We start from the raw sequence: 57,671 nt of genomic DNA on the forward strand, positions 1-57,671 counted from the left end.
GGACACGTTCCTCGACGCCTGGCGCGGCCGGGAGCAACTGGAGCCGGGCGACGGGTCGTTGAAGCCGTGGCTGCTGGGCGTGGCGACGAACAAGGCGCGCAACGCCAATCGGGGCCTCGGGCGGCGGCTGGCGTTTCTGGCCCGGCGTCCCGCGCCCGCACCGGTGGCGGACTTCGCGGAGGAGGCCGCGGGCCGGATCGACGACGCCCGCCAACTGGCCGCCGTGCGCGAGGTGTACGGCCGTCTGCGGCGCGGGGAGCAGGAGGTGTTGGCGCTGTGCGTGTGGTCGGGGCTGGACTACGCGCAGGCGGCCGAGGCGATGGGGATTCCAGTGGGGACGGTGCGGTCGCGGCTGTCCCGGGCCCGCGCCCGGCTGCGCAAGCTCGCCGATCAGCGGCTCATGGAAGAAAAGAAGAAAAAGCGGGAAAAGACGGAACCGCCGCATCGTCACGGAGAGGTACAGCGCGAGGCCGCGTTCGCGGCCCTGCCGTTTCAGGAGTTTCAGGAGGACGCCCGATGAGGCCCGAGCGCGAGGACGCCGCGTACGAGGACACCGCGTGCGAGGAACTCGCCCGGCTGCTTCCTCCCGTACCGGGAGAGCGGGACGTGCCCTCCGCTCCGTACCTCCACCACAAGGACCGTTTGATGCAGCTGATCGATGACACCGCCGACCACCAGAAGAACGCTGCCGCCCCGAAGGCCCGGCCGCGGCTGCTGCGCCCGGCTGTGCTGATGCCCGCCGCGGCGCTGGCGCTGGCCGGGGCGCTGGCCGTCACCTTCACCGGGGGCGGCGGTGCGTCCGGCGACGCCTCCGCCCGGCCCCACGAGACCGCCACCGTCCTGCTCGACCGGCTCGCGGGCACCGCGGCGAAGTCGGACGTCCGGCCGGTGCGCCAGGATCAGTTCGTCTACGTCAAGAGCGTCGGGGCCGGGGCCGAGATGACGGAGGACGGCGCCTCCAAGCTGGACCCGCGGGGCGAGCACGAGGTCTGGAAGTCACAGCAGGTGAAGCGAATCCACAAGATCGGCGAGACGCACGATGACGAGGGCTACGCCCCGATGTACGAATTGGGAGGGTCTCCCGCGGGCATCGACCGCCCCACGTACCAGTGGCTGGCGTCCCTGCCGACCGACCCGGACGTCCTGCTCAAGGAGCTGTACCGGATGACCGAAGCGGAGGACGGCCAGGAGAAGGCGCAGGCCGTCTTCGAGCAGATCGGTCGGTTGCTGGGCGACGTGATGCCGCCGGAGAACGCCGCAGCGCTGTACAAGGCCGCCGCGAAGATCCCCGGGGTGACGCGGCAGGAGGACGCGGTGGACGCGGCGGGCCGCCACGGGTTCGGCATCGCCCGCGTCGACAAGCGGACGTGGGTCGCGAACGAGTGGATCTTTGACCGGGACAGCCTCGCCTACCTCGGTGAGCGCGAATACCGGACGAAGGACTTCGCGGCGGGCAAGAAGGGCGACGTCCTGGCGGAGTACGCCCTTCTGAAGCACGGGATCGTCGACCACTACCGCGAGCGGCCCGCCACCAAGTGATCAGAGCATGAAGCGGGGGATCTCCGTCCGGTGATCCCCCGCCGTGCGCGTGTACCTCAGCGGACCGGGTGCCCCGCGTCCCGCAGCGCGCCCTTGACCTCGCTGATGCGCAGGTCGCCGAAGTGGAAGACGGAGGCGGCCAGCACCGCGTCCGCGCCCGCCTCGACCGCCGGGGGGAAGTCGGCGAGCTTGCCCGCGCCGCCGCTGGCGATGACGGGGATGGTGACGTGCTTGCGCACCGCTTCGATCATCGCGGTGTCGTAGCCGTCCTTGGTGCCGTCCGCGTCCATCGAGTTGAGCAGGATCTCCCCGGCGCCCAGCTCGGCCGCGCGGTGGGCCCACTCCACGGCGTCGATGCCGGTGCCGCGGCGGCCGCCGTGGGTGGTGACCTCGTAGCCGGATTCCGTTTCCGCTCCGGAAGGGCAACGGCGGGCGTCGACCGACAGGACCAGCACCTGGCTGCCGAACCGCTCGGCGATCTCGCGGATCAGCTCGGGCCGGGCGATGGCGGCGGTGTTGACGCCGACCTTGTCGGCTCCGGCGCGCAGCAGCTTGTCGACGTCCTCGGTGGTGCGGACGCCGCCGCCCACGGTCAGCGGGATGAAGACCTGCTCGGCGGTGCGGCGCACCACGTCGTAGGTGGTCTCGCGGTCGCCGGAGGAGGCGGTGATGTCGAGGAAGGTCAGCTCGTCGGCGCCCTCCCGGCCGTAGATCCGGGCCATTTCGACGGGGTCACCGGCGTCCCGCAGGTTCTGGAAGTTGACGCCCTTGACGACCCGGCCGTTGTCCACGTCCAGGCAGGGGATGACTCGGACCGCCAGGGTCATGACGCTCGGGCTCCTCGGAATGCTTCCAGTTCGACTTCCACCAGCACGCGCGAGTCGACGAAGCCGGACACCACGACGAGGGTCGCGGCCGGGCGTACGGCGTCGAAGATCTCCTTGTGGGCGCGGCCCGCCTCGTCCACGTCGCGGGCGTGGGTGAGGTACATGCGGGTGCGGATGACGGATTCGACGCCCAGGCCGAACTCCTTCAGCGCGTCCAGGGCGTGGCCGAAGGCGGCGTGCGTCTGCTCGTACGGGTCGCCCTCGCCCTCCAGTACGCCGCGGTCCGCGAGCGGCATGGTCCCGGAGACGATCACCAGGTCCCCGGCCGCGACGGCCCGGGCGAAGCCGATGCTCTCCTCCCAGGGGCTGCCGGTCTGCACGCGCCGCGGGGTCTTCTCGGCCGAGCTTTCGGGTGAGGTCATGCGGATACCGCCTCCAACGCCTCTTCCAAGGTGAATGCCTTGGCGTAGAGCGCCTTGCCCACGATGGCGCCCTCGACACCTTCCGGTACCAGGGTCGCAAGGGCGCGCAGGTCGTCGAGCGAGGAAACGCCGCCGGAGGCGACGACGGGCTTGTCGGTGGCGGCGCACACGTTGCGCAGCAGCTCCAGGTTGGGGCCCTGGAGGGTGCCGTCCTTGGCGATGTCGGTGACGACGTAGCGGGCGCAGCCCTCGGAGTCGAGGCGGGCGAGGGTTTCGTACAGGTCGCCGCCGTCGCGGGTCCAGCCGCGGCCGCGCAGGGTGGTGCCGCGGACGTCGAGGCCGACGGCGATCTTGTCGCCGTGCTCGGCGATGACCTTGGCCACCCACTCGGGGGTCTCCAGGGCGGCGGTGCCGAGGTTGACGCGGGTGCAACCGGTGGCGAGGGCCGCGGTCAGCGAGGCGTCGTCGCGGATGCCGCCGGACAGCTCGACCTTGAGGTCCATGGCGCGGGCCACCTGGGCGATCTGCTCGCGGTTGTCGCCAGTGCCGAAGGCGGCGTCGAGGTCCACCAGGTGCAGCCACTCGGCGCCGGCCCGCTGCCAGGCGAGGGCGGCCTCCATCGGGTCGCCGTACGACGTCTCGGAGCCGGACTCGCCATGGACGAGGCGGACGGCCTGGCCGTCGCGGACGTCGACGGCGGGGAGGAGTTCGAGGCGGTGCGTTGGCATGCGGGAACCTTACGGTGCGTACGGGGCGGGCGGGTACGGGCGGGGCGGGCCGGTCAGAGCGTGTCGAGCCAGTTGCGCAGCAGGCGGGCCCCGGCGTCGCCGGACTTCTCGGGGTGGAACTGGGTGGCCCACAGCGGGCCGTTCTCCACGGCGGCCACGAACGGCTCGCCGTGCGTCGTCCAGCTGACCTTGGGGCCGGGCATGTGCGGGTTGGCGACCTCCAGCTCCCAGGTGCGGACGGCGTAGGAGTGCACGAAGTAGTAGCGCTCCTCCTTGTCCAGTCCCGCGAAGAGCCGCGAGTCGCCGGGCGCGGTGACCGTGTTCCAGCCCATGTGGGGGACGACGGGGGCGCGCAGCGGTTCGACGGTGCCGGGCCATTCGTCCAGGCCCTCGGCCTCGACGCCGTGCTCGATGCCGCGGCCGAAGAGGATCTGCATGCCGACGCAGATGCCCATGACCGGGCGGCCGCCGGCCAGCCGGCGGCCCACGATCCAGTCGCCGCGCGCCTCGCGCAGCCCCTTCATGCAGGCGCCGAAGGCGCCGACGCCGGGGACGAGGAGGCCGTCGGCGGCCATGGCCTTGTCGTAGTCGCGGCTGATCTCGACGTCCGCGCCGACGTGGGCGAGGGCCCGTTCGGCGGAGCGGACGTTACCGAAGCCGTAGTCGAAGACGATGATCTTCTTCGCACCGTTACCAGCGGAGCTGCTCAATTCCAGACCTCCAGCCGCAGGATCCCGGCCAGCAGCGACATCGTGGCGCCCACTCCCAGCAGGACGATCACGCCCTTGGGCAGCCCCTGCTTGGCGAAGGAGATGACTCCGCCGAGAAGGAACAGCCCGAGCAGGATGAAAACGGTCGACAGCCCGTTCATTCAGAGGGCGCCCTTCGTGGAGGGGAGGATTCCGGCGGCGCGCGGGTCGCGCTCGCTCGCGTACCGCAGCGCCCGGGCGAGCGCCTTGAACTGGCACTCCACGATGTGGTGCGCGTTGCGCCCGTAGGGCACGTGGACGTGCAGGGCGACCTGCGCCTGGGCGACGAAGGACTCCAGGATGTGCCGCGTCATCGTGGTGTCGTAGGTGCCGATCATCGGCGCGATGTTCTCCGGCTCGGTGTGCACGAGGTACGGGCGGCCGGAGAGGTCGACGGTCACCTGGGCCAGCGACTCGTCGAGCGGCACGGTGCAGTTGCCGAAGCGGTAGATGCCCATCTTGTCGCCGAGCGCCTGCTTGAAGGCGGCACCGAGCGCGAGGGCGGTGTCCTCGATCGTGTGGTGGGTGTCGATGTGCAGATCACCCTCGGTCTTGACCGTGAGGTCGAAGAGGCCGTGGCGGCCGAGCTGGTCGAGCATGTGGTCGTAGAAGCCGACACCTGTCGACACATCGACCTGGCCGGTGCCGTCGAGGTCGATCTCGACGACGACCGAGGTCTCCTTGGTCGTGCGCTCCACGCGTCCCACGCGGGTCATGCGCTCTTCTCCTTCATCAGCTCGCGAACCGCGTCGAGGAACGCGTCGTTCTCGGTCGGGGTGCCCGCGGTGACCCGCAGCCGGCCCGGTACGCCGTTGTCCCGGACCAGGACGCCGTGGTCCAGCAGGGTCTGCCAGGCCGCATGGGCGTCCTCGAAGCGTCCGAACTGGACGAAGTTGGCGTCCGAGTCGGTCACGTCGCAGCCAATGGCGCGCAGCTCCCGCACCAGCCGGTCGCGCTCGGTCTTGAGCGCGTCGACGTACCCGAGCAGCGTATCGGTGTGCTCCAGGGCGGCCAGCGCAGTGGCCTGGGTGACGGCGGACAGGTGGTACGGCAGCCGCACCAGCTGGACGGCGTCGACCACGGCGGGGTCGGCGGCCAGGTAGCCGAGCCGCAGCCCGGCGGCGCCGAACGCCTTGGACATCGTCCGGGAGAGCACCAGATGCGGCCGGCCCTCGATCAGCGGCAGCAGCGACGGGCGGTGGCTGAACTCGGCGTACGCCTCGTCCACCACCACCAGCGACGGCTTGGCGGCCTGCGCCGCCTCGTACAGCGCGAGCACCGTGTCGGCCTCGACGGCGGTGCCGGTCGGGTTGTTCGGCGAGGTGATGAAGACGACGTCGGGCTTGCGCTCGGCGATCGCCCGGCGGGCGGCCTCGACATCGATGGTGAAGTCGTCGTTCCGCGGGCCGGAGATCCAGCCGGTGCCGGTGCCGCGCGAGATCAGCGCGTGCATCGAGTACGAGGGCTCGAAGCCGATCGCGGTGCGCCCGGGGCCGCCGAAGGTCTGGAGCAGCTGCTGGAGCACCTCGTTGGAGCCGTTGGCCGCCCACACCTGCTCGGGGCCCACGGCGAGACCCGCCGTACGGGTGAGGTAGCGGGCCAGCTCGGTGCGCAGCTCGACCGCGTCCCGGTCCGGGTAGCGGTTGAGCTGGCGGGCCGCCTCGGCGACCCGCTCCGCGATCCGCTCCACCAGCGGCTCGGGCAGCGGATACGGGTTCTCGTTGGTGTTCAGCCGCACGGGGACGTCCAGCTGCGGCGCGCCGTACGGGGACTTGCCGCGCAGCTCGTCCCGGATGGGGAGATCGTCGATCCCGGTCACTTGCTCCCAGGTACCTTCCAGTCGAACCGTGCCTTCACCGCCGCGCCGTGCGCGGGCAGATCCTCCGCGTCGGCGAGCGTCACCACGTGGCCCGCGACCTCGGCCAGCGCCTCGCGGGTGTAGTCCACGACGTGGATGCCGCGCAGGAAGGACTGCACCGACAGGCCGGAGGAGTGGCAGGCGCAGCCGCCGGTGGGCAGGACGTGGTTCGAGCCCGCCGCGTAGTCGCCGAGCGACACCGGTGCGTACGGGCCGACGAAGATCGCCCCGGCGTTGCGCACCCGGGCCGCGACCGCCGCCGCGTCCTCGGTCTGGATCTCCAGGTGCTCGGCGGCGTACGCGTCGACCACCGCGAGGCCCTGTTCGAGGCCGTCGACCAGCACGATGCCGGACTGCCGCCCGGCCAGCGCGGGGGCGATGCGGTCCTCGACGTGCTTGGTGGCCGCGACCTGGGTCTCCAGCTCCTTCTCGACCGTCGCGGCCAGTTCCTCGGAGTCGGTGACCAGCACCGAGGCGGCCAGCGGGTCGTGCTCGGCCTGGCTGATCAGGTCCGCGGCGACGTGCACCGGGTCGGCGGTGGCGTCGGCGAGGATCGCGATCTCGGTCGGCCCGGCCTCGGCGTCGATGCCGATACGGCCCTTGAGCAGCCGCTTGGCGGCGGCGACCCAGATGTTGCCGGGCCCGGTGACCATGGAGGCCGGACGGCACTCCTCGGTGCCGTACGCGAACATGGCGACCGCCTGGGCGCCGCCCGCCGCGTACACCTCGTCGACGCCGAGCAGCGCGCAGGCCGCCAGGATGGTGGGGTGCGGCAGCCCGCCGAACTCGGCCTGCGGCGGGGAGGCGACGGCCATCGAGGCGACCCCGGCCTCCTGCGCGGGCACCACGTTCATCACCACGGACGACGGGTAGACGGACCGCCCGCCCGGTGCGTACAGCCCGACGCGCTCGACGGGCACCCAGCGCTCGGTGACCGTGCCGCCCGGCACGACCTGCGTGGTGTGGTCGGCGCGCCGCTGCTCCCGGTGGACCAGCCGGGCCCGCCGGATGGACTCCTCCAGGGCCGCGCGCACGGCCGGGTCCAGCTCCTCCAGGGCGCGGGTGAGGGCCTCGGCGGGCACCCGCACCCGCTCCATGGTCACGCCGTCGAAGCGATGCGCGTACTCGATCAGTGCAGCGGTGCCGCGATGGCGCACGTCGTCGCAGATGGGCCGCACCTTCTCCAGGGCGGCCTCGACGTCCAGCTCGGCACGGGGCAGCAGGTCGCGGTCGATCCCGCCCTCGGGGAAGGCGGCGCCGCGCAGATCGATACGGGAGATCACGCGATCAATTGTCTCAGACGTGCTCCGACGCCCCGCCCCCCGTATCAGTGAGTGATACGGACCCCCTAAGTTGATCCTGACCGTTGGCGTTCAAGCGGTTACTCAGCGGGAATGGGGATCCGTACGGGGGTACGGAGGACAGGAGGCACACGGCTGTGACCGAGCCACACGACGGCGATCCTCCCCCGGGACTGGACCTGACCACCGCCGAGTGGGGCATGTGGCAGGCGTTCCGCAACGGCAGTACGCACGATCTGCGCACCTCCCACCCCCAGCGGAACGACCCCTCCGGCCCGTACGCCTGGGGCCCGGAGCGCAGTGTGCGCGCGCGTGTCGTCGCCCTGCTGCTGCTCGACGGGCCGCCCGCCCAGCCGGGCCGGGTGGCCGCGCTCAAGCTCAACGGGGTGCACATCACCGGCACCCTCGACCTGGCCGGCGGCAGCATCGACCCGTACGTGGAGCTGAAGAACTGCCGCTTCGAGCGGGAGGTGCTGCTCCCCGAGTCGAACTTCACCACCCTCCGCCTGGTGGGCTGCTCGCTCCCCCGGCTGGAGGCGGCGCGGCTGAGCACCGAGGGAGATCTGCATCTGCCGCGCTGCGTGGTCGACCACGGCATCCGGCTCACCGACGCCCACATCGGCACCGATTTACTGCTGAACCAGCTGATCGTGCGCCGCGACCGCCGCGGCATGTCGATCACGGCCGACGGGCTGACCGTGGCCCAGGACTTCCAGGCCGACATGATCGAGTCGTACGGCGAGATCAGTCTGCGCGGCGCCCAGATCGGCGTGTCGCTCAGCCTGCGCGGCAGTCGGCTGCGCAATCCGTACGGGCGACGGGCGCTGAACGCGCCGCAGCTGACCGTCGAGCGCAGCCTCTACCTCACCGCGGGCGGGGTCAGCACCTACTCCAGCGGTTCGACACCCCCGTACGGCACCACCAGCACGCCGACCCGCGGCACCCGCATCCAGCGCTTCGAATGCGAGGGCGGGATCCGGCTGGACGACGGGCGGATCGGCGACGCCATCGACTTCGACCAGGCCCGCTTCGTCATGGAGAACGACCAGGAGCTGTCGCTGCGCCGGGTGCAGACGCCCGAGCTGCGGTTCCTGGGCGAGCGGCCGCAGCGCGGCCGGGTGATCCTGTCCGGCGCCAAGGTGGTCAACCTGGTCGACAAGTCGGTGAGCTGGCCCGGCCCCGGCGGGCTGACCATGGCGGGCTTCTCCTACGAGAACCTGATCCCGCGCGGTCACTTCCCGCTGTCCCGGCGGCTGGAGTGGGTGGCCGCCGCGACCCCCGAGTACGCGCCCGAGCCGTACGAGATGCTCGCCAACACGATGCGGGCCAGCGGCGAGGACGCCGACGCGCGCGAGGTGCTGCTCGCCAAGCAGCGGCGGCGGCGCGAAACGCTGCCGCTCGCCGGGAAGATGTGGGGCTACCTCCAGGACTGGACCGTGGCCTACGGCTACCGGCCCGGCCGGGCCGCGGTGTGGATGGCGGTGCTGTGGGCCGTCGGCTCGGTGTTCTTCGCGCGCAACAGACCGGACGCCATCAAACCGGGGGAAACGCCGTACTGGAACGCCTCGCTCTATACGCTCGATCTGCTGATCCCGGTCATCAACCTGGGCCAGGACGGCTACTGGAAACCCGCGGGCGCGGTCCAGTGGGCGTCCATCGTGATGATCCTGCTCGGCTGGGTACTGGCCACCACCGTCGCGGCCGGTGCGTCCCGGCTGCTGCGCCGCCAGTGACCGGCTCCGGCCGCCGCCAGTGAAGAGACGCGCGTGGGGCCATTAGGCTTACGCCCCGTGACCTCCGCGCGCCTTCCGCTCTTCCCGCTGAACACGGTGCTGTTCCCGGGGCTCGTCATGCCCCTGAACGTCTTCGAACAGCGGTACCGCTCCCTGATGCGCGATCTTTCGGCGCTTCCCGAGGACGCCCCGCGCCGGTTCGGAGTGATCGCCATCAGGGACGGTCACGAGGTCGCGCCCAGTGCGATCGGCCTCCCGGAGTCGGCGCCCGCCCCCGACCGGGGCCCGGCGGCGGGCTTCGGCCCGGACCCGGCCAAGTCGTTCTACGGGGTGGGCTGTGTCGCGGACGCGGCCACCATCCGGGAGCAGGAGGACGGCACCTTCGAGGTGCTGGCCACCGGCACCACCCGCTTCGAGCTGCTGTCCGTGGACTCCACGGGCCCCTATCTGGTGGGCGAGGTCAACGAGCTGGAGGAGGAGCCGGGCGACGGCGCCGGAGCGCTGGCCTCCGGGGTGGTACGGGCGTTCCGCACCTACCAGAAGCGGCTCGCGGGCGCCCGGGAGCGCACCCTCGCCACCGAACAGGACCTGCCGGGCGAGCCCTCGGTGCTCTCCTACCTGGTCGCGGCCGCCGCCGTGCTCGACACCCCGGCCAAGCAGCGGCTGCTCCAGGCGCCCGATACGGCGAGCCGGCTGGCCGAGGAGCTGAAAATGCTGCGCTCCGAGAGCGCGGTCATCGGTAAGCTCCCGTCGCTGCCCGCCGTCGACCTGACCCGCCGCCCCACCAGCCCCAACTGACGCCACCTCAACTGCACGCATCGGACATGGCGAAGAAGACCAAGAAGAACTCCTCCGGAAGCACCGGAACTCCCGCCACCACCGCCCTCACCGCGGCGGGCACGGCCTTCACCGTGCGCTCCTACGACCACGACCCCGCCGCCCCCTCGTACGGCGAGGAGGCCGCGCAGGCGCTGGGCGTGGATCCGGGCCGGGTGTTCAAGACCCTCATCGCGAGCGTCGACGACCGCCTCACGGTCGCCATCGTGCCCGTATCGGCCTCGCTCGACCTCAAGGCGCTCGCCGCCGCGGTCGGCGGCAAGCGCGCCACCATGGCGGACCCGGCGGCGGCCGAGCGCACCACGGGCTACGTCCGCGGCGGCATCTCCCCGCTCGGCCAGCGCAAGCGCCTGCCGACCGCGCTGGACGCCTCCGCCGACGACCATGAGACGGTCTGCGTCTCGGCGGGCCGCCGCGGCCTGGAGGTCGAGCTGTCCCCGAAGGACCTGGCGTCACTGACGGACGCGGTGGTGGCACCGATCGCGCGGTTCGACACGCCGTAGGGGGACACCCCGCTGGCGGCGGAGTTGCCGCTGCCGCTGTCGCTTACGCGGCGGTCGTGGTCTGGTAGTAGGTCTCCGGCTCCTCGTCGCGGGGGCCGAAGAGACCGGTCAGGGCCAGGTGCACGACCATCGCGGCCACCGACCACGTCAGCAGCGCGCCCTTCGCGTTCAGCTTCAGCGGGGCGTCGAACGCGACGCCCTTGCCGACCTGCCGGGCGTGCGTCACGACGTCCGTGGACGGCCCGAGCCAGACGCCCAGCCGCCAGGCGATCACCGAGCCGAGGACGCCGCCGATCGCCAGCCCGACCACCAGGGCGACCCCGCCGCGGCGGCAGAACAGGAAGGTCAGCCCCGCCGAGACGAGGCCGAAGGCCAGGGCGGCCAGCACGAACACCCCGTCCGCGCCGATCGCGTTCTCACCCTCGGTGTCCTTCAGATAGACGGCCTTGCCGTCCGAGATCAGCGACACCCGGGGCGCCAGCCACAGCCAGAGCAGCCCGAGCAGCACGCCCGCGACCGCCACCGCGATCGCCGCCACGGACGCCTGTACCAGCTCGGCCCGCAGCTCCTCCCCCGGTTCGGAGTGCTCGGCGTGCTCGGACTCCTCGGCGGGATACGGATCGGGATGCCCCTGCGGACCCTGCGCGGCCGGTTCGCCCGGTGCGGGCTGCCCGTGCTCGGCGTCGTCGTGCGGCGAGGGCTGTTCATGTGGCGTCAACGGTGCGGTCACTCCGTCATCGTGCCAGGTGGACGGCGTACTTCGGTCGGCGGGACGTCCGCTGCGGCGCGTCACCGCACGGCTGCCCGGCGATAGGCCCAGGTCGCGGCGGCAAGCGACACCACGGCCACCCCCGCGCACACCCCGAGGTCGGCGCAGACCGCCAGCCAGTCGGGCTGGCCGTCGAAGGACCGGGCCAGGGCCTCCACACCGTACGTCGACGGCAGCAGATCACGCGCGTACGACACTACCTCCGGCATCCGGTCGGCGGGCAGCACCCCCAGCAGCAGCGCGGCCGACATCCCCAACTGCCCCAGCAGCGTGGCCAGTTCCTGGCGCGGCGCGAGCAGCCCGAGGGCCGCGCCCAGCCCCGCGAGCGCGGCGCCGGAGAGCGGGATCACCGCGGCGAGCACCCACAGGTGGCCCATCGGCAGCTGGAACAGCGCGCTGCCGACGACCGCGGTGACGGCCGTCCCCGGCACGGTGAAGGAGGCGTACGCGGCGGCCGCGCCGAGCACCACCGCGGCGGGCGGCACCGGCAGCGTCGCGTAGTGGTCGAGCCCGCCGCTCGCGCGGAGCTGGCCGAAGTACTGCGCGAGCAGATTGAGCGCCACGAAGGCCACGACGAGCACGCTCGACCCGGCCACCACGGACCGCGCCGCGCTGCCGCCCTCGTCCACCACGCCGCGCATCAGGACCATGATCCCGACGGACTGGAACGTCGCCACGAACAGCAGCGGGATCCGGGCCACCCGCGCCCGCGACAGCTGCGCCCGGTAGACCGCGACCAGCGCGGGCAGCAGCCGCGCGGAGGCCGCGAGCGGCGCCGGGGCCACGAGCGGGGCGGGGGCGGCGCCGGCTGGCCGGGGCACGGCGCCACCGGCCTCCTCGACCGGCGCACCGGCCTTCGGCATGCCGGGCATGGCCTGCGCGGGCACGACACTCACGTCTGCGCTGCTCCTCTTCCGTCTGGCTTGGTCACGGGCTTGGTTACGGACATGATCACGGTCGCGTTCACCGCATGCCGTCCCCTCATACGGTCCCTCATGTCTTCACCAGCCCCTCCGCGCCGTCCGTACGGCCGCCCAGCGCCACGTACACGTCCTCCAGGCTGGGCGTGGCGAGGGTGAAGTCGTCCAGCGCGGCGAAGGCGGGCCCGCCGGTCACTGTGGCGATCGCGGCGCGCGCCGCGTCCGGGGGCAGCCGCAGCGTCCAACGCCGCCCGGAGGCGTGCGCGGCGTCCCGCAGCGCGGCGACCCCGGGGATGTGCAGCGGCGCCTCGGCGCGCCACACCAGGTCCACCCGCACCTCGTCCGCGACCATCGCCTTGAGCCCGGCGGGGGTGTCGCAGGCGATGACCCGGCCCCGGTCGAGCACCGCGACCCGGTCGAGCACGGTCTCGGCCTCGATGACGTTGTGCGTCACGAGCAGCACGGTCACCCCGCGCTCGGCCCGCCGCCGGTCCACGGCGGCCCAGACGGCGCGCCGCGCCACCGGGTCCATCCCCGTGGTCGGCTCGTCCAGCACCAGCAGCGGCCGCTCCCCCACCAGGGCGGCGGCGACGCAGGCCAGTCGGCGCTGGCCGCCGGAGAGCTTCTTGAGCGGCCGCCCGGCGAGCCCGGCGAGTCCCAGCTCCTCGATCACCGCGTCCCGCTCGGCACGGGCGGCGCGCGCGTCGAGCCCGCGCAGCCGCGCGGTGGTCTCGGCGGCGAGCGCGACGGTCAGCTCGTCCAGCGCGGTGGAGTCCTGGCCCAGGTAGCCGAGGAGGCGGGAGGCGCGCTCGGGGTGGCGTACGAGGTCGTGGCCGAGCACCCGGACCTGGCCCTCGTCGGGCCGCAGCAGGCCGGTGAGCTGGCGTACGAGGGTCGACTTCCCGGCGCCGTTGGGCCCGAGCAGCCCGAACACCTCACCGCGCGCCACGTCCAGGTCGATGCCGTCGCTGGCCCGCACCGCGGGCGTGGCGGGCGCACCGCGGCGGCCACGCGCCGCGGGATAGGTCTTGACCAGGCCGCGCACGGTGCACACCACATCGCCTGCCGTCGCCTGTTTCGCGCCCGTCCTCACGAGCTATGAGGGTACGCGCCCAAACACCCGGTGCCGTCCGCGGGGGGCCCGGCCTACTCTCCCGCGGGGGCGTGCTCGGCGGCGGTGCGGACGTCGATCTCGCGCCAGAACCCGGCCCGGATCGCATAGCGGTCGTGCTCGTCGATCTGGTCGTCCTTGTGGGCGAGCAGGCCGAAGCGGGCGGCGTAGCGCAGCAGCTCGCCGTCGATGCGGTGCGGGATGCGCGGGTACTCCGTCGACAGCTGGTGGAGGTGGCCCGCGTCGGAGAGCCGCTCGGTCCAGCGGCGGGCGAAGACCTGGCCGACCTCGAACGGGTCGCCGCTGACCGCGGTGATGTCCTCCTCGCGGTCGGCCCAGCGCTGCTCGGCGCTGGTGAGCTGGGCCAGCATGGGCAGATTGGCGGTCTCCGGCGGCTCGCCCACTCCGGAGCCCGGGCCGCGGTCGACCCAGCCCTTGTCGGAGGACCAGCGGAGGGTGGCGCTGGGGGCCGGGTGCGATGCGGCGGGGCTGCCGGGCCCGCGGCCCAGGCCCGCGAGGTCCTTCGGGGTCGGCACGCCCTTGGCCCCGCCCGCGGCCGTGGCGTCCGGCGTGGCGGCGGGGTCCGGGCCGGGCGCCGTCCGGGCGTCCGGCCCGGCCGCGGCGGGGGCGGCGCCCGGGGCACCCGCGGCGGGGCGCGCCGTGCCGTTGTGCGTGCCGGGCGATTCGGCCGCTGCCGCCGCGGCTGCCGCGGCGGCGGTCTCCGGCAGCGGGGCGGCGAGGATGGCGGCGATCTCGGGGCGCGGCTCGGTGGTGGGGGCGCAGGGCCCGGGAAGCTCCTTGGCGCGCACCGCGCCGGTGATCCACGCCCGGTCCAGGACGCGCCGCTCGTCGGCCTCGGCGACCAGGTCCTCGGACTGGTTGTAGTCGCCGTCGGCGGCCTGGACGGCCCACAGGTGGACGGCGACGCCGTGTTCCTTGGCGGACATCAGCCCGGGCAGCAGGTCGCCGTCGCCGGTGACGAGCACGATGTCGGAGCAGGCGCGGTTGCGGGCCAGCTCGGTCAGCTCGGCGTGCATGGCGGCGTCCACGCCCTTCTGCGCCCAGCGGCCGTCGCTGCGGGTGAGCGCGCCGAGCCGGACGGTGACGCGGGGCATCACGCGCAGCCGCCGGTGCTCGGGCTGCGGTACGCGGTCGGGGGCGCCGTCGAACCAGTAGATGCGCAGCAGCGGGCGCTCGGTCTCGGCCTCGGCGCGCTCCCGCAGGCCCTGGATCAGGGTCGCGTGGTCGACGGAGATGCGGGAGCGGGCGGGCTCCCCGGCCAGCAGGCTCGCGGCGGCGCCCAGCAGATAGCCGGCGTCCACCAGGACGACGCAGCGGTCCACGTTCCACCCTCTTTCCTGAAGTCCAGTCGTCGGTCGCCCCCCGACACAGCCGTGCCCCGGATCTCTCGGTCCTCTTGGTCCTCCCTTCGAGTCTGCCCGACCGTACGGGGGTTATCAGTCCGAACTGGATCACCGGCGTGGCGGATACGGCCTCCTCGGCAAGAGCGCCCTTCTCACTCACGGTAATTGCCCGAAATGCACGGGTCACCAAGGCGTGTCACTGTTCTTCCCGGGGGCTGATCCCAACTGGAGGCACACCACCATGGGTAAGAACAAGAACCGCGATCGCAAGCAGCAGCAACAGCAGAACCGCGGTCAGGCCGACCAGTCGCAGCAGTCCTCGATGGAGGCGCAGTCCCCGCAGATGCCGCCGGAGGGCACCCCCTCGACGGCGCGCAAGGGCCGCCAGAAGAGTTTCGGCCACAACTGACCCGCCGTCCAGAACCCGTTGAGGGGCGCGCCCGGCTGCCGGGCGCGCCCCTCAACTGTTCATGGCCTGGTGCTCAGCCTGCCAGGCAGGAGGCTCCCAGCAGCACCTTGAGGTCGCCGAAGAGCGCCGGGTCGGGGGTGACCCGGTGCCGGTCGAGCCGCAGCACGGTGGTCTTGCGCGCCCCTTGCAGCTTGATCCGCACCTCGGTCGAACCGCGGTGGTGGGTCAGCACCTCGCCCAGCTTCTCGACCAGCGGCGGGGTGACCTTGACGGTCGGAATGGTGATCGTCACGGGGGCGTTGGCGCCCGCCTCGGACAGGTCGGGGACCATCAGCTCCATGGCGACCAGCCGCGGAACGTCCTCGCGCTTGTCGAGGCGGCCCTTGACGAAGACGACGGCGTCCTCGATGAGCTGGGTGGAGACCAGCTGATACGTGGCCGGGAAGAACATGCACTCGATGGACCCGGCCAGGTCCTCGACGGTCGCGATGGCCCAGGCGTTGCCCTGCTTGGTCATCTTGCGCTGGAGGCCGGAGATGATGCCGCCGATGGTGACGATCGCGCCGTCCGCGTGCTCACCGCCGGTGAGCTGGGAGATGGCGGCGTCCGCCTTGTCGTTGAGGACGTGCTCGATGCCGAAGAGCGGGTGGTCGGAGACGTAGAGGCCGAGCATCTCGCGCTCCTGGGCGAGCAGATACGCCTTGTCCCACTCGACGTCGGAGAACTCGATGTCGAGCCCGAAGCCCGGCGCCTCCCCGTCGCCGCTCTCGCCGCCCATGCCGCCGAAGAGGTCGAACTGCCCCTCGGCCTCCTTGCGCTTCACCGCCACCACGTTGTCGATCATCGTTTCGTAGTGCGCGGTGAGGCCCTTGCGGGTGTGGCCCATCTCGTCGAAGGCGCCCGCCTTGATGAGCGATTCCGTGGTGCGCTTGTTGCAGACGACCGCCTCGACCTTGTCCAGGTAGTCGGGGAACGAGCTGTACTTCCCCTTGGACTTGCGACCGCGGATGATCGCGTCCACCACGTTCTGACCGACGTTGCGGACCGCCGTCAGGCCGAAGAGGATCACGTCGTCACCCTGGGCGGTGAAGTTGGCCTCGGACTCGTTGACGTTCGGCGTGAGCACCTTGATGCCCATGCGGCGGCACTCGTTGAGGTAGACCGCCGACTTGTCCTTGTCGTCACGGACCGAGGTCAGCAGCGCCGCCATGTACTCGGCGGGGTAGTTGGCCTTGAGGTACGCGGTCCAGTAGGTGACCAGGCCGTACGCGGAGGAGTGCGCCTTGTTGAACGCGTATCCGGCGAACGGGACCAGCACGTCCCACACCGCCTGGATGGCCTCGTCGGAGTAGCCGCGCTCCCGGCAGCCCTTCTGGAAGGGCACGAACTCCTTGTCCAGGACCTCCTGCTTCTTCTTGCCCATCGCACGGCGCAGCAGGTCGGCCTGTCCGAGCGAGTACCCCGCGAGCACCTGGGCGGCCTTCTGCACCTGCTCCTGGTACACGATGAGGCCATAGGTGATGCCCAGGACCTCCTTGAGCGGCTCCTCCAGCTCGGGGTGGATCGGGGTGATCTCCTGCTGGCCGTTCTTCCGCAGGGCGTAGTTGATGTGCGAGTTCATGCCCATCGGGCCCGGCCGGTAGAGGGCCGAGACGGCGGAAATGTCCTCGAAGTGGTCGGGCTTCATCATGCGCAGCAGGGAGCGCATGGGGCCGCCGTCGAACTGGAAGACGCCGAGGGTGTCGCCGCGGCAGAGCAGTTCGAAGGTCTTGGGGTCGTCCAGCGACAGGTCGAGCATCTTGAGGTCGACGCCCTTGTTGGCGCGGACCATCTTGACCGCGTCGTCCATGATGGTGAGGTTGCGCAGGCCGAGGAAGTCCATCTTCAGCAGGCCCAGCGACTCACAGGTCGGGTAGTCCCACTGGGTCACGACCTGGCCGTCGTTCTTCGGCGAGAACACCGGGACGTGGTCGGTCACCGTCTCGCTGGACATGATCACGCCCGCGGCGTGCACGCCCATCTGCCGGACCAGGCCTTCGATACCGCGCGCGGTGTCGATGACCTTCTTCACGTCCGGCTCGTTCTCGTACATCCCGCGCACCTCGCCCGCCTCGCTGTAGCGGGGGTGCTTCTCGTCGGTGATGCCGGACAGCGGGATGCCCTTGCCGAGGACGTCGGCGGGCATGGCCTTGGTGATGCGGTCGCCCATCGCGTACGGGTAGCCCAGCACACGGGCCGAGTCCTTGATCGCGTTCTTGGCCTTAATCGTGCCGTACGTACCGATCTGGGCGACCTTGTCGGCGCCGTACTTCTCCGTCACGTACCGGATGACCTCACCGCGCCGGCGCTCGTCGAAGTCGATGTCGACATCGGGCATGGAGACGCGCTCGGGGTTGAGGAACCGCTCGAAGATCAGCCCGTGCTCGACCGGGTCGAGGTCGGTGATGCCCAGGGCGTACGAGACGATCGAACCGGCCGCCGAGCCTCGGCCCGGGCCCACCGCGATGCCGTTGTTCTTGGCCCACATGATGAAGTCGGCGACCACGAGGAAGTAGCCCGGGAACCCCATCTGGATGATGACGTCCATCTCGTACTCGGCGAGCTTCTGCCGGTCCTCGGGAACGCCGCCGGGGAAGCGCTGGGCCATCCCCTTGCGGACCTCCTCCTGGAACCAGGTGACCTCGGTGTACCCCTCGGGCACGTCGAAGCGCGGCATCAGGTCGCGCTTCTCGAACCAGCCGGTGTTGTCGATCTGCTCGGCGACCAGGAGGGTGTTGCGGCAGCCCTCCTGCCAGGCGTCCGAGGAGTCGATGGCGTACATCTCCTCGGTGGACTTCAGGTAGTAGCCGGTGCCGTCGAAGCGGAAGCGGTCCGGGTCGGAGAGGTTCTTGCCGGTCTGGATGCACAGCAGCGCGTCGTGCGCCACGGACTCGCGGGAGTAGGTGTAGTGCGAGTCGTTGGTGACCAGCGGCGGGATGCCCAGCTTCTTGCCGATCTCCAGCAGCCCGTCCCGGACCCGGCGCTCGATCTCGATGCCGTGGTCCATCAGCTCCAGGAAATAACGGTCCTTGCCGAAGATGTCCTGGTATTCGGAGGCGGCCTTCAGGGCCTCGTCGAACTGGCCGAGCCGCAGCCGGGTCTGGAGCTCACCGGAGGGGCAGCCGGTGGAGGCGATCAGCCCTTCGGACCACTGGGCGATGGTCTCCTTGTCCATCCGGGGCCACTTGACGAAGTAGCCCTCCATATAGGCGTCGGAGGAGAGCCGGAAGAGGTTGTGCAGACCGGTCTTGTTCGACGCCCAGATGGTCTTGTGGGTATAACCACCGGAACCCGAGACGTCATCGCGCTTCTGGTGCGGCTGGCCCCACTGGACCCGTCGCTTGTAGCGCCGCGACTCCGGCGCGACATACGCCTCGATGCCGATGATCGGGGTGACCCCGGCGGCCGTCGCCTGCTGGTAGAAGTCATACGCACCGTGCAGGTTGCCATGGTCGGTCATGGCGATGTGCGTCATGCCCATCTCGTTGCAGGCGTTGAACATGTCCTTGAGCCGCGCCGCACCGTCCAGCAGCGAGTACTGGGTGTGGACATGCAGGTGCGTGAAGGGCGGCTTGGTCACGGTGGCAGACCTCCGGCGAACGGTCGATGACAGCTGGGTGGGACAGGACCGAAGGTTACCCCTCCGGACTGACAGCGGACGGGCACGGGCGAGTAGCCTCAGGCGTTGATCCTCTCGGGATCCTCCGTCCCGTCGCATGCGTCGGAACGTATGTCGCACGGGACGAAAAACACCCTGTCGTATGAGTCACCACGCCGTAATCCCCATGCCCCAGGAGGCGCTCCGCGATGTCGACCCAGCAGACCCAGGCGGAACAGCGCGGCGAGCACATCCTCGCCGTCTTCGACACCGCCTTCGGCGAGCTGCTCGCCGCCGACCCCGCCGCCTTCCGGGTGAAATTCCGGAAGATGGCCGCCTCGGCGTTCGCCTTCTACCGCGGCACGGCCTGCCTGTTCTACTCCGACGTGGAGCGCGAGCGGGCCGGCGGGCCGTACCTGGACGACCGCACCAGCCGGGTGTGGATCCACGGTGACCTCCACGCCGAGAACTTCGGCAGCTACATGGACGCCAACGGGCGCCTGGTCTTCAATGTGAACGACTTCGACGAGGCCTACGTCGGCCCCTTCACCTGGGACCTCAAGCGCTTCGCCGCCTCCGTCGCGCTCATCGGCTACACCAAGGCGCTCAGCGACGAGAAGATCACCGAGCTGGTGCGCATCTACGCCGCCGCCTACCGCGAGCGGATCCACGCCCTGGCCACCGGCGCCAAGAACGACGAGGTGCCGCCCTTCACGCTGGAGACCGCCGAGGGCCCGCTGCTGGACGCGCTGCGCGTCGCCCGCTCGCTGACCCGCTTCGGGCTGCTCGACTCGATGACCGAGATCCGCGACTTCGAGCGCCGCTTCTCGGCGGGCGGCGGCTCCATCGAGCTGGACGCCGCGACCCGCTACAAGGTGCTGGCCGCCTTCGACGGCTATCTGGAAACGCTTCCCGAGTCCAGTCTCGCGCGTCCGGACTCCTACCGCGTCAAGGACGTCGTGGGCCGCCGGGGCATCGGCATCGGCAGCGCCGGGCTGCCCTCGTACAACATCCTCCTGGAGGGCAACAGCGACGCCCTGGAGAACGATGTGGTGATCTACATGAAGCAGGCGCAGACCCCGGCGGTCTCCCGGCACATCACCGACGAGCAGGTGCGCGCGTACTTCCACCACGAGGGCCACCGCACGGTGATCTCGCAGCGCGCCCTCCAGGCGCACGCCGACCCGTGGCTGGGCTGGACCGAGCTGGACGGGGCCGGGCAGCTGGTCGCCGAGGTGTCGCCGTACGCGGTGGACCTGGACTGGGGCGACATCGACGACCCGGCCGAGATCGCGGCGGTCATCGCGGACCTCGGGCGGGCCACGGCCACCATGCACGCCGCCGCCGACGACCAGAGCGGTCACTCGCTGGTGCCGTTCTCCACCGAGCGCGCCATCGACGCGGTGATCGCCGCCGACGAGGACGGCTTCGCGGAGCTGCTGGTGGACTTCGCCCACACCTACGGCGCCCAGGCACGCACCGACCACCAGATCTTCGTGGACCTCTTCCGCAACGGCCGCATCCCGGGGCTGTGAGCCCTCCGCGGGGTGGCCCCCAGGGGACACCCCGCGGTCCCGATGGCCCCTCTTGATGTCACTCCTACAGGCGAACGTGGCACAATCCGACCTTATGGACGGCATGGGCGGCACCGCCGGAACGGGCGGCACCGGGCCCCAGCTGAGGGCCCTGCGCGCAGCGCTCTTCACGGCGCTGTGCGTCACCCTGTCCTCGGCGTCCCATGTGCTGCTCTCCCGCGTCCCGCTGCCGCTGTCCACGGTCGCGGTGCTCGCGGTGGCCGTCTTCGCCCTCGCCTACGCCCTCGCGGGCCGGGAGCGGAGCTTCTGGGGCATCGCCGCCCTGCTGGTCCCGCTGGAACTGGCCGCCGACACGATCTTCACCACGGGCCAGGACGCCTGTTACGGCCAGTCCGGCGGCCCCGTGGCCGGGCCCCTGCGCTCCCTGGGCGTCGACCTGCTCTGCGGCAGCGGTGACGTGGGCACCCCGCTGGCCGGGATCACCCATCCGGGGGGCGGCACTCCCCTGTCCGCCGCCGTCAGCTCCGCCACGCCCTGGCTGCTGCTCGCCGTCCACGTGGCCATCGGGCTGATCGCCTCGGCCTGGCTGCGCCGCGGTGAGGCCGCCCTCGGGCGGCTGCTGGGCGCCCTCGCCGGTTTCGCCTTCCGGCCGCTGCTGCTGGCCGTCGCCGTGGTCACCTCGGCCCTGCGGCCGCGGACCCCGGCCGTGCTGCCGATACGCCCGGCGCGTTTGGCCCCCGCGCTCCCCCTTCTGGTGCACTCCGTCGTACGACGTGGACCGCCCTGCTCAGTCGCCGCCTGAGCACAGCGTTTCTCTTCCACGTACGCACTACAGACCGACGTAGAACGACGGAGATCGATCAATCATGAGCAACCGCAATAGCCGCCAGAACAAGCAGGCCGCGCGCGAGCGGCTGCGCGCCGAGCGTGAGCGCCAGGCCAAGAAGGAGCGGATGCGCCGCCAGCTGTTCGTGGGCGGCGCGGTCCTCGCGGTCCTCGCGATAGCGGGCGGCATCGGCTACGCCGTCACCAACATGAACACCGACGACGTCAACCAGAAGTGGCGGACGGCGGCCGAGAAGAAGACGATGGCGAAGCCCGCCAACACCAGCGGTGCCCAGGGCACCACGGTCGTCATCGGTGACAAGAAGGCCAAGAACACCCTCCACGTCTACGAGGACATGCGCTGCCCGGTCTGCGCCCAGTTCGAGAAGTTCACCGGGCCGACCGTGCTCAAGGACATCAAGGACGGCACCTACAAGGCGCAGTTCACGATGGGCACCTTCCTCGACGACAACAAGCAGATGCCCGGCGCCGGCTCGAAGAACGCCCTGAGCGCGCTCGGCGCGGCGCTCAACGTGAGCCCGCAGGCCTTCCTGGACTACAAGGCGGCGCTGTACTCCCCGAAGAACCACCCCGCGGAGACCGACGACGCCTTCGCCGATGACCAGAAGCTGCTCGACGTCGCCCAGCAGGTCAAGGAGCTCAAGAACAACGCGGCCTTCGAGAAGGCCGTGAAGAAGGGCACGTACGACCGGTGGGCGCTGGCCATGTCGGCGTCCTTCGACAAGGCCAAGGGCGTCACCGGCACCCCGGCCTTCAAGCTCAACGGCAAGACGCTGGAGACCGGCGGCAACCCGCCGATGACGCCGGACCAGTTCACCCCGCTCGTCCAGCAGAACCTCAAGAAGTAACCGCCGCGCAGCGCCGGGACCGACACCGCCCGGTCCGCGCGGGCGTGTCCCCGGGTGGACACCCCGGGGGCACGCCCGCCGACCCGGCGGTGACCCCGCGGCGACGCATGGGCGAACTTCCCCCGGAAGCCCTGCCGTTCGGGGCTACTTGCCAGTAATCTCGTCGGCCGTGACCGACGCCAAAAACCACATATCCCGCCGCAGCGCCGTCACGGCCGTAGCGGCCACCGCCGCCCTGCTGCCGCTGGCCGCCCAGACGGCCGCCCACGCCGCCACCGGACCCGCCTTCCTGCACGGCGTCGCCTCCGGCGATCCGCTGCCCGACGGCGTCCTGCTGTGGACGCGCGTCACCCCCACCCCGGACGCCGTGCCCGGTTCGGGGCTCGGCCCGGCCGTCGAGATCGGCTGGGAGGTCGCCACGGACCGGGAGTTCCGTACGGTCGTCGCGCACGGCACCGCCAAGACCACCGCCTCGGCCGACCACACCGTCAAGGCCGATGTGCGCGGGCTGCGCCCGGCCACCGGCTACTTCTACCGCTTCCGCGCCGACGGCGGCGCGTACTCCCCCGTGGGGCGCACCCGCACCGCACCGGCGGCCGACGCCGCGGCCCCCGGGATCCGCTTCGGCGTGGTCTCCTGCGCCAACTGGGAAGCGGGCTGGTTCTCCCCGTACCGCCATCTCGCGGCCCGCACCGACCTGGACGCGGTCCTGCACCTGGGCGACTACATCTACGAGTACCAGAGCGGCGAATACCCCGAGCAGAAGAACGTCGTCCGGCAGCACGCCCCCACCCACGAGATCGTCACGCTCGCCGACTACCGCACCCGGCACGGCAGATACAAGACCGACGCCGATCTCCAGGCGCTGCACGCCGCGGTGCCGATGATCGCCATCTGGGACGACCACGAGTTCGCCAACGACGCCTGGTCGGGCGGGGCCGAGAACCACACCCCCGGCACCGAGGGCGCCTGGGCGGCACGGATCGCCGCCGCCAAGCAGGCGTACTTCGAGTGGATGCCGGTGCGCCCCTCCACCGAGGGCACCACCTACCGGCGGCTGCGCTACGGCACCCTCGCCGACCTCCACCTGCTCGACCTGCGCTCGTTCCGCTCCGAGCAGGTGGGCGTGGGCAGCGGCGCGGTGGACGACCCGGAGCGCACGGTCACCGGGCGCGCCCAGCTCGACTGGCTCAAGTCCGGGCTCTCCGGCTCGGACACCACCTGGCGGCTGGTGGGCAACTCGGTGATGATCTCGCCGGTCGCCTTCGGCGCGCTCCCCGCCGAGGTGCTCGCCCCGCTGGCCGAACTCCTCGGGCTGCCCAAGGAGGGCCTGGCGATCAACACCGACCAGTGGGACGGCTACACCGACGACCGGCGCGAGCTGCTCGCCCACCTCACCGGGAACGCCATCGGCAACACGGTCTTCCTCACCGGCGACATCCACATGGCCTGGGCCAACGACGTCCCGGTGAAGGCCGCTACCTATCCGCTCTCCGACTCGGCCGCGACCGAGTTCGTGGTCACCTCGGTGAGCTCCGACAACCTGGACGATCTGCTCCACGTACCGGCGCACACCATCTCCCTGGCCGCGGCCGCCGCGCTCCGCGCCGCCAACCGCCATGTGAAGTGGCTGGACATGGACGCCCACGGCTACGGCGTGCTCGACGTCACCGCCGAGCGCGCCCAGATGGACTACTACGCCGTCTCCGACAAGGCCGATCCGCACGCCACCGCGTCCTGGACCCGGTCCTACCGCACCCGCTCCGGCACCCAGCGCGTCGAGCGCGCCGACAAGCCGGTGGCCTGAAAGTCCTACCCCACCTCGTCGAGGAAGCCGAGCGCCACCCGCCAGGTGGCCTCGGCGGCCTGCTCGTCGTAGTCCGGCAGCTCCGGGTCGGTGTACAGGTGCCCGGCCCCCGGATAGCGGAAGACCTCCACATCGGCCCCGGCCCGCCCCATCCGCAGGTACCAGGCGTTCAGCCAGTCGTGCGGCTCGAACGGGTCGGGGTCGGCGACGTGCAGCTGCACCGGCAGCTCGTCGGTCGTGGTGTCGTCGGCGATGTCCGACGTCCCGTGCAGCAGGAGCAGCCCGCGCGCCTTGTCGTCGGCCAGCGCCAGGTTCTGCGCGATCGAGCCGCCGAGCGAGAAGCCCGCGTAGACCAGACCGCGGTCCGAGACGGGCGCCGCGGCCCGCACCGCCCGCTTCAGCAGCTCGTCCCCGCCGATCTCCTCCTTGAGGGCCATGCCCTCCTCGGCGGTGTCCGCCGTCCGCCCCTCGTACAGATCGGGTACGTGCACCTCGTGCCCCGCGGCGCGCAGCCGGTCCGCGGCCGCGTGCACCGCGGGCCGCAGGCCGTACATGGAATGGAGGAGCAGGATCGGGGAACGGGTCACAGTGGTCACTTCCTAGTGGGTGGAACGCGCTTCGCCCATCGTGCCAGGTACGGCCCGGGAAGGCGGAACCCGAAACCTCCGGCGGAAGGACGAGGAAAATCTTCATGGAGGACGTGCTGCGTCCGGTCATCGTCATCGGCGGCTCCCTCGCCATCACCGTGTTCATCGGCTGGGGGGCCGACTGGCTGCTGCGGCGGATCGACGCCCGGCACCCGGAGACCCCGCTGTGGGACCTGCTGCGCGGCTGCCGGCTGCCCCTCCAGGTGACGGTGTGCACGGCGCTGCTGCGCGGCTCGTACGAGACGGTCGACGCGGAGGCCATCACCGCGCACCAGACGGCGATCGGCCGACTGCTCACCCTGGTGCTGATCGCGGCGACCGCGTGGCTGGTGATCCGCGGCTCCGGCGCCATCGTGGAGTCCTCGTACTCCCGCTACGCCGCCAGCGCGCACGACGCGGCGCGGGTGCGGCGGGTGCGCACCCAGGTCACGCTGATCCAGCGGGTGGTGGCCGCGGTGGTCGGGGTGGTGGCGGCGTCGGCGATGCTGCTGACCTTCCCCGCGATGCGCGCCGTCGGGACGTCCATGCTGGCGTCCGCCGGAATCCTGGGCATCGTCGCCGGTGTCGCCGCCCAGTCGACGCTGGGCAACCTCTTCGCCGGTCTCCAGATCGCCTTCGGCGACATGGTGCGCATAGGCGACACGGTGGTGGTCAACGGCGAATGGGGCACGGTCGAGGAGATCACCCTGACCTTCCTGTCCGTGCGGACCTGGGACGAGCGCCGGATCACCATGCCGGTGTCGTACTTCACCAGCCAGCCGTTCGAGAACTGGTCGCGCGGCGGCACCCAGAAGACCGGCACGGTCCTCTTCCACCTCGACCACCACGCCCCGATCGAGGAGATGCGGACGAAGCTGCGCGAGATCGTGCAGGAGTCCCCGGCCTGGGACGGCCGGGACTGGAGCCTGGTCGTCACCGACACCAGCCCGAGCACCATCGTGGTGCGGGCGCTGGTGACCGCGCGGGACTCCGACGACGCGTGGACGGTGCGGTGCGATATCCGGGAGCGGATGATCACGTGGCTGCGGGAGGAGCATCCGTACGCGCTGCCGCGGATCGCGACCGCGCCCGCGGTGCAGGCCCAGGTGCCCGCCCCGGCACCCACGCATCCCGCCCCCGGGCACGAGGACCACTTCGCCCGCTTCGACAACGGCTTCCGCAAGGGCTAGGGGGTGTCCGCAAAGTCGCGTTGGATCAGCCCGCGGCGTCAGGGGGCACCTCCCAGCGGTAGCTGGGGGAGCGTGCGATCGCAAGGCGGAGGGTCGTCCTCGCGGGGGCACCTCCCGGACGGAGTCTGGGGGCGGGCCTACTCGGACGCGCCCGACAACGCAGCGAGCGTGCGTGCCAGGCGTCGTGGGCCCGACGGGACTTTGCGGACACCCCCTAGGGGTAGCGCGCGGATCGTGCCGGGCTCCCCCGCCCGCTCCGTGGGGCCGGGGCGAAGCCCCAGGCACCATGCGGGGGCCCAGGGGCGGAGCCCCCGGTGGGGTCGGGGCTGGGGTCCGGGGCGCAGCCCCGGGTTCGGGAAGGGGCGGGGTGGGGGCTAAGCCCCCGGCAGGGAGCGCCGCATCGCGCGGTGCGGAATGCCGCTGCCCTCGTCGAACTCGGGCCCGAACGCCTCGTAGCCAAGCCGCTCGTAGAACGCGAGCGCGTGGGTCTGCGCCTCCAGGTAGACCTGGGACAGCCCGCGCCGCCCCGCCTCCGCCTCGACGGCCCGGACCAGCGCGGCGCCCAGGCCCGTGCCGCGGGCCGCGGGAGTCACGGCGAGGCGGCCGAGGGCGGCGGTGGTGGCGCCGTTCACCCCGGCTTGGCCGTACTTCTTGTCGGCGGCCGCGCCGTGGAGGAAGCGGACCGTGCCCACGGGGCGGCCCGCCGAGGAGGCCAGGAGGTGGACGGCGTGCACGTCGTACGCGTCCATCTCCTCCTCCTCGGAGATCCCCTGCTCGACCACGAAGACCTCGCGTCGCACGGCATGGCAGTCCGTGAGGTCGCCGTCGGTCACCACCTCGATCGCGTACGGCAGGCTCACGCGCTCTCCGCCCGCACGATGTCCAGCGCCCGCTGAAGATCGTCCGGGTAGGGGCTCTCGAACTCGATCCAGCTGCCGTCGGACGGGTGCTCGAAGCCCAGCCGCATCGCGTGCAGCCACTGCCGGGTCAGCTTCAGCCGCTTGGCGAGCGTGGGGTCGGCCCCGTAGGTGAGGTCGCCGACGCACGGATGGCGGTGGGCCGACATGTGCACCCGGATCTGGTGGGTGCGCCCGGTCTCCAGCTTGATGTCGAGGAGGCTGGCGGCGCGGAAGGCCTCGATGAGGTCGTAGTGGGTGACGCTCGGCTTGCCGTCCGCGGTGACGGCCCACTTGTAGTCGTGCTGGGGATGACGCCCGATCGGCGCGTCGATGGTGCCGCTGAGCGGATCGGGGTGGCCCTGGACCAGCGCGTGGTAGCGCTTTTCGACCGTCCGCTCCCGGAACTGCTGCTTGAGCAGGGTGTACGCGCGCTCGGACTTGGCGACGACCATCAGCCCGGAGGTGCCCACGTCCAGCCGGTGGACGATGCCCTGGCGCTCGGCGGCGCCCGAGGTGGCGATGCGGAAGCCCGCGGCCGCGAGCCCGCCGATCACGGTCGTGCCGGTCCAGCCTGGGCTGGGGTGGGCGGCGACGCCGACCGGCTTGGCGATGACCACGATGTCGTCGTCGTCATGGACGATCTCCATGCCCTCGACGGGCTCGGCGACGATCTGGACCGGCGGCGCGGCCTGCGGCATCTCGACCTCGAGCCAGGCCCCGCCGGAGACCCGGTCGGACTTTCCGGCGACGCTGCCGTCGACCTGTACCTTCCCGGCGGCGGCCAGCTCGGCCGCCTTGGTCCGCGAGAAGCCGAACATGCGGGCGATCGCGGCGTCGACGCGCTCGCCCTCCAGTCCGTCGGGTACGGGCAGGGTGCGGATCTCGGGAATCGTACTCACCCGTCGAGTATGACGGACCGCGCGGACCGGTTCGTACGCCCGTCGGATACCGGCCCCGCGACAGCCGGGCGTCAGTCCTTGTGGACCGTGCCGTCCGGGTCCAGACCGCGGAACGACAGGATCACGATCAGGACGCCGCCGCACACGATCGCCGAGTCGGCGAGGTTGAAGACCGCGAAGTGGGCGGGCGCGATGAAGTCCACGACCGCGCCCTGAAGATCGCCGGGCGCCCGGAAGACCCGGTCGGTGAGGTTGCCGAAGGCGCCGCCGAGGAGCATGCCGAGCGCGATGGCCCACGGCAGGCTGTAGAGCTTGCGGGCCAGCCGCGCGATGACCACGATCACCGCGGCCGCGATCACCGTGAAGACGATGGTCATCGCCTCGCCCATGCCGAAGGCGGCGCCGCGGTTGCGGATCACCTCCAGCTGGAGCCAGGTGCCGATCACCTCGACCGGAGCGTGGTGCTCCAGCTTCGCGACCACGGCCAGCTTGCTGCCCAGATCCAGGAGGTACGCGAACGCGGCGACCGCGATCAGCACTCCGATCCGCCGCTTCTTCCCGGCCCCGGACGCGGCACCGGCGGCGCTGGTCCCGGCGCCCTCCTCGGCCTTCCCCGCGTCTGGCGTACCGATGGCCTGCTCCGCCTCTGTCAACGTGTGTCCCTCATCGTCCGGGCCAGTCTCCCCCTGGCTCAAACGAGGGTACGGCACAGGCGTGCGGACGGTCAGCGGCGCTCCTGACGCTGTTTGCACTCGACACACAGCGTGGCGCGCGAGAACGCCTGCATCCGGGCCTTGCCGATCGCGTTCCCGCAGTTCTCGCACAGGCCGTACGTCCCGGCGTCCAGCCGCTCCAGGGCGCGCTCGGTCTGCAACAGCATCTCGCGGGCATTGCCGGCGAGGGCCATCTCGTGCTCGCGCGTGATGTTCTTGGTCCCGGTGTCGGCCTGGTCGTCGCCCGCGCCGTCGCCGGAGTCGCGCATCAGCCCGGTGATCGCCTGCTCGGAGGCCAGGATCTCGGTGCGCAGCCGCCCGGCCTCGGTCAGCAGTTCGGTGCGCGCCTCGTCCACCTCCTCCGCCGACCAGGGGTCCTCACCGGGGCGTACGGCCAGCTCAGCGGGGTCCACGGGCCCGCCCGCCACCCGGGCCTTGGGCACGCCGGACGGCGGGAACGACGGCGCGGCCTGCTTGGCGGTCGGCGCGCCGCCCGGGGTCTTCTTCGCAACCACTTTCCTGGCTCCCGTCTTCTTCGCGGGCACCGCCTTCTTGGCCGGTGCGGCCGACGCGGTCTTCTTGGCCGTGGCCTTCTTGACCGTGGTCTTCGTGGTCTTGCTGGTCTTCTTGGCCGCGCTCTTCTTGGCGGCCGTCGTCCTGGCGGCCGCCTTCTTCGTGACCTTCGTGGCCTGCTCGTCCTGCGCGGCGGCCGATGTGGCCTTGCCGGCCGAGGCGCTCTTCTTCGCGGACGCGGCCTTCGTCGCCTTCGCCGTGCTCTTCTGCACGGCGGTCTTCCTCGCCACCATGGCCGCGGCCCCTTCACATATTGTGATCTTGCTCGCGAATCGTTCCGGAACGATAAATCGACTCCGGGCACGCGGCAACGGGGCACGCCGCCCGATTCGCCCGGCTTGCCCGTACGACAACCCGGTCTCCACCGTTGTGCCCCGCCCGCAGCCCGGTAATCCGGCCGGGAACCGGTACCGGAGAGTGACGTACGACGACTCCCGGACTGAAGCACCCGGCGTATCGGCATTCGGGTCATCTCGGGTCCGGCCCATACCCCAGTCGGCGCAGCGGCGAAAAGCGGTCGGCCGCGGTCCGTCCGGCCCCGTACACTGGGCGCAGCGAAAGGCGTGGATGGGGACGAGTAGCGTCGTAGGCGGCCACGAGCGACCCGGGGACGGTGTGAGCCCGGGGGCGAGCGCGACGCGAAGGATCACCCCGGAGCCGCCGGAAGAACACCCGCACAGGGCCAGTAGAACCGGCATCGCGACCCTAATGAGGGGGCCGGGAGCGCACTGCTCGCGGCCAAGGAGGGTGGTACCGCGGGAGCGCTGACGGCTCTCGTCCCTCCGACGGAAACGACGAGACGTATCCGCCGGAGGACGTGTTCCGATGACGCAGTACCGCCAGGTGCCCGCCCAGGTCGACCTGCCCGCCCTCGAGCACGCCGTGCTCGACTTCTGGCGGGAGAACAAGATCTTCGCCCGTACCCTCGAACAGTCCGAGGGCCGGCCGGAGTGGGTCTTCTACGAGGGCCCGCCGACCGCGAACGGCATGCCGGGCGCCCACCACATCGAGGCCCGCGTCTTCAAGGACGTCTTCCCCCGCTTCCGCACCATGCGCGGCTACCACGTCGCCCGCAAGGCGGGCTGGGACTGCCACGGCCTGCCGGTGGAGCTGGCGGTCGAGAAGGAGATGGGCTTCAGCGGCAAGAAGGACATCGAGGCGTTCGGCATCGCCGAGTTCAACGCCAAGTGCCGGGAGTCGGTGACCCGGCACACCGACGCCTTCGCCGACCTGACCCAGCGCATGGGCTACTGGGTCGACCTGGACGACGCCTACCGCACGATGGACCCCGAGTACGTCGAGTCGGTGTGGTGGTCGCTCAAGGAGATCTTCACCAAGGGCCTGCTGGTCCAGGACCACCGGGTCGCCCCCTGGTGTCCGCGCTGCGGCACCGGGCTGTCCGACCACGAGCTGGCGCAGGGCTACGAGACCGTCGTCGACGCCTCGGTCTACGTACGCTTCCCGCTGACCTCCGGCCCGCTGGCGGGCGAGGCGTCCCTGCTGGCCTGGACGACCACCCCGTTCTCGCTGGTCGCCAACCTCACCGTCGCCGCCCACCCCGAGGTGACCTATGTGGTCGCCACGGACGGCAACGAGAAGCTGGTCGTCGCCGAGTCGCTGGTCGAGCAGGCGCTGGGCGAGGGATGGACGACCACGGGCCAGAGCTTCACCGGTGCGGAGATGGAGCGCTGGACGTACCAGCGCCCCTTCGAGCTGGTCGAGATCCCCGACGCGCACTTCGTCGTCAACGCCGACTACGTCACCACCGAGGACGGCACCGGGCTGGTCCACCAGGCGCCCTACGGTGAGGAGGACTTCAAGAGCAGCCGCGCCTACGGCGTGCCGATCGTCAACCCGATCCGCACGGACGGCACCTTCGAGGAGGAGCTGGACCTGGTCGGCGGCCAGTTCTTCAAGAAGGCCGACGAGGCGCTGGTCCGCGACATGGACGAGCGCGGGCTGCTGTTCAAGCACCTGGCGTACGAGCACAGCTACCCGCACTGCTGGCGCTGCCACACCCCGCTGATCTACTACCCCCAGCCGTCCTGGTACATCCGCACCACCGCGGTCAAGGACGCGCTGCTGCGGGAGAACGAGAAGACCAACTGGTTCCCGGACTCGGTCAAGCACGGCCGCTTCGGCGACTGGCTCAACAACAACATCGACTGGGCGCTCTCCCGCAACCGCTACTGGGGCACCCCGCTGCCCATCTGGCGCTGTGAGGAGAACCACCTGACCTGTGTCGGCTCGCTCACCGAGCTGTCCGAGCTGACCGGCACCGACCAGACCGGGCTCGACCCGCACCGCCCGTACATCGACGAGGTCACCTTCGCCTGCCCCGCCGACGGCTGCTCGCTGGAGGCCGTGCGGGTGCCGGAGGTCATCGACGCCTGGTACGACTCGGGTTCGATGCCGTTCGCGCAGTGGGGCTACCCGTACCGCAACAAGGAGCTCTTCGAGAAGCGCTACCCGGCGCAGTTCATCTGCGAGGCCATCGACCAGACCCGCGGCTGGTTCTACACGCTGATGGCGGTCGGCACGCTCGTCTTCGATCGGTCGAGCTATGAAAACGTGGTCTGCCTCGGTCACATCCTGGCCGAGGACGGCCGGAAGATGTCCAAGCACCTGGGCAACATCCTTCAGCCGATCCCGCTCATGGACCAGCACGGCGCCGACGCCGTGCGCTGGTTCATGGCCGCGGGCGGTTCGCCGTGGGCCGCCCGCCGGGTGGGCCACGGCACCATCCAGGAGGTCGTGCGCAAGACGCTGCTCACCTACTGGAACACGGTCGCCTTCCAGGCCCTGTACGCCCGCACCACGGGCTGGGCGCCGTCCGCCGCCGACCCGGCCCGGGCCGAGCGCCCCATGCTGGACCGCTGGCTGCTGGGCGAACTGGGCACGCTCACCGAGCAGGTCACCCAGGCCATGGAGGCATACGACACCCAGCGCGCCGGACGGCTGCTGTCGGCGTTCGTGGACGACCTGTCCAACTGGTACGTGCGCCGCTCGCGCCGCCGCTTCTGGCAGGGCGACGCGGCCGCGCTGCGCACCCTCCACGAGGTCATCGAGACCGTCACCCGGCTGATGGCCCCGCTGGTCCCGTTCATCACCGAGCGGGTCTGGCAGGACCTGGTCGTCCCCGTGTCCCCGGACGCCCCCGACTCCGTCCACCTGACCTCGTGGCCGGAGGCCGACCAGGCCATGATCGACCCGGCCCTGTCGGCGCAGATGGCGCTCGTACGGCGCCTGGTGGAGCTGGGCCGGGCCACCCGTGCCGAGTCCGGCGTGAAGACCCGCCAGCCGCTGTCGCGGGCGCTGGTCGCCGCGTCCGGCTTCGAGAAGCTGGGCCCCGAGCTGCGCGCCCAGATCGAGGAGGAGCTCAACGTCACCTCGCTCGCCGCGCTGAACGAGGTCGGCGGCTCGCTGGTCGACACCACCGCCAAGGCCAACTTCCGTGCCCTGGGCAAGCGCTTCGGCAAGGGCACCCAGCCGGTAGCCAAGGCCATCGCGGAAGCCGACGCGGCCGCGCTGTCGGTCGCGCTGCGCGAGGGGAACGCGTCGGTCGTGGTGGACGGCGAGACGGTCACCCTCTCCCCCGACGAGGTCATCATCACCGAGACCCCGCGGGAGGGCTGGTCCGTCGCCTCGGACTCCGGCGCCACGGTCGCCCTCGACCTGGAGATCACCCCGGAGCTGCGGCGCGCGGGCCTGGCCCGGGACGCCATCCGGCTGATCCAGGAGGCCCGTAAGAACAGCGGGCTGGACGTCGCGGACCGGATCGCCCTGCGCTGGGAGTCGCCCGACGAGGAACTCCGCCAGGCCCTCACGGACCACGCGGGGCTGATCGCGGACGAGGTCCTCGCCACGGACTTCGCCTCCGGCGAGGCCGACGCCGCCTACGGCACCCCCTTCGAGGACAGCGCCCTGGGCCTCACGTTCCGCCTCCGCAAGGCGTAACGCGCGGGCGGGGCTTGTCCCCCACCCGCCCCTCCCCGCAACCGGGGCTCCGCCCCGGACCCCGGTTGCGGCACGCCCGCCCGGGCACCGAGACCGGGCAAAGCCACGGCGGTTGGGGGCGTCCGAGGGGGGCGAACCCCCAGCAGGGAGTTCGCCCCCACCCACCCCTCCCCAGAACCGGAGCTCCGCCCCGGGCCCCGGTTCCGGCACGCCCGCCCGGGCGCCGCGACCGGCACACCGCGCGGCCCCTCGGCGGCGACGGGCATGGGGCCCGGGCACCGAGACCGGGCATAGCCGCGGCGGTTGGGGCCCGCGATCCGGGACCAGCCCCCGCACGGCAACCCCGGCCGCCGCAGGGCGGAGCCCCGTTTACGAACACCCAGTCCGGCGCATGAGGACCAGGGCCCCGGGACGCAGCCCCCATCCGCACCTGCACCCCGGGAACCGGAGAGCAGCACCCGCGCCCCAACGGGCCCGCACTCCAGCCCGTCCGGCGTTTGAGGACCGGGGGTCCGGGGGCGGAGCCCCCGGGGTCGGGGAGGGGCGGGTAGGGGAAAGACGCCCCCGCACGGCAAAGGGCCGGGCCCGGGAGCTTCACGCTCCCGGGCCCGGCCCTCGTGATTGCCGAGACGACGCGCTGACGCGCTACGCGTCAGTTGTCGTCCTCGTCGATGAGGAAGCCCCGCATCGGGCTGGGCGCCTGCTGCATCGGCTGCGGACTCTGCGGCCGCACCGGTGCCATCGGCTGGGTCATCGCGGGGGACATCTGCTGCTGGCCACCGTACGACGGCGCGCCGCCGTTCTGGTTGTGGCCGCCGCCCATCGACTGGTTGCCGCCCATCGTGTGGCCACCCATCGAGCCGGCACCCGAGGAAGCCATGGACCCGCTCATCGAGGGGGACGGCGGCAGCGACGCGGTCGCCGGGGTCCGCGGCGGGGCCAGCGAGTCGTCGGACTGGTTCTCCAGCTGGCGCAGCTGGCTCTCCAGGTACGACTTCAGCCGCGTGCGGTACTCGCGTTCGAAGCCGCGCAGGTCTTCGACCTTGCGCTCGAGCGTGGCACGAGCGGACTCCAGGGAGCCCATCGCGACACGGTGCTTCTCCTGCGCGTCCCGCTCCAGCGCGTCCGCCTTGGCGCGGGCGTCACGCTCCAGGCCCTCGGCACGGCTGCGGGCCTCGCCGACGATCTTGTTGGCCTCGGAACGGGCCTCCGCGATCGCCTGGTCGGCGGTCTGCTGCGCGAGCGAGAGCACGCGCGCGGCGCTGTCGCCGCCCGGGCCCTGACCCGGCTGCGGCAGCTGCGGGCCGCCGGGACCACCGGGGCCGCCCATCGGGCCACCCATGGGCCCGCCGGGACCCATGGGGCCGTTCTGGCCCATCGGACCGGGACCGCCGGGACCACCAGGCCCGCCGGGGCCACCGGGACCGCCCTGGCCCATCGGGCCGGGGCCGTTCTGGCCCATCGGACCGGCCGGCAGCTGCGGGGCGCCGCCCGGAAGCTGGGGCGGGCCGCCCATCTGCTGCTGCTGTTGCTGCTGTTGCTGCTGCTGTTGCGGCGGGCCGGGCTGACCCTGCTGCGGCGGTCCGGATATGGCGGCGGGAACAGGGGCGCCGGGTCGCTCCTGCTGTTCCGGAGGTTTGCGCATGCCTTGCTGCTGCTGACTCTGTGCGGCGGCCCGCGTGGCTGCGGCCAGCTTGGCGCGCAGGTCCTCGTTCTCCCGCAGCAGCCGGGTCAGTTCGGCTTCGACCTCGTCGAGGAAGGCATCGACCTCGTCCTCGTCATAGCCTTCTCGGAGGCGGACGGTCGTGAACTGCTTGTTCCGCACGTCCTCGGGGGTCAACGGCATCTCTACTTCACCTCAACGTAGTCGTCGGCAATCGGCAAGACCGTATCGTTCACACCCTGCTCGCAAAATTGCTCACGACGGTGATCAGGATCCAGACGATGATCATCAGCACGAAGAAGGACAGGTCGAGCGCCACACCCCCGAGACGCAACGGCGGGATGACCCGCCGCAGCAGCTTGAGTGGCGGATCGGTCACAGTGTAGGTGGCCTCGAGGATGACCACCATCGCCCTACCGGGTTGCCACGAGCGTGCGAACTGGAAGACATAGTCCATCACCAGCCGGAAGATCAGCACGATCAGGAAGCAGTACAGCGCGATGTAGATCACCTGTAGTGCGATGCTCATCTCGCGCGTCCCTCTCCCCTGTTTCGTACGCGGCCTTGCGGCCTCGGATGACTCGGTGTTGCCGTGTTGCGTCTCAGCTCTGGTTGAAGAACCCGCCCTCTGCGATACGGGCCTTGTCCTCCGCCGTGACATCGACGTTAGCAGGAGACAACAGGAACACCTTCTGCGTCACTCGCTCAATGCTCCCATGGAGACCGAAGACGAGTCCGGCGGCAAAGTCGACAAGTCGCTTCGCGTCGGTGTCGTCCATCTCCGTCAGATTCATGATCACCGGGGTGCCCTCACGGAAGTGTTCCCCGATAGTACGGGCCTCGTTGTAGGTCCGGGGGTGCAGTGTGGTGATGCGGTACGGCTCCCGCTCGGACACAACCTTGGGCATGATCACCGGTGCGTTCTTCTCCAAGTTCTGACGTTCAGGTGTGATAGACGCCACGGGGGCAATTCGCGCGGGTTGTCTGCTTTCCGTCACAAGCGGAGCCGGTTCACGCTGTGCGGGGGGGTGGACGACTCGCACAGATTCGCCCCTTTCCGGCCGCGGTTCGGTCTCCACTGCCGAATGGCGCCGACGCTCCCGCTCGGGCTCCGGCTCGGGCTCGAATTCGTCGTCGGGGTCGAACCCCCGGCCGTCGTAACCATCGTCCTCCACGAGGCCGAGGTAGACCGCCATCTTGCGCATCGCGCCGGCCATTCTCTGCGTCCTCCGCTCTGTGGTGGATCGGCTCCGCCACCGGATGCCTTGGATCCACGTGGCCTGCCCGTCTTTTGACGGGAATGACCATATTTTCTGCTGTGGTCCGACTTCTTCGCGACGTTACCGGAGCCTGGGGCGGACTCCGAGTACCGCGGTGCCGACGCGCACATGTGTCGCTCCCGCCGCAACCGCTTCTTCCAGATCTGAGCTCATTCCCGCCGAGACCATGTTCGCAGCCGGATGAGCCACGCGCAGGCCGGATGAGATTTCCATCAGCCGGTCGAAGGCCGCCCGCGGCCGGTCCGCGTAGGGACCGGCCAGCGGCGCCACGGTCATCAGGCCGTCGAGCCGCAGACCGTCGGCCGCCTCCACGGCCTCGGCCAGCGAGCCCACTCCGTCCGGACCGACGCCGCCCCGCTGCCCCCGCTCCCCGGAGTCCACGTCGAGCGCCACTTGAATCAGGACACCCAGCTCGCGCGCGGCCCCCACGGCCGCACCCGAGAGCGCGTCGACCAATCGCCTGCGATCAACCGATTGCACCACATCGGCATAACTAGATACAGAACGCACCTTATTGGTCTGCAATTGCCCAACAAAATGCCAGATCAGCGGCAGATCAGCGCATTCCGCAGCTTTGGGAGCGGCCTCCTGATCGCGGTTCTCCGCGACGTGCCGGACGCCGAGTTCCGCGAGCAAACGGACGTCGCTCGCCGGATACGTCTTGGTGACCACGATCAGGGTCACCTCTTCGCGTTTGCGACCGGCGGCGGCGCAGGCGGCAGAGATACGTTCCTCCACCCGTGCCAGGTTCGCGGCCAGTTCCGTCTTGCGATCCGTCACAGCTCAGCCGTCCAACCAGACATAGCTCGCGAGCCGCCCCGTCGTGCGGTCGCGCCGGTACGAGAAGTGGTCCGCCGATTCCAGCGTGCAGATGTGAGATTCTCCATCCATCTCCACACCGGCGCGGGCGAGTTGGGCCCGCACTCCGGCCGCCACGTCCACCGCAGGGGTGCCCCAGTTGGTCTCGGCCCAGGACTCGGGCACCGTCCCGGCGACCTCGGCGCGCATCGCCGCGGGGACCTCGTAGCACCGGCCGCAAACGGAGGGTCCGGTTCGGGCCACGATCCGGGCCGGGTCGGCGCCCTGAGCCGTCATCGCCTCGACCACCGCCGGGACCACCCCGGCGACCAGCCCGGGCCGTCCCGCGTGCGCGGCACCGGCGACACCGGCGACCGGGTCGGCCAGCAGCACCGGGGTGCAGTCGGCGGTGAGGACGGCGAGGGCGAGCCCCCGATGCGACGTCACCACCGCGTCCACGGCCGGGATCTCACCGGTCGTCCAGGGGCCCTCGACCACGGCCACGTCCCGGCCGTGCACCTGGTTCATCCAGACGACGGACGACGGGTCCAGGCCCAGCGCCTTGGCCGCCAGTTCGCGGTTGGTCCGTACGGCCTGGGGGTCGTCGCCGACCGCCCCGCCGAGGTTGAGCTCGTCATACGGAGCGGCGCTCACCCCGCCCCACCGGTCGGTGAAGGCGAAGTGCGCGCCGCTCGCGTCGTGCTGTTGCGCTATCACTGCGGGATCGCTTCAGGGTCGCCGTGGAGCCATGGCAGCGGGCTCACTTCAGGAAGTCCGGCACGTCCAGCTCCTCGGCCTGGCTGTCCTGGTAGGGACGGGCCGGCGGGACCTGCGGGGTGGACACCGGGGGCGGCGGCGGGACCTCGGCGACCGGAGCGGGCTCCGCCGGGGCGGGCTCCTCCTCACGCGGAGTGACGCTGCCGAGGCCGCCGAAGGACGGGCGGCCGGCCTCCGGGGCGGACTGACGGGGAGGCTGGCTGCCGGCGCTCTCCTCGCGGCCGCCGTTGTACGAGCCCAGCACCTTGTCGCGGTTCTGGTTCTTCGCGGGCGGCTGGCCGCCGTCGAAGCCCGCCGCGATGACGGTGACCCGGACCTCGTCGCCGAGCGCGTCGTCGATCACCGCGCCGAAGATGATGTTGGCCTCGGGGTGGGCGGCCTCGCTCACCAGTTGGGCGGCCTCGTTGATCTCGAACAGACCGAGGTCGGAGCCGCCCGAGATGGACAGCAGCACGCCCCGGGCGCCGTCGATCGACGCCTCCAGCAGCGGCGAGGAGATCGCCATCTCGGCGGCGGCCACCGCGCGGTCGTCACCGCGCGCCGAGCCGATGCCCATGAGCGCCGAGCCCGCCTCGGACATCACGGACTTGACGTCCGCGAAGTCGAGGTTGATCAGGCCGGGGGTGGTGATGAGGTCGGTGATGCCCTGAACACCCGACAGCAGCACCTGGTCCGCCGACTTGAACGCGTCGAGCACGCTCACCTGACGGTCGGAAATCGACAGGAGCCGGTCGTTCGGAATGACGATGAGGGTGTCGACCTCGTCGCGCAGACCCGCGATGCCGTCCTCGGCCTGATTGGCGCGGCGGCGGCCCTCGAAGGTGAACGGACGGGTGACCACACCGATCGTCAGTGCGCCCAGCGACCGGGCGATGTTGGCGACGACGGGCGCGCCGCCGGTGCCGGTGCCGCCGCCCTCGCCCGCGGTCACGAAGACCATGTCGGCCCCCTTGAGGACCTCCTCGATCTCCTCGCGGTGGTCCTCGGCGGCCTTGCGGCCGACATCGGGGTTGGCGCCGGCGCCCAGTCCACGGGTGAGCTCGCGGCCGACGTCGAGCTTGACGTCCGCGTCACTCATCAGCAGGGCCTGCGCATCGGTGTTGATCGCGATGAACTCGACGCCCTTGAGCCCGACCTCGATCATCCGGTTGATGGCATTCACGCCACCGCCGCCGATGCCGACGACCTTGATGACTGCGAGGTAGTTCTGCGGTGCTGCCACGTCGAAGGCCTCTCGCCTCGAGTTACGTGTCGTCACCCCGCTGTTGTCGCGGTGCGCCGACTGATGCCGAATGGGACGGTTCCGATTGCCGACCCCAACCCTAACGCTGAAGTTTAGGGTTACCAGTGCCTCTGTTTCCCGGAGTCTTCGGAACAGGACACTAAGTCGACAAGTGGCGCGCGTTCAATGAACACGCCGAACCTCCCGCTTTTCTTTTCACCCTATGTGATCACCCAGTGGGCTAGCCAACCAGGGTGCTGGCCTGCTGGTATCCCCGTCAACTGCGGGACACCGCGGGCGCGCTCGGCGCGCTGACGTCGAAGTGACCGGCGTCGGGCCGCGCTTTCATGAGCGCCGTGAGCGCCTTCGCCTTCGCGGCTCCGCGCTCATCGCTCCCCCACGCAACCGTACGGCTCCGGGTCAGCTCCAGAGTGATCGAGTCGTACGAGCGGACCCGGACCGAGCGCATGTCCGCACGGACCTTCGCGGGGAGCCCGGCGACCACCCGGACGGCCTCGCGGCGCAGCCGCGCCGGGCCGAAATGGCGTGAACTCGGCGACCGGTCCGGCTCCATTTCGAGCAGCGGAACGCCCTTCGGCCGCTTGGCCACACGGGAGAACCGCACGCCATCGGCGTCCACTTCGCGGAACTTCCCGCCCTCTTCGACAATCACTTCGGCCTTGCGTTCCGTCACATCAAGACTGATGGTGTGCGGCCATGACCGGGATACGTCCACTTTCGCTATCCGCGGCAGCCGGTCGCGCAGCCGCTGCCCGATCGCACCGGTGTCCACGGCGGCCAGGGGGGTGTCCAGCGGAACCTCCGCGGCCTCGCGGACCTCGCCCGGGGTGAGCACGTCCTCGCCGGTGACCGTCACCCGCTCGGCCCGCAGCCAGCTCGACCCGTACAGCAGCCAGCCGGTCCCGCCGCCCAGCAGGGCCGCGACCACGGCGGCGATCACCAGGGTGCGGCGGCGGGGCAGGCGGAACCTGCGCCGCGCCGCGAAGACGCGCGGGGGCGGGCCGGACGGCGACGCCCTGCGGGGGCCGCTCTCGGCGGTCGTCGGTCCGGCCACGCTCCCTGCCTTCTCACGCCTGGCGGCGTGCCGCGATTGCCTCGTACACCATGCCGACCAGCAGCTCGTCGGCGTCCCGGCGGCCGAACTCGGCGGCGCGCCGCGACATCTCGTACAGCCGGTGCGGGTCGCCGAGCACCGGGAGCACATTGCTCTGCACCCATTCGGGCGTCAGTTCGGCGTCGTCGACCAGCAGCCCGCCGCCCGCCTTGACCAACGGCTGGGCGTTGAGCCGCTGCTCGCCGTTGCCGATGGGCAGCGGGACGTAGGCGGCCGGGAGCCCGACGGCGGACAGCTCGGCGACGGTCATCGCGCCCGCGCGGCAGAGCATCATGTCGGCCGCGGCGTACGCGAGGTCCATCCGGTCCACGTACGGTACCGGGATATAGGGCGGCATTCCGGGCATGTTGTCCACATGCGGCAGTTCGTTTTTCGGGCCGACCGCGTGCAGGACCTGGATTCCGGCCCGCTGGAGGAACGGCGCGACCCGCTGGACCACCTCGTTCAGCCGGCGCGCACCCTGCGAGCCGCCGGAGACCAGCAGCGTCGGCAGGTTGGGGTCGAGACCGAAGGCCGCGCGCGCCTCGGGGCGGACCGCCGCCCGGTCGAGGGTCGCGATGGAGCGGCGCAGCGGGATGCCCACGTAGCGGGCGCCGCGGAGCTTGCTGTCCGGGGTGGAGACCCCGACGGACGTGGCGTAACGGGAGCCGATCTTGTTGGCGAGACCGGGCCGGGCGTTGGCCTCGTGGACGATGATCGGCACGCCCAGCCGCTTGGCGGCCAGATAGCCGGGCAGGGCCACATAGCCGCCGAAGCCGACCACGCAGTCGGCCTTGGTGCGCTCCAGGATCTGCTCGGCGGCCTTGATGGTGCCGCGCAGCCGCCCGGGGACGGTGATCAGCTCGGGGGTGGGTTTGCGTGGCAGCGGGACGGCCGGGATCAGCCCGAGTTCATAGCCGCGCTCTGGCACGAGCCGGGTCTCCAGCCCGCGCTCCGTGCCGAGCGCCGTGATCCCCACGGTCGGATCCTGCCTTCGCAGGGCGTCCGCGAGGGCGAGCGCGGGCTCGATGTGGCCGGCGGTCCCCCCACCGGCGAGTACGACATGCACCGAAATTCACCGCTCTCCGGACGGCCGTTCCTTGACGCGCCGTCTCATCGTCTTCCGTCTCACCCGAGCCAGCTTCTTCCGCAAAGCAGGCTGCCGCATGGCCAGCGCCGCCCGTGCAGCGGGCTCGGCCCGTGCGAAGGCGATCAGCAGACCTACGGCGAACATGGTCGGCAGCAGGGCGGACCCTCCGTAGGAGAACAGCGGGAGCGGAACCCCGGCGATCGGCAGCAGACCGAGCACCGCACCGATGTTGATCACGGCCTGGGCCGTGATCCAGGTGGTCACGCCTCCCGCGGCGTACCTCACGAAGGGGTCCTCCGTGCGTCCGGCCACGCGGATACCCGCATAGCCTAGAGCCGCGAAGAGGACGAGCACCGACAGCGTCCCCGCCAGGCCGAGTTCCTCCCCGGTAATGGCGAAGATGAAGTCGGTGTGCGGTTCGGGGAGTTCACCCCATTTTTCCATGGATGCACCGAGTCCGGAGCCGAACCATCCGCCGTTGGCCAGAGCATAGATCCCATGCACCGCCTGCCAGCACTGATCGTTGGCTCCGGGCTCGGTGGCGCCGATGCAGGCGAGCCGGGACATCCGGTTGGCGCTGGACTTGATCAGCAGGACGCCGATCGCCCCGGCGAAGGCGAGCACGCCCACGAAGAGCCGGGTGGGGGCGCCCGCCAGCCAAAGCAGGCCGAAAAGAATCGCCGAGAGAATGATCGCGGTGCCCATGTCGCCGCCCAGCATGATCATCCCGAGCAGCAGGGCCGCCGCCGGGACGAGCGGCACCAGAAGGTGCTTCCACTGCGTGAGCAGCCGCTTGTCCTGCTTGCGGGCGAGCAGGTCGGCGCCCCACAGGACGAGCGCGAGCTTGCCGAACTCGCTCGGCTGGAGCATGAACGGGCCGCCGAAGGAGATCCAGTTCTGGTTGCCGTTGACCGAAATCCCTATCCCCGGCACCTGGACCAGGCACATCAGAAAGACCGAGGCGGCCAGCAGCGGATAGGCGAAGGCGCGGTGCAGCTTGATCGGCATGCGCACGGCCAGCAGCATCAGCGCGGCGCCGAGCACCGCCGCGAAGAGCTGTTTGCGGAAGAAGTACGAGGGCGCGAGGCCCGACTGGAGCGCCTTGATCTGGGAGGCCGAGTAGACCATCACCAGACCCAGCACGGTGATCAGCGCGGCGCCGCCGAGGATCAGGTAGTACGCGGTGAGCGGTCGGTCCCAGGCCTTCTTGGCGCGCTGCTGTGTGCCCCGCAGGGCGTCCAGCAGGCTGCCCTTGGAGGGACGGCGCGGTGTGCGGATCACCGGGCGGCGGGGGGCCCTCGGCGGGCTCGGGCGGCCCTTCCCGGCTGCGGCCCTGGCCGCCGCGGCCTCGTCGGCCCTGGCCTTGTCCGCCCTGGCCCTGCCCGTCCTGCCCTTGTCCGCCTTGCCCATTTCCCCGGGGATCGCGGCCGGGGCCTTGCCACGGCCGCCCTGCGGCCGGGCGGGCGCCGCGGACCGCTCCCCGCCCCGGGCCGCGGGCCGGGGCCGCGCGGCGCCGCCCGCCCGCGGCCCGGGGCGGCCGGTGGCTGCTCCGGCCTGCCGGGACCGCGGCGCGGCGGGCTGGTCAGGCGTCATGTCGAATCCCCTCCAGGTTCTCCGCGCGAGCGGTGGTCCTCGCGGGGGACCGGCGGGCTACTGCTCGTCCGTGACCGGGCCCGGGGCCAGGTCGTGAACCGCCGCGGCGAAGGCGTCGCCCCGCTTGTTGTAGTTGGTGAACATGTCCATCGAGGCGCAGGCCGGGGCCAGAAGGACGGTATCGCCCGGCCGGGCGAGCCGGGCCGCTTCCCGGACAGCCGCCGCCATCGCCCCAGTGTCGGTCCGGTCGAGGTCCACGACCGGGACATCCGCTGCGTGTCGCGCGAGCGCTTCCCGGATCAGGGCGCGGTCGGCGCCGATCAGCACCACGCCGCGCAGCCGCGGGGCGGCGCCAAGCACCAGCTCGTCGAAGGTGGCGCCCTTGGCGAGCCCGCCGGCGACCCACACGATGTGCTCGTACGCGCCCAACGACGCCTCGGCGGCGTGGGTGTTGGTCGCCTTGGAGTCGTCCACGTACGCCACGCCCTCGACGTCCGCGACGTGCTCCACCCGGTGCGGGTCCGGGCGGAAGGCGCGCAGCCCGTCCCGTACGGCCTGGGGCGGCACGCCGTAGGCGCGGGCCAGGGCCGCGGCGGCGAGCGCGTTGGCGATGTTGTGCGGCGCGGGCGGGTTGACGTCGGCGACCTCGGCCAGCTCCTGGGCGCTCTTCTGCCGGTTGGCGACGAAGGCCCGGTCGACCAGGATGTTCTCGACGACACCGAGCTGGGAGGGTCCGGGGGTGCCGAGGGTGAAGCCGATCGCCCGGCAGCCCTCCTCGACGTCGGCGGCCCGGACCAGGTCCTCGGTGGCGGGGTCGGCGGCGTTGTAGACGCAGGCGACCTGGTTGCCCTCGTAGATCCGGCCCTTGTCGGCCGCGTACGCCGCCATGGAGCCGTGCCAGTCGAGGTGGTCGGGGGCGAGGTTGAGCACCGCGCCGGAGTGGGCGCGCAGCGAGGGCGCCCAGTGCAGCTGGTAGCTGGACAGCTCGACGGCGAGCACGTCGTACGGCGTATCGCCCAGCACGATGTCCAGGAGCGAGACGCCGATGTTGCCGACGGCGGCGGTGCGCAGTCCGGCCGCCTCCAGGATGGACGCCAGCATGCGCACGGTGGTGGTCTTGCCGTTGGTGCCGGTGACCGCGAGCCACGGCGCGGAGTCCGGGCCGCGCAGCCGCCAGGCCAGCTCCACGTCGCCCCACACCGGGACGCCCGCCTTCTCGGCGGCCAGGAAGAGCGGGCTGCTGGGCTTCCAGCCGGGCGTGGTGACGATCAGCTCGGTGCCCTCGGGGAGTGTGTCCCCGTCGCCGAGCCGGACCGTGATGCCGAGCGGCTCCAGTTCGGCCGCCTGGGCGCGCTGGGGCTCTCCGTCGCTTCCGTTGACGACGGTCACCGTGGCCCCGAGGCCCCGCAGCGCACGCGCTGCGGGGACCCCGGAGACGCCGAGTCCGGCGACGGTGACATGCCGTCCGGCGAGGTCGGTGACGTCGATGGTCACGAAGCCCGCCAGCCCGCGTAGAAGATGCCGAGTCCGACGATCACGCACATGCCCTGGATGATCCAGAACCGGACCACCACCAGGACTTCGCTCCAGCCTTTGAGTTCGAAGTGGTGCTGGAGTGGTGCCATCCGGAAGACCCGGCGCCCGGTGAGCCGGAACGAGCCGACCTGGATGACCACGGACAGGGTGATCAGGACGAACAGACCGCCGAGGACGGCCATCAGCAGCTCCGTACGGGAGCAGATGGCGAGCCCCGCGAGCCCGCCGCCGAGCGCGAGCGAGCCGGTGTCCCCCATGAAGATCTTGGCGGGCGAGGTGTTCCACCACAGGAAGCCGAAGCAGGCGCCCATCAGCGCGGAGGCGACGACGGCGAGGTCGAGCGGGTCGCGCACCTCGAAGCAGGACGAGGGGTTGGTGAGGGTCTGCGCGTTGGCGCAGGACTCCTGGTACTGCCAGACGCCGATGAAGGTGTAGGCGCCGAAGACCATCACGGAGGCGCCGGTGGCCAGGCCGTCCAGGCCGTCGGTGAGGTTCACGCCGTTCGACATCGCGAGGATCATGAACAGCGCCCAGATCGCGAAGATCACCGGGCCGAAGGACCAGCCGAAGTCCTGGACGAAGGAGAGCCGGTCGGAGGCCGGGGTCTGCTGGCGGGCGTCGGCGAAGTTCAGCGCGAGGATCGCGAAGGCGACACCGACGATCAGCTGACCGGCCATCTTGGCCTTGGCCCGCAGGCCCAGGCTGCGCTGCTTGACGATCTTGATGTAGTCGTCGAGGAAGCCGACCAGGCCCATGCCCGCGAACAGGAAGAGCACCAGCACACCGGAGAAGGTCGGCTGGCTGCCCGTGATCACCTTCGTCACCGCGTAGGCGATCAGCGTGGCCAGGATGAAGGAGATGCCGCCCATGGTGGGCGTGCCCTTCTTGCTGCCGTGCGTCCGCGGGCCGTCGTCCCGGATGTACTGGCCGTAGCCCTTGCGGGCGAGCAGCTTGATCAGCAGCGGAGTGCCGATCAGGGTCAGAAAGAGACCGATGGCCCCGGAGAAGAGGATCTGCCTCATGGCGCCTACGTGTTCTTCTCCCGCGGCGAGGCCACCGGCGAGGAGGGTCTGCCCCATGGTCATCGCCCGGCGACCTCACCCTCGAGCAACGCCTGCGCGAGTTGCTCCAGGCCGACCGACCTGGATGCCTTCACCAACACGACATCCCCCGGTCGCAGCTCGCTCCGCAGCAGATCGACCGCTGCCCGCACGTCGGACACGTGCACCGACTCCTCACCCCACGAACCCTCGTTCTTGGCGCCCATGTCCAGCCACGCGGCCTCCTGGCCGCCGACCGCCACGAGCTTGCTGACGTTGAGCCGGACGGCCAGCCGTCCGACCGCGTCGTGCTCGGCCAGTGACTCATCGCCCAGCTCGGCCATCGGGCCCAGCACCGCCCACGTGCGACGCCCCGGTGTTGCGGCGCCCATCGCGGCCAGCGCGCGCAGCGCGGCTCGCATGGACTCGGGGTTCGCGTTGTAGGCGTCATTGACGACCGTCACGCCGTCCGAGCGCTCGGTGACCTCCATCCGCCAGCGGGAGAGCTGCCCCGCTTCGGAGAGCGCCACGGCGATCTCGTCGACGGACATGCCCGTCTCATGGGCGACGGCGGCCGCGGCGAGCGCGTTCGACACGTGGTGCTCACCGTACAGGCGCATGGTCACGTCACCGCACCCGGTAGGGGTGTGAAGCGTGAAGGCGGGGCGGCCACCGTCGGCAAGCCGGACATTCGAGGCACGCACGTGGGCGTCCCCGGCCTCGCCGAACAGGACGGTACGGGCCTTCGTACGGGACGCCATGGCGCGCACCAGGGGGTCGTCGGCGTTGAGCAGCGCCACCCCGCCGTCCTCGGCGGGGGGCAGCGACTCGACCAGTTCGCCCTTGGCCTCGGCGATCTGCTCGCGGCCGCCGAACTCCCCGATGTGCGCGGTGCCGACGTTGAGGACGAGCCCGATGCGGGGCGGGGTGAGGTCCGTCAGATAACGGATGTGCCCCTTGCCTCGGGCGCCCATCTCCAGCACCAGGTGCTGGGTCGCCGCATCGGCGCGCAGCGCGGTCAGCGGCAGCCCGATCTCGTTGTTGAACGAGCCGTGCGTCCATACGGTCGGGCCGTGCCGCTGGAGCAGCTGGGCGATGAGGTCCTTGGTGCTGGTCTTCCCGGCGGAGCCGGTGAGCGCGACCACGGTGGTGCCCAGCCGCTCGACGACGGCGCGGGCGAGCGCGCCCATGGCGGCGACGGCGTCGGGGACGACGATCGTCGGAACCGGGGCGTCCGGTGTGGAGACCGGGCGGGTGGCCAGGACCGCCACCGCGCCCGCCTCGACCGCGCCGCGCGCGTAGTCGTGGCCGTCCACGCGCTCGCCGGGGAGCGCGGCGAACAGGCTCCCGGGCCGCACCTCGCGGGAGTCGATCACGACGGGTCCTGTGACCTTCAGGTCAGGGTCCGGTATGTCGTGCGGCTGCCCACCGACGAGGCCGGTGATCTCGGTGAGGGACAGTGGGATCACTGATCACCTCCGGCCGTGCGGGAGAGCTGCCTGGAGGGGGCTGGTGCGCGCATGGCGGTCTGTCATCCCTGGTTGTCTTGAGGTGTGTGCCCGTGCGGTTCGCTCGCCTCGGGGCGTTGCGGACCGCGCCCCTTGGCTCGCTCGCTGAGCTCGATGGCTTCCCGCAGGACCTGGCGGTCGTCGAAGGCGCGAATCACCCCGGCGATGTCCTGGCCCTGCTCATGGCCCTTGCCCGCGACGATCACGGTGTCGCCGGGTTCCGCGCGGGCGACGGCGGCGGCGATGGCGTTCTCCCGGTCCTCCTCGACCAGGACGTCGCCGCGCTCGTGCGAGGGCACCTCGGCGGCGCCCGCGAGCATCGCGGCGAGGATGGCGAGCGGGTCCTCGGAGCGCGGGTTGTCGGAGGTCAGTACGGCCGTGTCGGCATACCGGGCCACCGCGGAGCCCATCGGGCCGCGCTTGAGCCGGTCGCGGTCGCCGCCGCAGCCGAGGACGGCGTGCAGCTTGCCGTCGGTGACCTTGCGCAGGGCGCGCAGCACCGACTCCACGGCGTCGGTCTTGTGGGCGTAGTCGACCACCGCGAGGTACGGCTGGCCCACGTCGATGCGCTCCAGCCGGCCGGGCACGCCGGGGACGGCGCCGATGCCGTCCGCGGCCGTCTGCGGGTCGATCCCGGCGACGGCGAGCGCGACGAGGGCGGCGAGCGCGTTGGCGACGTTGAACGGGCCCGCGATGGGGGCGGCGGCCCGTACCGTCTCGCCGTTCGGGCCGATCGCGGTGAAGGTCGAGCCGAGCGGGCCGACCTCGACGTCGGCGGCGCGCCAGTGGGCGTCGGGGTGGCCCTCGGCGGAGAAGGTGGTGACCGGGACCTCGGACTCCTCGATGAGCCGACGGCCGTACTCGTCGTCGTAGTTGATCACTCCGGCCCGGCTGCGGGCCTTGGTGAACAGCTGGGCCTTGGCCTGGAAGTAGTCCTCCATCCCCGAGTGGAACTCCATGTGCTCCGGGGAGAGGTTGTTGAAGACGGCGACGTCGAAGACGCAGCCGTCGACGCGGCCGAGGACCAGGGCGTGACTGGAGACCTCCATGACGACCGAGTGGACGTCGCGTTCGCGCATCACCGCGAACAGCGCCTGGAGGTCGGTGGCCTCGGGGGTGGTGCGCTCGGACTTGATGCGGTCGTCGCCGATGCGCATCTCGACGGTGCCGATGAGCCCCGTGGGACCGCCTCCGGCCTTCTCCGCGGCGGCCCTGAGCCCGCCGTCGACGAGGTACGCGGTGGTGGTCTTGCCGGAGGTGCCGGTGATGCCGATCTGGAGCAGGCTGTGGCCCGGCTCGTCGTAGATCGTGGCGGCCAGCGCGCCCATCCGGCCGCGCGGGTTGTCCACGACCAGGACCGGCAGCCCGGTGGCGGCGGCGCGCTCGGCCCCGTCCGGGTCGGTCAGCACGGCGGCCGCGCCGAGGTCGGCGGCCTGGGCGGCGAAGTCCGCGCCGTGCAGCCGGGCGCCGGACAGCGCGGCGTACACGTCGCCCGGGCGCACGGCGCGCGAGTCATGGGTGATCCCGGTGACCGCGGCCTCAGCCGGGACGCCGGAGGCATCGACGCCCAGCTGGTCCGCCAGCTCCGCGAGCGGGACGGGCCGGACCTGGAGAGGGCGGGGCGCTCCCGGGTATTCCACAGAAACGTCCTTCTGAGGGGTTTGAGACTGATCAGCTTGGGGCACGGCGGTGAGCGTACCCGGCCCACCCGCTCCGCCGCGAAATCCGGCGTCGGAGCAGCGGCGCACCGGGCCCCGGTTCCCGGGCTCCGGCGTGATCGTCGTCACGGCTGGACCCGCTCACTGGCCCGGGCTGTAGCTCACGGGAAGCCGCTTGGGCTGCTCCCCGGTCGGCGGGACCTGGAGCGACTTGAGCGCGAACTCCATGACCTTCTTGTACACCGGACCGCAGACCTGCCCGCCGAAATAACTGCCCCTGGTCGGATTCTGCACCGCACAGTAGACCGTGAGGCGCGGTTTGTCCGCTGGTGCGAAACCGGCGAACGAAGCGGTGTATCCGTGGTAACGGCCGGTCTTCGGGTCCACGCGGTTGGAGGTGCCGGTCTTGCCCGCCACCAGATAGCCGGGGATCTTCGCCTTGGTGCCGGTGCCCTCCTGGTTGTCCACGACCGATTCGAGCATCTCGGCGAGCGTCTTCGCGGTCTTGGGGCTCACCACGCGGGTCTTCTTGGGCGCGGGCGCGGGGGTGAAGTCGCCGCCGGGGCCCCTGGTGCCGCGCACCAGGCTGGGGGCGATGCGCTGGCCGCCGTTGGCGATGGTGGAGTAGACGGAGGCCGCCTGGACGGCGTTGAGCGACAGGCCCTGGCCGAAGGGGATGGTGTAGCCCTGGGTGGGGCTCCAGTCCTGCGGCTTGGCCAGGATGCCCGGGGTCTCGCCGGGGAGGCCGAGCCCGGTGGGCTGCCCGATGCCGAACTGCCGCAAGTAGGAGTAGAGGATCCGGTTCTTCTGCTTCTCGGTCTTGCCCAGCTGCTCGGTGGCGAGGATGGTGCCGATGTTGCTGGACTTGGCGAGCACCCCGTTGAGCGTGAGGTACCAGGTGGGGTGGTCGATGTCGTCGGCGAAGGCGCGGCCCGCGCGCGGCAGCCGGTTCGGGACCTCCACCTGGGTGTTCCAGCGGGCGGCGCCCTCCTGGAGGACGGCGGCCATCGACATCAGCTTGCTGACGCTGCCCGGCTCGTACGCGTCGGAGACGGCGGCGTTGCCGAGGGCGTCGGCGTCCGCGGTGGAGATGTCGTTGGGGTCGAAGCCGGGGGCGTTGGCCATGGCCAGCAGCCGACCGGTGCGGGTGTCCTGGACGACGACGTAGCCGCGGTCCGCCTGCGACTTCTCCACCTGGTCGGAGATGGCGCTCTGGGCGGCCCACTGGATGTCGCGGTCGATCGTCAGCTCGACGTCGCTGCCGGGCACCGCGGGCTTCTCGCTGACGTCCCCGGTGGGCACCTGGTGGCCGCCGGACTGGGCGTAGACGCGCTTGCCGTCCTTGCCCGCGAGCTTCTTGTTCAGCTGCTGCTCGATCCCCGCGGCGCCGCGCCCGTCGGCGCCCACGAAGCCCAGGATCCCGGCGGCGAGGTCGCCGCCCGGGTAGACCCGCTTGCTGTGCGACTCCCGGTTGACGCCGGCGAGGACGTTGGTGCCCTTGCCCTTGGCCGCAGCGTCGTCCAGGTTGTTCTTCAGGTCCTTGATCTGGTTCCAGACCTGCGGGGTCTGCTGCCGGGCCAGCACGACGTACTGCGACTTCGGGTTGTCGGTGAGCTTCTTCTCCAGGTCCGCCTCGTTCTTGCCGAGGATCGGCGCGAGGAGGGCGGCCGCCTGACGGGGCGCGTCCTTCATCTCGGCGTTGCGCGGGGTGAGCAGATCGGGGGCGGCCGTGATGTCGTACGCGTCCACCGTGGTGGCCAGGTTGACGCCGTCGCGGTCGGTGATGGACCCGCGCTCCGCGGACAGCTTCACCGGGATGTAGCGGTTGACGTTGGCCTTGGCGGCGTACGCGGAGGCGTCCACGGCCTGTACCTGGAGCAGCCGTACGACGAAGGCCAGCATCACGAGGGTGAGGCCGAGGCTGATCAGCCGCAGCCGGGGGCGCGGGCTGCCCAGCCGCAGCTGCGCCGGAGCGCCCCCGGGGCGCCCGCCGCGCTGCGCGCCGGGGCGCGGGCCGCGCTCGCCGGGGCGGCGCTGCGCCCCCTGGCGCGGGCGGCGGTCGCGGTCGCCGCGCGGCGCCGCCGGGCCGGGCACCCGTCGGCGGGGGTCCTGGGGTCGCGTCACCGTGTCACCTGCCAGGGGCCGGGGTGGTCGGGGCGCCGGTGCCGGCCGCCGGGGTCAGCGGGCTCGCCGACGGCAGGACGGCCGGGGCCGGGGCCTCCGCCGCGGCGGAGGCCGACGGGGTCGGCGCCGGGGTGGGGTCGAGCACGAGCGGGGGCAGCGGGCCGGGGGCGTGCGCCACCGAGGGCTGCCCGGTGGCCGGTGCGGGCACCCCCGCCACCGTGCCGTCCGGGTTGAGGAACGCCGGGCTGCCGCCGGGCACCATGCCCAGCTCCTGGGCGCGCTGCTCCAGCGCGCCGGGGGCGGAGAGCTGGTCGACCTCCTGCTGGAGCGACTGGCGCTCGTCACTCAGCTCGTCGGTCTGCTTCTCCAGCTTGCTCAGCTCGAACGACCCCTGGTTGAGCGAGGAGTTCAGCAGCAGCAGCGCGATCAGGCCGGAGCCGAGCAGGACCACGACGAGCAGCACGAAGGGCGCCCGCCTGGCCGTGGCCGCGCCCGGTACGGCCGGTCCCGGCGCCCGGTTCACAGCGCGTCCTCGCGGATGCGCTCCGCGCCCCGGAACCGGGCCGGGGCGGCGCGGCGGTTCTCGGCGATCTCCTCCTCGGTGGGCAGCTCGGCGCCGCGGGTGAGCAGCTTGAGCCGGGGCTGATAGCGCTCCGGGACGACCGGCAGGCCGGGCGGCGCGGTGTTGGCGGCACCGGCCGCCAGCACGTGCTTGACCAGCCGGTCCTCCAGCGAGTGGTACGACAGCACGGCGATCCGCCCGCCCACCGCGAGCGCCGCCACGGCCGCCGGAACGGCCCGCTCCAGCACGGCCAGCTCGCCGTTGACCTCGATGCGCAGCGCCTGGAAGGTGCGCTTGGCGGGGTTGCCGCCGGTGCGCTTGGCGGCCTGCGGCAGGGCCTCGCGGATCAGCTCGACGAGCCGGGCGCTGTTGCTGAACGGCTCCTTGGCGCGCTCCCGGACCACCGCGTCCACGATCTTCTTGGCGAACTTCTCCTCGCCGTACGTCCGCAGGATGCGCACCAGGTCACCGGGCGGGTAGGTGTTCAGCACCTCGGCGGCGCTGATGCCCGTCGACTGGTCCATCCGCATGTCCAGCGGGGCGTCCTGCGCGTAGGCGAAGCCGCGCCCGGCCTCGTCCAGCTGCATGGAGGAGACGCCGAGGTCGAACAGGACGCCCTGGACGCGCGGCACCCCGAGCCGGTCCAGGACCTCGGGCAGCTCGTCGTAGACGGCGTGCACCAGGGTCGCCCGGTCGCCGTAGGGGGCCAGCCGCTCACCGGCCAGCCGGAGCGCGTCCGGGTCGCGGTCGAGTGCGACGAGCCGGGCGGCGGGGAAGCTGCTCAGCAGCGCCTCGCTGTGCCCCCCGAGGCCGAGCGTGCAGTCGACCACCACCGCGCCGGGTTCGGCGAGGGCGGGGGCCAGCATGTCCAGGCAGCGCTGAAGCATGACGGGAACGTGGAGAGCGTTGCTGCTCATTGCGCTGCTCGTGCGCCCTTCTGAGGGTCGGGCGTGGCGGGTACGCACCGCCGGGTCCCCACCCGCTCTGAAGGGGAAGCGGCCGACTGGCGCCGGGGAAGTGACGTCAGGCGACCGGAGCGGGAGGAGGCCGAGGGGTACGTACGCACCGCGCTCACGCGAAATTTCCAGGATCCAAGGGGAGCGTCACGCCTCCCACTTCGCGCCACTTTAGTCCACTCGTCCCTTCGGTCAACCAACCGGCCAGCGCGCCCCGCCGACGGAGTGGACGGGAGCGGAACTGTTCCGTCCGAACGGGCTGGGAAGGGGCGCACAGGGGTGTGGAGTGGCTCACAATCACCCCTTCAGAGCACCTGATGCCCTCGTTTGCGTAACCTAAAGAAAAGACAAAATCCCCTGGTGGACTTAGGGTCATAGCCATGTCGATATCAGCGTCGCAGCCGTTGCCCCAGTCCTCCGACAGCGCCGCCGGCACCGCCGGTTCGGTCACCGACCGCCTCGTCGAGGCCAACCGCCAGTACGCCGCCAACTTCACCGACCCCGGCATGGACGCGCGCCCCGTGCAGCGCGTGGCCATCGTCGCCTGCATGGACGCACGCCTCGATCTGCACGAGGCGCTCGGCCTGGAGCTGGGCGACTGCCACACCATCCGCAACGCGGGCGGTGTGGTCACCGACGACATCATCCGCTCCCTGACCATCAGCCAGCGCGCGCTGGGCACCCGCAGCGTCGTGCTGATCCACCACACGGGCTGCGGCCTGCTGAACCTCACCGAGGACTTCCGGCACGAGCTGGAGGAGGAAGTGGGCCAGCGGCCGTCGTGGGCGGTCGAGGCGTTCAAGGACCTGGACGCCGATGTGCGCCAGTCGATGGAGCGCGTCCGCACCTCGCCGTTCCTGCTGCACCGCGACGATGTGCGGGGCTTCATCTTCGATGTGAAGACCGGCCTGCTGCGCGAGGTCGAGCCGCGCAGCTGAGGAGATTTTCGCCTCGAACTCGTACAAGCGTGACAAATAACCCCGGGTTATCCACAGCCGAGTGACGCGAGACGGCGAAGACCGCAAGAATGCGTAGATGACATCGTCCCCCGCAACCCCGCGGGGGCCGGTGACAGCGTTTGCGGTGGGCCGGTCCGTCCCTGATGGACAGTCGGCCCTGAGAACGGGCCGAGGAGGGCCGGGTGACGACCTATGACGAACGAGCGAGCCTCAGCGATCTGACCACCACAGCGGAGCGGGTCCGCCGGTCGGTGGAGGGTGTGATCGAGGGCAAGCCCGAGGTCGTACGGCTTTCGCTGACCGTACTGCTCGCCGAGGGGCATCTGCTGATCGAGGATGTCCCGGGCGTCGGCAAGACCATGCTCGCCAAGGCACTCGCGCGGTCCATCGACTGCTCGGTGCGCCGTATCCAGTTCACCCCCGACCTGCTGCCGTCGGACATCACCGGGGTGAGCATCTACGACCAGCAGCGCAAGGAATTCGAATTCAAGCCGGGTGCGATCTTCGCCCAGATCGTCATCGGCGACGAGATCAACCGCGCCTCCCCCAAGACCCAGTCCGCGCTCCTTGAATCGATGGAAGAGCGCCAGGTCACCATCGACGGGAAGAGCTACGAACTGCCCGGCCCCTTCATGGTGGTGGCCACCCAGAACCCGGTCGAGATGGAGGGCACGTATCCGCTGCCCGAGGCGCAGCGCGACCGCTTCATGGCGCGCGTCTCCATCGGCTACCCCAGCCCGCAGGCGGAGCTGGAGATGCTGGACGTGCACGGCGGGGTCTCCCCGCTGGACGACATGCAGCCGGTCGCGCACGCCCACGAGATCGTCAAGCTGGTCGAGGCGGTGCGCTCGGTGCACGTCGCCGAGGCCATCCGGCGGTATGCGGTGGACCTGGTGTCCGCCACCCGCAACCACCCCGATCTGCGGCTCGGCGCCTCCCCCAGGGCCACCCTGCACCTGCTGCGGGCCGCCAAGGCGTCGGCCGCGCTGGCCGGGCGGGACTTCGCCCTCCCCGACGACGTGCAGTCGCTCGCCGTCCCCGTGCTGGCCCACCGCCTGCTGCCCACCGCCCAGGCCCAGCTGAACCGGCGCACCGCGGAGCAGGTCGTCGGCGACATCCTCCAGCACACCCCGCTGCCCACCTCGTCGCAGCGGAGCGGCGGACCGGTGCCCCCGGTGCCTCCCATGCCCCCGGTCGACTACGGGCAGCAGCCGGGCGCACGGAGGCTGTGATGACCACAGGGGGGACGGGCACGGGCCCCGGGGGCGCCGGAAGCGGAGAGGACCGGGGCACGATCCGGGCGGCGCTGGCCGGGCTGACCACCCGCGGCCGTTCCTTCCTGGCCGCCGGGGTCGCCGCCGCGGTGTGCAGCTATGTGCTGGGCCAGGCCGATCTGCTGCGGGTGGGGCTGCTGCTGGCGGCGCTGCCCCTGGTGTGCGTGGCCGTGGTCTACCGCACCCGGTACCGGGTGGCGGGCAGCCGGCGGCTCGCGCCCGCGCGGGTCCCGGCGGGCTCCGAGGCCCGGGTGCACCTGCGGATGGACAACGTCTCGCGGCTGCCCACCGGGCTGCTCATGCTCCAGGACCGGGTGCCGTACGTGCTGGGGCCGCGTCCCCGCTTCGTCCTGGACCGGGTGGAGCCGGGCGGCCGCCGCGAGGTGTCCTACCGGGTCCGCTCCGATCTGCGCGGCCGCTATCCGCTGGGCCCGCTCCAGCTGCGGCTGAACGACCCGTTCGGGATGTGCGAGCTGACCCGCGCCTTCAGCGCCTACGACACGCTCACCGTGGTGCCCCGGGTCGAGCCGCTGCCCGCGGTGCGGCTGACCGGCGAGGCCGCGGGGTACGGGGACGGGCGGCACCGCTCGCTCGCCCTGGCCGGTGAGGACGATGTGATCCCGCGCGGCTATCGCCACGGCGACGACCTGCGCCGGGTGCACTGGCGGTCCACCGCGCGCTACGGAGAGCTGATGGTGCGCCGGGAGGAGCAGCCGCAGCGCGCCCACTGCACGGTGCTGCTGGACACCCGCGGCATCGCCTACGAGGGCGCGGGGCCCGACTCCCCCTTCGAGTGGGCCGTGTGCGGCGCGGCCTCGGCCTCGGTGCACCTGCTGGAGCGCGGCTATGCGGTCCGGCTGCTGACCGACACCGGAAGCTCGGTGCCCGGCCCGGACGGCGGGGGCGGATTCGCCGGTTCCACGCATGACTCCGCGGAGACGGCCGGGCTGATGCTGGACACCCTCGCGGTGGTGGACCACTCCGACGAGGACGGGCTCTCCCTCGCGTACGACGTGCTGGGCGGCGGGGGCGAGGGCCTGCTGGTGGCCTTCCTGGGCGATCTGGACGAGGAGCAGGCCGCGCTCGTCGGGCGGATGCGGCACCGCGCCACGGCGGCGGTGGCGTTCGTCATGGACGGCCATGCCTGGTCGCGGGGCGTGGAACCGGCCGATCCGGGAGAGCTGGAGGACGCGCTGCGCCGACTGCGCGAGGCGGGGTGGACGGCGCTGCCGGTCGCCCCGGGCGCCTCGCTGGCGGAGCTGTGGCGGCAGGCCGACGGGCAGGGCGCCACTCGGGCCGACACCGGACCTCGGGTCGTCGGCGGCATGACAGGGAGCTGGGGATGAGTGGGAGCGTTCGGCTGGCGATCTGCGCGGCGTTGGCCACGGCCGCGGCCGCGTGCGCGCTGCTGCCGCTGGTGAATCCGGCCGGCTGGCTGCTCCAGGCCGTCCTGCTGCTGGCGGTCCAGAGCACCGCGGGCGTGGCCGCCCGCCGGGTGCCGCTGGCCCGTCCGCTGACGGTGGCGGGGCAGGCCGTGGTGATGCTGCTGCTGCTCACGGCCGTCTTCGCGCCCGGGCAGGCGATCGCCGGGGTGCTGCCGAGCCCGGAGGCCCTCCATGAGTTCGCGCTGCTGCTGCGCGAGGGCACCAGCGACGTCGGGCAGTACGCGACCCCGGCGCCGGTCACCGACGGCATCCGGCTGCTGCTGGTCGGCGGGGTGCTGCTGATAGGGCTGGTGGTCGACGCGCTCGCGGTGACCTACCGCAGCGCGGCCCCCGCCGGGCTGCCGCTGCTGGCGCTGTACTCGGTCGCGGCGGGCCTGTCGGACGACGGAAGCGACTGGGTGTGGTTCCTGGTGGCGGCGGCCGGCTATCTGCTGCTGCTCCTGGCCGAGGGCCGGGACCGGCTCTCCCAGTGGGGCCGCGTCTTCAGCGGCGGCGCCCCGCGCGCGCCGGGCATGCCGACCTCGGGGCTGGCCGCGGCCGGGGGCGGCCCGGCGTCGGCCCCGGTCCGGGCAGGCCACCGGATCGGCGTGCTGGCGCTGGGCATCGCGGTCGCGGTGCCCGCCGTGCTGCCGTCCCTGGACGGCGGGCTGCTGAACCGGCAGGGCAGCGGTGGCGGGCCGGGCAGCGGCGGCGGCACCATCTCGGCGGTGAACCCGCTGGTGTCGCTCCAGGACAGCCTGAACCAGCCGGAGAACAGGGAGGTGCTGCGGTACCGCACCTCCTCGCAGACCACCCAGGACATGTATCTGCGGATCGTGGCGCTCGACAAGTTCGACGGCGCCTCGTGGAAGTCGTCGGAGCGGCACGTCACCGACGTGCCGAGCCGACTGCCGGCGCCGACCGGTCTCGGCCCGGCGGTCCGGACCACCTCCGTGGACACCACCATCTCGGCCGCCGAGTGGTACGCGCAGAACTGGCTGCCGCTCCCCTACCCGGCCGACAAGGTGCAGATCGACGGGCGCTGGCGGTACGAACCCGAGGGCCGCACGCTGGTCGGCGACCGCGGCCAGACCACCCGCGGCGCCCGCTACCGGGTCACCAGCCTGATGGTGGAGCCGACCGCCGACCAGCTGGCCTCCGCCCCGCCTCCGAACCCGCGGCTGCTGCGCGAGTACACCGAGGTGCCTGACTCGCTGCCGCCCGTGGTCTCCCGGACCGCGCGCGAGGTGACCTCGGGCGCGTCCAACGCGTACCAGAAGGCGGTCAAGCTCCAGGACTGGTTCGCGGTGAACGGGGGCTTCCGGTACGACACCGAGGTGCAGTCCGGCAGCGGTTCGACCGCGATCGCGAAGTTCCTCAGGCAGAAGGCGGGCTTCTGCGTCCACTTCTCCTTCTCCATGGCGGCGATGGCCCGGACGCTGGGCATACCGGCGCGGGTGGCCGTCGGGTTCACGCCCGGCACCTCGCAGGCGGACGGTTCGGTGTCGGTCGGGCTGAAGGACGCACACGCCTGGCCCGAGCTGTACTTCGAGGGCGTCGGCTGGACCCGCTTCGAGCCCACCCCGAGCCGCGGCACCCAGCCCGACTACACGATGGAGCAGACGCCGTCGGGCGAGGTCCCCGACGAGCCGTCGGCCCAGCCGAGCACCAGCTCCGAGCCGACGGCCGCACCGTCCGCCTCGGAGAGCTGCGCACCGGAACTGCGGAAGGAGGGCGGCTGCGACGCGGCCGCGGTCCCTCAGCCCGGTGACGGCTCCTCGGGCGGCGGGTTGTCGGTGTCCACGGTCACCAGCTGGAGTTCGCTGTCGCTGCTGGTGCTCGTGGTGCCGCTGCTGCCCATGCTGTGGCGGCGGCGGGTCCGGGCCCGCAGACTGGACGGCTCCGGCGGGCGCACCGAACGGGACGCCGCCGACCGGATCCTGGCGGCCTGGCACGAACTGGTCGACAGTGCCTGGGACTTCGGCGTCCTGCCGGACGACTCCCAGACCTCGCGCAAGGCCGTGGCCCGGATCGTGCGGCTCACCAAGCTGGACGACGAGGCGCGCCGGGCGGGCGAGCGGGTGGCCGCGGCGGTCGAGCAGGTGCTGTACGCGCCGCACCCGCGCCCGGTCGCCGGGGTCGCCGACGACGTGCGGGCGGTCCTGGCCGGTCTCCAGGCCGGCGCCGGGCGCCGGGAGCGTCTGCGAGCCCTGCTGGCCCCGCGCTCGGCGGTCCAGCTGGTGTGGGCAGGCGGCCGACGCTGGTCCGCCCTGGTCGACCGCTGGGGAGCCCCACGGTGGGCCCGCTGGGCGGCCCAGCTCCGCGCCCCGCGCGGAGAGCGCGGCTGAGGCGGGCCCCGGGCCCTTCGCCGGGGCGGCAAGACCGCCCCGGCGAAGGGCCGGGCGCGGCCCGTGGGTGAACGGCCGGGGCCACCGGTGAAAGGCCGAGTTGCGGCCCACGGACGAAGGGCCAGGCGCCCTCGCCGATACAAGG

The 57,671-nt window shown here is 71.7% G+C and carries 50 protein-coding genes (1 of these 50 only partly in view); 16 read left to right on the plus strand and 34 right to left on the minus strand.

Annotated elements, in window-relative coordinates:
• Both HYQ63_RS11405 and HYQ63_RS11410 read left to right on the plus strand, forming a co-directional pair.
• Window positions 1-520: the 3' portion of an RNA polymerase sigma factor gene (locus tag HYQ63_RS11405; protein WP_179933718.1), read on the plus strand. 140 nt of this gene lie to the left of the window's left edge; the window shows 520 of its 660 coding nt (coding positions 141-660); its start codon lies off the left edge, out of view; its stop codon occupies window positions 518-520.
• Window positions 517-1,539: a CU044_5270 family protein gene (locus HYQ63_RS11410; RefSeq protein ID WP_179933719.1), complete on the plus strand. Its 1,023-nt coding sequence runs from the start codon at window positions 517-519 to the stop codon at window positions 1,537-1,539. The genes HYQ63_RS11405 and HYQ63_RS11410 overlap by 4 nt, the downstream gene beginning before the upstream one ends.
• A gap of 56 nt (window positions 1,540-1,595) precedes the next feature.
• On the opposite strand, the gene hisF is transcribed toward HYQ63_RS11410, so the two are convergent.
• Genes hisF through hisD form a run of 8 tightly spaced genes read right to left on the minus strand, consistent with a single transcriptional unit; the run spans window position 1,596 to window position 7,406 of the window.
• Window positions 1,596-2,366, minus strand: coding sequence for an imidazole glycerol phosphate synthase subunit HisF (gene hisF, locus HYQ63_RS11415; RefSeq protein ID WP_179933720.1), 771 nt, complete (start codon window positions 2,364-2,366; stop codon window positions 1,596-1,598).
• Entirely contained in the window at window positions 2,363-2,788 is a 426-nt protein-coding gene (locus tag HYQ63_RS11420; protein WP_179933721.1) for a RidA family protein, read from the minus strand. The genes hisF and HYQ63_RS11420 overlap by 4 nt, the downstream gene beginning before the upstream one ends.
• Complete coding sequence (priA, locus tag HYQ63_RS11425; RefSeq protein ID WP_009718700.1) at window positions 2,785-3,516, minus strand: bifunctional 1-(5-phosphoribosyl)-5-((5-phosphoribosylamino)methylideneamino)imidazole-4-carboxamide isomerase/phosphoribosylanthranilate isomerase PriA; 732 nt, start codon at window positions 3,514-3,516, stop codon at window positions 2,785-2,787. Before priA ends, HYQ63_RS11420 begins: the two co-directional genes overlap by 4 nt.
• Window positions 3,517-3,569: 53 nt before the next feature.
• Window positions 3,570-4,232, minus strand: coding sequence for an imidazole glycerol phosphate synthase subunit HisH (gene hisH, locus HYQ63_RS11430; RefSeq protein ID WP_373689209.1), 663 nt, complete (start codon window positions 4,230-4,232; stop codon window positions 3,570-3,572).
• The gene (locus HYQ63_RS11435; protein ID WP_179933723.1) at window positions 4,223-4,387 is read right to left on the minus strand and encodes a hypothetical protein; all 165 of its coding nucleotides are present in this window, start codon (window positions 4,385-4,387) and stop codon (window positions 4,223-4,225) included. Before HYQ63_RS11435 ends, hisH begins: the two co-directional genes overlap by 10 nt.
• Window positions 4,388-4,981: an imidazoleglycerol-phosphate dehydratase HisB gene (gene hisB / locus HYQ63_RS11440; RefSeq protein ID WP_123108135.1), complete on the minus strand. Its 594-nt coding sequence runs from the start codon at window positions 4,979-4,981 to the stop codon at window positions 4,388-4,390.
• Window positions 4,978-6,084, minus strand: a complete 1,107-nt coding sequence (locus HYQ63_RS11445; protein ID WP_179933724.1) for a histidinol-phosphate transaminase — start codon at window positions 6,082-6,084, stop codon at window positions 4,978-4,980. The genes hisB and HYQ63_RS11445 overlap by 4 nt, the downstream gene beginning before the upstream one ends.
• On the minus strand, window positions 6,081-7,406 hold the full coding sequence (gene hisD, locus HYQ63_RS11450) for a histidinol dehydrogenase (protein WP_179933725.1): 1,326 nt from the start codon (window positions 7,404-7,406) through the stop codon (window positions 6,081-6,083). The genes HYQ63_RS11445 and hisD overlap by 4 nt, the downstream gene beginning before the upstream one ends.
• Window positions 7,407-7,561: 155 nt before the next feature.
• On the opposite strand from hisD, the gene HYQ63_RS11455 reads away from it, so the two are divergent.
• Genes HYQ63_RS11455 through ybaK form a run of 3 tightly spaced genes read left to right on the plus strand, consistent with a single transcriptional unit; the run spans window position 7,562 to window position 10,497 of the window.
• Window positions 7,562-9,157 carry an oxidoreductase gene (locus HYQ63_RS11455; protein ID WP_179933726.1) on the plus strand — a complete coding sequence of 532 codons (1,596 nt, stop codon included), beginning with the start codon at window positions 7,562-7,564 and terminating at the stop codon, window positions 9,155-9,157.
• A gap of 57 nt (window positions 9,158-9,214) precedes the next feature.
• Entirely contained in the window at window positions 9,215-9,955 is a 741-nt protein-coding gene (locus tag HYQ63_RS11460) for an LON peptidase substrate-binding domain-containing protein (protein WP_179933727.1), read from the plus strand.
• A gap of 26 nt (window positions 9,956-9,981) precedes the next feature.
• A complete protein-coding gene (gene ybaK, locus HYQ63_RS11465) occupies window positions 9,982-10,497 on the plus strand; it encodes a Cys-tRNA(Pro) deacylase (RefSeq protein WP_179933728.1) in 516 nt (171 codons plus the stop codon).
• 43 nt (window positions 10,498-10,540) lie between these two features.
• Here the strand turns inward: ybaK and HYQ63_RS11470 are convergent, their stop codons facing one another.
• From HYQ63_RS11470 to HYQ63_RS11485, 4 genes are all read right to left on the minus strand, one after another.
• On the minus strand, window positions 10,541-11,227 hold the full coding sequence (locus HYQ63_RS11470) for an ABC transporter permease (protein ID WP_257231799.1): 687 nt from the start codon (window positions 11,225-11,227) through the stop codon (window positions 10,541-10,543).
• A gap of 59 nt (window positions 11,228-11,286) precedes the next feature.
• On the minus strand, window positions 11,287-12,129 hold the full coding sequence (locus HYQ63_RS11475) for an ABC transporter permease (RefSeq protein WP_179939975.1): 843 nt from the start codon (window positions 12,127-12,129) through the stop codon (window positions 11,287-11,289).
• 130 nt (window positions 12,130-12,259) lie between these two features.
• Complete coding sequence (locus tag HYQ63_RS11480) at window positions 12,260-13,279, minus strand: ABC transporter ATP-binding protein (RefSeq protein WP_179933729.1); 1,020 nt, start codon at window positions 13,277-13,279, stop codon at window positions 12,260-12,262.
• Between the two features lie 53 nt (window positions 13,280-13,332).
• On the minus strand, window positions 13,333-14,640 hold the full coding sequence (locus HYQ63_RS11485; RefSeq protein WP_179933730.1) for an NYN domain-containing protein: 1,308 nt from the start codon (window positions 14,638-14,640) through the stop codon (window positions 13,333-13,335).
• Window positions 14,641-14,902: 262 nt separating this feature from the next.
• Here HYQ63_RS11485 and HYQ63_RS11490 point away from each other — a divergent pair, with 262 nt between their 5' ends.
• Entirely contained in the window at window positions 14,903-15,070 is a 168-nt protein-coding gene (locus HYQ63_RS11490; protein ID WP_179933731.1) for a hypothetical protein, read from the plus strand.
• Window positions 15,071-15,143: 73 nt separating this feature from the next.
• On the opposite strand, the gene dnaE is transcribed toward HYQ63_RS11490, so the two are convergent.
• Window positions 15,144-18,689 (minus strand): DNA polymerase III subunit alpha, encoded by a 3,546-nt coding sequence (gene dnaE, locus HYQ63_RS11495; protein WP_179933732.1) that lies wholly within the window; start codon window positions 18,687-18,689, stop codon window positions 15,144-15,146.
• A gap of 227 nt (window positions 18,690-18,916) precedes the next feature.
• Between dnaE and HYQ63_RS11500 the strand changes: the two genes are divergently transcribed.
• The 4 genes from HYQ63_RS11500 to HYQ63_RS11515 all read left to right on the plus strand — a co-directional run bounded on the left by HYQ63_RS11500 (window position 18,917) and on the right by HYQ63_RS11515 (window position 23,743).
• A complete protein-coding gene (locus tag HYQ63_RS11500) occupies window positions 18,917-20,242 on the plus strand; it encodes a DUF2252 domain-containing protein (RefSeq protein WP_179933733.1) in 1,326 nt (441 codons plus the stop codon).
• Between the two features lie 103 nt (window positions 20,243-20,345).
• On the plus strand, window positions 20,346-21,044 hold the full coding sequence (locus HYQ63_RS11505) for a hypothetical protein (RefSeq protein ID WP_179939977.1): 699 nt from the start codon (window positions 20,346-20,348) through the stop codon (window positions 21,042-21,044).
• Between the two features lie 64 nt (window positions 21,045-21,108).
• Window positions 21,109-21,936, plus strand: coding sequence for a thioredoxin domain-containing protein (locus HYQ63_RS11510; protein WP_179933734.1), 828 nt, complete (start codon window positions 21,109-21,111; stop codon window positions 21,934-21,936).
• Window positions 21,937-22,105: 169 nt separating this feature from the next.
• Window positions 22,106-23,743 carry an alkaline phosphatase gene (locus HYQ63_RS11515; protein WP_179933735.1) on the plus strand — a complete coding sequence of 546 codons (1,638 nt, stop codon included), beginning with the start codon at window positions 22,106-22,108 and terminating at the stop codon, window positions 23,741-23,743.
• Window positions 23,744-23,748: 5 nt separating this feature from the next.
• Here HYQ63_RS11515 and HYQ63_RS11520 read toward each other — a convergent pair whose 3' ends face one another.
• Window positions 23,749-24,297, minus strand: a complete 549-nt coding sequence (locus HYQ63_RS11520) for a dienelactone hydrolase family protein (protein WP_373689210.1) — start codon at window positions 24,295-24,297, stop codon at window positions 23,749-23,751.
• Window positions 24,298-24,434: 137 nt separating this feature from the next.
• Here HYQ63_RS11520 and HYQ63_RS11525 point away from each other — a divergent pair, with 137 nt between their 5' ends.
• A complete protein-coding gene (locus HYQ63_RS11525; protein WP_179933736.1) occupies window positions 24,435-25,559 on the plus strand; it encodes a mechanosensitive ion channel family protein in 1,125 nt (374 codons plus the stop codon).
• A 374-nt stretch (window positions 25,560-25,933) separates the two neighbouring features.
• On the opposite strand, the gene HYQ63_RS11530 is transcribed toward HYQ63_RS11525, so the two are convergent.
• The 4 genes from HYQ63_RS11530 to HYQ63_RS11545 form a co-directional block, all read right to left on the minus strand.
• Window positions 25,934-26,419, minus strand: a complete 486-nt coding sequence (locus HYQ63_RS11530; protein WP_179933737.1) for a GNAT family N-acetyltransferase — start codon at window positions 26,417-26,419, stop codon at window positions 25,934-25,936.
• The gene (locus HYQ63_RS11535; RefSeq protein WP_123106836.1) at window positions 26,416-27,357 is read right to left on the minus strand and encodes an RluA family pseudouridine synthase; all 942 of its coding nucleotides are present in this window, start codon (window positions 27,355-27,357) and stop codon (window positions 26,416-26,418) included. Before HYQ63_RS11535 ends, HYQ63_RS11530 begins: the two co-directional genes overlap by 4 nt.
• Before the next feature lie 71 nt (window positions 27,358-27,428).
• Entirely contained in the window at window positions 27,429-28,010 is a 582-nt protein-coding gene (lspA, locus tag HYQ63_RS11540; RefSeq protein WP_179933738.1) for a signal peptidase II, read from the minus strand.
• Window positions 28,011-28,081: 71 nt separating this feature from the next.
• Complete coding sequence (locus HYQ63_RS11545) at window positions 28,082-28,876, minus strand: TraR/DksA family transcriptional regulator (protein ID WP_179933739.1); 795 nt, start codon at window positions 28,874-28,876, stop codon at window positions 28,082-28,084.
• Between the two features lie 592 nt (window positions 28,877-29,468).
• Between HYQ63_RS11545 and ileS the strand changes: the two genes are divergently transcribed.
• The gene (gene ileS / locus HYQ63_RS11550) at window positions 29,469-32,600 is read left to right on the plus strand and encodes an isoleucine--tRNA ligase (protein ID WP_179933740.1); all 3,132 of its coding nucleotides are present in this window, start codon (window positions 29,469-29,471) and stop codon (window positions 32,598-32,600) included.
• A gap of 652 nt (window positions 32,601-33,252) precedes the next feature.
• Here the strand turns inward: ileS and HYQ63_RS11555 are convergent.
• The 16 genes from HYQ63_RS11555 to rsmH form a co-directional block, all read right to left on the minus strand.
• Window positions 33,253-34,446, minus strand: coding sequence for a DivIVA domain-containing protein (locus HYQ63_RS11555; protein WP_179933741.1), 1,194 nt, complete (start codon window positions 34,444-34,446; stop codon window positions 33,253-33,255).
• Between the two features lie 49 nt (window positions 34,447-34,495).
• A complete protein-coding gene (locus HYQ63_RS11560; protein WP_009718667.1) occupies window positions 34,496-34,792 on the minus strand; it encodes a YggT family protein in 297 nt (98 codons plus the stop codon).
• Between the two features lie 73 nt (window positions 34,793-34,865).
• A complete protein-coding gene (locus tag HYQ63_RS11565) occupies window positions 34,866-35,480 on the minus strand; it encodes a cell division protein SepF (RefSeq protein ID WP_123106672.1) in 615 nt (204 codons plus the stop codon).
• A gap of 123 nt (window positions 35,481-35,603) precedes the next feature.
• Window positions 35,604-36,323 (minus strand): YggS family pyridoxal phosphate-dependent enzyme, encoded by a 720-nt coding sequence (locus tag HYQ63_RS11570; protein ID WP_179933742.1) that lies wholly within the window; start codon window positions 36,321-36,323, stop codon window positions 35,604-35,606.
• A gap of 3 nt (window positions 36,324-36,326) precedes the next feature.
• Window positions 36,327-37,058: a peptidoglycan editing factor PgeF gene (pgeF, locus tag HYQ63_RS11575; RefSeq protein ID WP_179933743.1), complete on the minus strand. Its 732-nt coding sequence runs from the start codon at window positions 37,056-37,058 to the stop codon at window positions 36,327-36,329.
• 43 nt (window positions 37,059-37,101) lie between these two features.
• Window positions 37,102-38,340: a cell division protein FtsZ gene (gene ftsZ, locus HYQ63_RS11580; protein WP_179933744.1), complete on the minus strand. Its 1,239-nt coding sequence runs from the start codon at window positions 38,338-38,340 to the stop codon at window positions 37,102-37,104.
• 277 nt (window positions 38,341-38,617) lie between these two features.
• Window positions 38,618-39,415 carry a cell division protein FtsQ/DivIB gene (locus HYQ63_RS11585; protein WP_179933745.1) on the minus strand — a complete coding sequence of 266 codons (798 nt, stop codon included), beginning with the start codon at window positions 39,413-39,415 and terminating at the stop codon, window positions 38,618-38,620.
• A 13-nt stretch (window positions 39,416-39,428) separates the two neighbouring features.
• Window positions 39,429-40,523, minus strand: coding sequence for an undecaprenyldiphospho-muramoylpentapeptide beta-N-acetylglucosaminyltransferase (gene murG, locus HYQ63_RS11590; protein ID WP_123106667.1), 1,095 nt, complete (start codon window positions 40,521-40,523; stop codon window positions 39,429-39,431).
• 6 nt (window positions 40,524-40,529) lie between these two features.
• The gene (gene ftsW, locus HYQ63_RS11595; RefSeq protein ID WP_257231800.1) at window positions 40,530-42,137 is read right to left on the minus strand and encodes a putative lipid II flippase FtsW; all 1,608 of its coding nucleotides are present in this window, start codon (window positions 42,135-42,137) and stop codon (window positions 40,530-40,532) included.
• A 57-nt stretch (window positions 42,138-42,194) separates the two neighbouring features.
• Entirely contained in the window at window positions 42,195-43,631 is a 1,437-nt protein-coding gene (gene murD / locus HYQ63_RS11600) for a UDP-N-acetylmuramoyl-L-alanine--D-glutamate ligase (RefSeq protein WP_179933746.1), read from the minus strand.
• Window positions 43,628-44,695 (minus strand): phospho-N-acetylmuramoyl-pentapeptide-transferase, encoded by a 1,068-nt coding sequence (mraY, locus tag HYQ63_RS11605; RefSeq protein WP_009718658.1) that lies wholly within the window; start codon window positions 44,693-44,695, stop codon window positions 43,628-43,630. Before mraY ends, murD begins: the two co-directional genes overlap by 4 nt.
• Before the next feature lie 59 nt (window positions 44,696-44,754).
• On the minus strand, window positions 44,755-46,182 hold the full coding sequence (gene murF / locus HYQ63_RS11610) for a UDP-N-acetylmuramoyl-tripeptide--D-alanyl-D-alanine ligase (RefSeq protein ID WP_179933747.1): 1,428 nt from the start codon (window positions 46,180-46,182) through the stop codon (window positions 44,755-44,757).
• A 62-nt stretch (window positions 46,183-46,244) separates the two neighbouring features.
• Window positions 46,245-48,008, minus strand: a complete 1,764-nt coding sequence (locus HYQ63_RS11615) for a UDP-N-acetylmuramoyl-L-alanyl-D-glutamate--2,6-diaminopimelate ligase (RefSeq protein ID WP_373689062.1) — start codon at window positions 48,006-48,008, stop codon at window positions 46,245-46,247.
• A gap of 12 nt (window positions 48,009-48,020) precedes the next feature.
• Window positions 48,021-50,003 (minus strand): penicillin-binding protein 2, encoded by a 1,983-nt coding sequence (locus HYQ63_RS11620; RefSeq protein ID WP_179933749.1) that lies wholly within the window; start codon window positions 50,001-50,003, stop codon window positions 48,021-48,023.
• 4 nt (window positions 50,004-50,007) lie between these two features.
• Entirely contained in the window at window positions 50,008-50,526 is a 519-nt protein-coding gene (locus tag HYQ63_RS11625; RefSeq protein WP_179933750.1) for a septum formation initiator family protein, read from the minus strand.
• Window positions 50,523-51,482: a 16S rRNA (cytosine(1402)-N(4))-methyltransferase RsmH gene (gene rsmH / locus HYQ63_RS11630; protein WP_179933751.1), complete on the minus strand. Its 960-nt coding sequence runs from the start codon at window positions 51,480-51,482 to the stop codon at window positions 50,523-50,525. The genes HYQ63_RS11625 and rsmH overlap by 4 nt, the downstream gene beginning before the upstream one ends.
• A 419-nt stretch (window positions 51,483-51,901) precedes the next feature.
• On the opposite strand from rsmH, the gene HYQ63_RS11635 reads away from it, so the two are divergent.
• From HYQ63_RS11635 to HYQ63_RS11650, 4 genes are all read left to right on the plus strand, one after another.
• Window positions 51,902-52,459: a carbonic anhydrase gene (locus tag HYQ63_RS11635; protein ID WP_179933752.1), complete on the plus strand. Its 558-nt coding sequence runs from the start codon at window positions 51,902-51,904 to the stop codon at window positions 52,457-52,459.
• Window positions 52,460-52,662: 203 nt separating this feature from the next.
• Window positions 52,663-53,712 (plus strand): MoxR family ATPase, encoded by a 1,050-nt coding sequence (locus HYQ63_RS11640; protein ID WP_123106235.1) that lies wholly within the window; start codon window positions 52,663-52,665, stop codon window positions 53,710-53,712.
• Window positions 53,712-55,100: a DUF58 domain-containing protein gene (locus HYQ63_RS11645; protein ID WP_179933753.1), complete on the plus strand. Its 1,389-nt coding sequence runs from the start codon at window positions 53,712-53,714 to the stop codon at window positions 55,098-55,100. The genes HYQ63_RS11640 and HYQ63_RS11645 overlap by 1 nt, the downstream gene beginning before the upstream one ends.
• Window positions 55,097-57,526, plus strand: a complete 2,430-nt coding sequence (locus tag HYQ63_RS11650) for a DUF3488 and transglutaminase-like domain-containing protein (protein ID WP_179933754.1) — start codon at window positions 55,097-55,099, stop codon at window positions 57,524-57,526. Before HYQ63_RS11645 ends, HYQ63_RS11650 begins: the two co-directional genes overlap by 4 nt.
• The last annotated feature ends 145 nt before the right edge of the window (window positions 57,527-57,671 follow it).

The organism is Streptomyces sp. Rer75 (genome assembly GCF_013414305.1).
GTDB classification, from domain to species: domain Bacteria; phylum Actinomycetota; class Actinomycetes; order Streptomycetales; family Streptomycetaceae; genus Streptomyces; species Streptomyces himastatinicus.

Excerpts from the sequence above, each read along its gene's own strand:
- priA (WP_009718700.1), bottom strand. The coding sequence starts at position 3,516 with ATGCCAACGCACCGCCTCGAACTCCTCCCCGCCGTCGACGTCCGCGAC.
- HYQ63_RS11650 (WP_179933754.1), top strand. The coding sequence starts at position 55,097 with ATGAGTGGGAGCGTTCGGCTGGCGATCTGCGCGGCGTTGGCCACGGCC.
- rsmH (WP_179933751.1), bottom strand. The coding sequence starts at position 51,482 with ATGAGCAGCAACGCTCTCCACGTTCCCGTCATGCTTCAGCGCTGCCTG.
- HYQ63_RS11635 (WP_179933752.1), top strand. The coding sequence starts at position 51,902 with ATGTCGATATCAGCGTCGCAGCCGTTGCCCCAGTCCTCCGACAGCGCC.
- HYQ63_RS11565 (WP_123106672.1), bottom strand. The coding sequence starts at position 35,480 with ATGGCCGGCGCGATGCGCAAGATGGCGGTCTACCTCGGCCTCGTGGAG.
- HYQ63_RS11410 (WP_179933719.1), top strand. The coding sequence starts at position 517 with ATGAGGCCCGAGCGCGAGGACGCCGCGTACGAGGACACCGCGTGCGAG.
- HYQ63_RS11490 (WP_179933731.1), top strand. The coding sequence starts at position 14,903 with ATGGGTAAGAACAAGAACCGCGATCGCAAGCAGCAGCAACAGCAGAAC.
- HYQ63_RS11510 (WP_179933734.1), top strand. The coding sequence starts at position 21,109 with ATGAGCAACCGCAATAGCCGCCAGAACAAGCAGGCCGCGCGCGAGCGG.
- HYQ63_RS11475 (WP_179939975.1), bottom strand. The coding sequence starts at position 12,129 with ATGCCGAAGGCCGGTGCGCCGGTCGAGGAGGCCGGTGGCGCCGTGCCC.
- HYQ63_RS11645 (WP_179933753.1), top strand. The coding sequence starts at position 53,712 with ATGACCACAGGGGGGACGGGCACGGGCCCCGGGGGCGCCGGAAGCGGA.
- hisF (WP_179933720.1), bottom strand. The coding sequence starts at position 2,366 with ATGACCCTGGCGGTCCGAGTCATCCCCTGCCTGGACGTGGACAACGGC.
- HYQ63_RS11500 (WP_179933733.1), top strand. The coding sequence starts at position 18,917 with ATGTCGACCCAGCAGACCCAGGCGGAACAGCGCGGCGAGCACATCCTC.
- HYQ63_RS11525 (WP_179933736.1), top strand. The coding sequence starts at position 24,435 with ATGGAGGACGTGCTGCGTCCGGTCATCGTCATCGGCGGCTCCCTCGCC.
- ybaK (WP_179933728.1), top strand. The coding sequence starts at position 9,982 with ATGGCGAAGAAGACCAAGAAGAACTCCTCCGGAAGCACCGGAACTCCC.
- ftsW (WP_257231800.1), bottom strand. The coding sequence starts at position 42,137 with ATGACGCCTGACCAGCCCGCCGCGCCGCGGTCCCGGCAGGCCGGAGCA.
- HYQ63_RS11560 (WP_009718667.1), bottom strand. The coding sequence starts at position 34,792 with ATGAGCATCGCACTACAGGTGATCTACATCGCGCTGTACTGCTTCCTG.
- HYQ63_RS11435 (WP_179933723.1), bottom strand. The coding sequence starts at position 4,387 with ATGAACGGGCTGTCGACCGTTTTCATCCTGCTCGGGCTGTTCCTTCTC.
- HYQ63_RS11420 (WP_179933721.1), bottom strand. The coding sequence starts at position 2,788 with ATGACCTCACCCGAAAGCTCGGCCGAGAAGACCCCGCGGCGCGTGCAG.
- HYQ63_RS11555 (WP_179933741.1), bottom strand. The coding sequence starts at position 34,446 with ATGCCGTTGACCCCCGAGGACGTGCGGAACAAGCAGTTCACGACCGTC.
- hisB (WP_123108135.1), bottom strand. The coding sequence starts at position 4,981 with ATGACCCGCGTGGGACGCGTGGAGCGCACGACCAAGGAGACCTCGGTC.
- ileS (WP_179933740.1), top strand. The coding sequence starts at position 29,469 with ATGACGCAGTACCGCCAGGTGCCCGCCCAGGTCGACCTGCCCGCCCTC.
- HYQ63_RS11545 (WP_179933739.1), bottom strand. The coding sequence starts at position 28,876 with ATGGTGGCGAGGAAGACCGCCGTGCAGAAGAGCACGGCGAAGGCGACG.
- HYQ63_RS11505 (WP_179939977.1), top strand. The coding sequence starts at position 20,346 with ATGGGCGGCACCGCCGGAACGGGCGGCACCGGGCCCCAGCTGAGGGCC.
- mraY (WP_009718658.1), bottom strand. The coding sequence starts at position 44,695 with ATGAGGCAGATCCTCTTCTCCGGGGCCATCGGTCTCTTTCTGACCCTG.
- HYQ63_RS11520 (WP_373689210.1), bottom strand. The coding sequence starts at position 24,297 with ATGTACGGCCTGCGGCCCGCGGTGCACGCGGCCGCGGACCGGCTGCGC.